The sequence below is a fragment of the Longimicrobium sp. genome (assembly GCA_036389795.1).
Classification (GTDB): Bacteria; Gemmatimonadota; Gemmatimonadetes; order Longimicrobiales; family Longimicrobiaceae; genus Longimicrobium.
Genome location: DASVWD010000079.1, coordinates 1 through 56,372 on the forward strand (window position 1 = coordinate 1; position 56,372 = coordinate 56,372).

Consider the following 56,372-nt stretch of genomic DNA (forward strand, 5'->3'; position numbering starts at 1 on the left):
CGCCGCGACGCAGGGGATCATCGCGGCGAGCCGCGCCGCGCGCGGGCGGGAGAGCGGCGGGGAGGGGGAGGCGCTGGTGGTCATCGCGTCGGGAGAAGTGAGGGGGAACGGCGTCGCGAAGGAGGATTGGATAACAGGATACGCCTGTTCCAGGCAACAGACGAGGGGCCGGCGGGGATCGCCGGCCCCTCGATCGAGGCCGTTGCCGGGTCGAAACGGCGGGCCGCTTCCGCCTACTGCAGCGGGGGCGGCGGGCAGTAGACGGCCAGGTACGACGCTCCCGTGGTGCAGCCGCAGGAGGCGTACGGGGGCGTGGGCGCCAGGTACGCCTGCACCGTGCCGGCCTCCTGCGCGCCGGCGGCGGTGGAGAACGACTCCACGGCCAGCGTCTCGACGTCGAGCTTCAGCTTCTTCATGGCGCCTCTCCTGGAATGTGCGGATTGCTCCGGTGATGTGGAAGATGGATGATCCATACTATACCGGACGCAATTCACCTGCAAGTAGGCCTGCAGGCCCCGGCGAGAGGACCACAAGGCGCCGTGGGAGTGCCCGGGGTGGAAACGCCGAAGCGCGGTGGGAGAGGGGCGCGAGGCCTCCCTCCCGCCGCGCTTCGCGGGACGGTCAGCGGGTCGACGGGTTCGGAGCCGGCGCCGGGGCGGGGGCGGGCTGGCCGAGCAGGAACTGCCGCACGAACATCACCGTGGCGTAGAACTGGTAGTCGGCGTTGTTCTTCTTGCGGAAGCCGTGGCCCTCGTCGCGCGCCATCAGGTACCACACGGGGCTGCCGTTCTGCCGCACGCGCGCCACCATCTGCTCGGCCTCGGTGCGGGGCACGCGCGGGTCGTTGCCGCCCTGCACCACGAAGAGCGGCTTGCTGATCTTCTGCGCATTGTTCAGGGGCGCCGTGGTCTCGAAGAAGCGCGCCATGGCCGGGTCGCGCTCGTCGCCGTACTCCACGCGGCGCAGGTCGCGGCGGTAGCTCTCGGTGTTCTTCAGGAAGGTGTTGAAGTTGGAGATCCCCACCACGTCCAGCGCGCAGCAGATGCGGTCGTTGTACTCGGTGGCCACCGCCAGCGTCATGAAGCCGCCGTAGCTGCCGCCGGTCACCATCACCTTCGACGCGTCGAGCTCCGGCTGCCGCGCGATCCAGTCCAGCAGCGAGCCGATGTCCTTGACGCTGTCGTAGCGCCGCATCCCGTTGTCGAGCTTCACGAACGTCTTCCCGTAGCCCGTGGAGCCGCGGACGTTGGGGTAGATGATGGCCACCCCCAGCTCGTTCAGGAAGTAGTTGTTGCGCCCCTGGAAGCCGGGCCGCGACTGCCCCTCGGGGCCGCCGTGGATGTTGATGATCACGGGCCGCTTCCCCGTGAAGCGCGCCGGCGGCCGGTAGTAGAAGCCGGTGATCTCGCGCCCGTCGAAGCTGTTCCAGCGGATGAGGGAGGGCTCCACCAGGTCGCTCGCCACCAGCCCGCCCAGCTCGCTCTCGGTCCAGCGGGTGACCTGCCCCGTCTGCGCGTCCAGCGAGTACACGTCCGAGGTGGAGCGCGCCGAGCCGAGCGAGAAGCCCAGCTCGCGCGAGTTGTTGTGCCACTGCAGCCCGCCGATCGATCCCGCGGGCACCCCCTGCACCGGGCGGTGGCGGCGCGAGGCCACGTCGTACAGGTACAGCTTTCCGATCCCCGCCTCGTTGGTGACGAAGGCGATCGTCTTCCCGTCGGGCGACAGGTCGAGCCCGTCGACGTCCCAGGGGATGTCGGTCACCAGCGGCGTGACGCGCTTCGTGGCCAGGTCCAGGTAGGCCAGGCGCGCGAACTCGGAGCCCTCGTCGGTGGTGATGAAGAGCCCGCGCCCGTCGGCGCTGAACTCGGCGCCGCCGTAGGCCACGCTGTCGGCCGGGTCGTTAAGCGGGGTGCGCTGCCCCGTGGCCGCGTCCACCAGGAAGAGGTTGACCTTGTTGACCGAGAGGTACTCCGCCACCGCCAGCTTCGAGTCGTCGGGACTCCAGTCGGCCACGCCCCAGCCGCCGCCCGACACCTGCATCAGCAGGCGGTCGCTCTTCGGGTCGGCGGGGTTCATCACGTAGAGGTCGCGGTCGGCGCCGTTGCGCCGGGTGGAGCCGTAGGCGATGCGGTCGCCGCGGGTGCTCCACTCCCAGCCGCCGTTCTGCGAGCGCCCGCCATCGGTGAGCAGCGTCGCGCGCCCGTCGGCCAGGTCGTAGCGGTAGATCTGGCCGAACTCGTTGCCGCCCACGTCGCGGGTGAAGATGAAGTAGCGCCCCTCGGTGGGCTCGTAGCTCGCGCCGCCCACCGGCTCGTCGAAGAAGGTGAGCTGCGTGCGCGCGCCCAGCGGCATCTTCACGTGGTGGACCTGGCTGGTGTTGCCGAAGCGGGTGCCGATCAGGATCTCGCGCCGCGTGGGGTGCCAGTCGGCGAGCCCGGCGCTGCGCGACTCGGTGTAGCGGCGCACCTCGGCCACCAGCGATGCGGGGATGGGGGGGATGCCTTCCACCACCAGGTTGTCGGTGGGCGCCAGGACCTGCGGCTGCTGCGGCTGCTGCGCGGCCAGCGGCGCCGGGAGCGCCAGCGCCGCGGCCAGGACCGCCAGTGTGGGACGACGGGTGAACATGCGTGCCTCCGGGGACGGTGAACCAGAATGCGAAGAAACCGCCTGCAGGCGAGCCGCGCGGGCCGGTCGGTCGCTGCCGATGCCGGTCCGCGTCGCCGTGTATTCCGTATACCGGGGATGATATTCCCGCCGGGGAGGCGGCACAAGCAGTGGATTCTGATTCTACGACAAAAGGCATTCGTTTTGGAGACGCACTCCGCGGGTCAGCTCGCCGGCGGGAGGACGGAGCCCGTGGTGGCCGCGGCCGGGGGATCGACGAAGAAGATGTACATCACCAGGAAGAGCAGCACCCCCGTCACCAGCCCCACCAGGAACACGTTGTACGCGGCGCGCAGGTAGCGGAACTTGCGGTCCAGCACCGTCCCCAGCCCGTAGATGTCGCGCGCCATGCTGCGGTACAGGCGCCCCGGGTCCTGCATCAGCTCCTCGACGCCCTCCTCGTACTCCTGGGGGTTGAGCGACACGAAGCTGCCGAAGAAGAGCAGGTTGGGCTTGGGGCGCTCGCCCGTGGCCGCGGGCACGTTGGTGCTCACGCGCGGCCGCGCCGCCAGCACCGCGAACGACAGCGACACCACGCCGCTCAGCAGCACCACCGACAGCGGGATCAGCAGCATCCGGTCGACCGCGACCTTCCCGGAGCTGGCCGCCAGGAAGATCGAGATCATCAGCCCGTTGATGCTGATCATGATGTTGGCCTTGCTGTCGGCGAGCGAGGCCAGGTCGGTGTGCATCCGGTACGAGGTGCGGAACATCGTCTCCACGCCCCGCTCGGCCTGCTTGGCCTTGTCCTTCTGCAGCTCCTTCTCGCGCTCCCTCTCCTTCTCCCTGTCTTTCTTCCCCTTCTTCCTCTCCTCCTCGGCCGGGCCGGCCAGCGCGGCGGTGAGGGTGGGCGTCTCGTCGGACATGGGCTGGTTCCTGGGCTGGGGGGTGGTCGCCGCGCGCGGGGTCCGCGCCTGGATCGTGTCCGATACGGCCGCCGCCGCCGGGGCGGGGGCGGGGAGCGCCTGCAGCAGGCGGTAGGTCTCGAGCTGGGCGCGCACGGCGGGCTCGCCGCGGGGGACGTACTCGTTGCGCAGCCCCGGGTCGAGGATGCGCGCCTTGCGGTTGTCGGCGAGCTGCAGGTCGAGCAGCGCGAAGACCTCGCGGCGCACCTCGGGGTCGTACAGCGGGAACGCCACCTCCACGCGGCGGCTCAGGTTGCGCGTCATCCAGTCGGCCGAGGCCAGGTAGCAGTGGTCGCGCCCGCCGTCGTGGAAGACGAAGACGCGCGCGTGCTCCAGGAAGCGGTCCACCAGGCTGCGCGCGCGGATGTTCTCGCTCACCCCCGGCACCCCCGGCGCCAGGCAGCAGATGCCGCGGATCACCAGGCCCACCTCCACCCCCGCGGCGCTCGCGCGGCAGAGGGCGTCGATCATCTCCGGGTCTTCCAGGGAGTTGACCTTGACGGTGATGCGCGCCGGGCGGCCGGCGCGGGCGTGCTCGATCTCGCGCTCGATCAGGCGGTGCAGCCCGGGACGGAGCATCGTGGGCGCCACCAGCAGGTGGTCGAGCGCGGGGAGCGGCGCCTCGCCGGCCAGGTGGCGGAAGACCAGGTGCGCCTCGCGCGCGATCTCGGAGTGCGCGGTCATCAGCGCGTGGTCGGCGTAGATCTTCGCCGTGCGCTCGTTGAAGTTGCCGGTGGAGAGCAGCGCGTAGCGCCGGAGCCCCTCTCCCTCGCGGCGGACGACCAGGACGAGCTTGGCGTGCACCTTGAGCCCGGGGAGCCCGTGGATCACCCGCACGCCGGCGGCCTCCAGGCGGGCGGCCCACTCCAGGTTGGCGGCCTCGTCGAAGCGCGCCTGCACCTCGACGACGGCCGTGACCCGCTTGCCGCGCCCGGCGGCCTCCACCAGCGACTGCACCACGGCGGAGTTCGGCGCGGCGCGGTAGAGGGTGATCCACATCTCCTCCACCGCCGGGTCGGCGGCGGCCTCGGCCAGGAAGCGCAGGACCGGCTCGTACGACTGGTAGGGGAAGTGGAGGACGCGGTCGCGCTCGGCCACGGCGGCCAGGATCGACGGCGCGCCTTCCAGCGCGGGGTGCGGCAGCGGCGGGAGCGGCTCGGCCGCCAGGTCGTCGCGCCCGAAGCGGGGGAAGGCGTGCAGGTCGTGCAGGTTGTGGTATCTGCCGCCCACCACCAGCTCGTCTTCCGAGAGCCCGAAGCGCCGCTGCAGGAAGGCGAGCGCGGCGGGCGGGGCGGCGGGATCGTACAGCAGGCGGCAGGGGAGCCCGGTCTCGCGCCGCCCCAGGCTGTGCCGCACGGCGTCGGCGATGGAGCGCGCCGGGCCCTCGTGCACGTACAGCTCGGCGTCGCGCGAGAGCTTGACGGCCCAGGCGCGCCCCGGGCGGCGGCCGGGGAAGAGGTCGCCCAGGTGCAGGCGGACGGCGTCGTCCAGGAACATCACGCACTGCGACCCGTCTTCCGCGGGCGGGAGGGTGACGAAGCGCTCGCCCCCGCCCGGGACCTCCACCATCCCGTATCCGGCCGCCCCGCCCTTCCCGTCGGCGGACGCGGGGAAGAGCTCGGCCACCAGGTAGACGGCGCGGTCGCGCAGGAAGGGCGCCTCGCCGGCCTCGTCCAGCACGGCGGGCGAGAGCTTAGGCGCCACCTCGGAGCGGAACCAGCCGGCGAGCCACTCGCGCTGGGCAGGGCCCGCGCCGGTCTCGTCCACCAGGCGGATGCCGTGGCGGCGCAGCTCGGGGAGCACCTCTTCGCGCAGCGTTCGGCCGAACTCGGTCTGGTAGCGCACCGAGGCCCGGCGGATGCGGCGCAGCAGGGCGGCGGGGCCGCGCTCCTCGGGGTGGCGGCGCACGTGCTCGCGCAGCGCGGCCACGCGCACGCGGAAGAACTCGTCCAGGTTCGACGAGAAGATCGCCAGGAAGCTCAGCCGGTCGAAGACGGGGACGGCGGGGTCCTTGGCCTCCTGCAGCACCCGGTGGTTGAAGGCGAGCCAGCTCAGGTCGCGGTTCAGGCGGGGCGTGGCCTGCTTGGGTCGCATGCGGCTGGCTCCGGGTGGGTTCGTCGGTGCGGCGGAGGGACGGTCGCGACGCCTGGACAACGTGAGCTGCGCCCGACGGGCCGGGAGGGGGGAGCGCTCGTCTGTCGTCATGGGGAAGTGCGCGGCGCGCGGGAAGGACCGCGGCGGACGGCTGGGAGGCCGGGCGCAGGGGCGGCCCGGATCGTCCTCCTCGCCATCGGTTTCCACTATATCCGCCGCCACCGCTCCGGGCAAGTCGGCGGGCCTCACGCACTTGGCGCGGTTCGCCCGCGTCCCCGAGGGCGTCTGCGAGCCCGCGTCCCGGTCCCGTCGCCCCGCAGCGCCGCCGCGCGGAGCCGTCGAGGCGGCGTCCCGCCGGGCGAGGCGCCGAAGCGGCGGGCGCCCGCGGGCTCGGGGTCGATGTTCCGGATGCGGTCGTACCCGACCTCGTGGCGCACGAACCTCAGCAGCGCATTCGCCGGGTAGCGGCGGGCCAGCTCCGGGTGACGCCGGGCCCAGGCGAGGAGCGGCTCGAACGCCCTCGCGGCGGAAGCCTCGAGTTCCTCCTCGGTGGGGAGGAGGTCCAGCAGCGCGAAGTACTCGTCGATGCCGAGCAGCAGCGGATCGGCGCCGTCCTCCGAGTAGCGTTTGGCCTCGGCGCGCTGCGGGTACGGCCCCGAATAGGGATTGAAGACGTCGAAGGTGGGGAGGCCGTCCACCCAGTGCGCCGGGTCGCGCAGCATGGCGGTGAAGAGGCCGCGCGTGCCGGGCTCCGCCCAGTGGGGGTTTCCGACCCAGGGCTCGGTCCGGCAGTCCGCTCCGTAGCCCCAGGGGACGAGCACCGCGCGCGAGACTCGCCCGCCCAAGCGGGCCGCGGCGAGCCCGCCGAGGCGCTCCACCTCCACGACCTGCCCGCGGATTATGGGCCTGGGGAGAGGGTTTGGCACTCCGGGCCGCTGCTCCCACCGGTACGTCACCGCGCCCGCCCCGGCCTCGAGCGTCTCGGCCGTGGCGGTGGCGATCAAGTGCGCCCCGCGCGGATGGCGCACGATGGGGAAGTCGGACAGCGAGCAGGCGCGCGCGGGCTCGGCGGCCAGCAGCAGCGCGGCCGCGACGGCGGCGGGAAGCGGCGGGCGAAAGAGGTTCTGCATGATCGTGGGGGAGCTGAAGGGGGACGAGCTCGGCCGACCGAAAGCTCGCGCGCGCGGGGACGGAGCGCCAGTGCCACGTTGACGCCGCGCGCCGGACCTGCTACCGTCGTAGGCATGGACTCGCGTCTCTCCCACCGCCCACTCCGCGCCCCGCGCGTGTCGTGTTGTCCCGCGCCCTTTCCGCGGCGGCGGGTGCCCCGGCGATGTAGGTAAGCGCGCTCCCTGTGTTCGTGCGACTCCGCCCGCGGCCCCGGCCTCGCGGGCGTTTTTCGTCGATCCACTGCGCTTCACCTCGACTCGTCCCGACCATGCCGCACACCGCGTCCATCACGACCGGCCCGCGCGCCCGCCGCGCCGCTCATCTCGCCCTCTGCCTCCTCGCCGCCGCCGGCTGCCGACCCGCGGAGCCGCCGCCCCTGCCGGTCGACGAGGCCGCCTACCGTGCGGCGATCGACAGCTTCAAGGCAGGCCGCATCGAGAACGTGAACGGGCCCGACGGCTGGAACACGCTCGTGGGCCTCTTCTGGCTCCGCCCGGGGGCGAACCGCGTGGGGAGCGACCCGGCGGCCGAGGTGCGGCTCCCCGCCGACCGCGCGCCGGGCGAGCTGGGCACGCTGTTCGTCGAGGGGGGCTCGGCGCGCTTCGTGGCCGCCCCCGGCGCGGAGGTCGCCAGCGACGGCAGGCCGGTGCGCGAGCTCGCCCTGCGCTCCGATGCGGACGGCGCGCCCACCGTCCTCGCGCACGGATCGCTCACCCTGCGCGTGATCCGGCGCGGCGGCTGGCTGGCGCTGCGGGTGAAGGACAGCGAGCACCCCGCGCGCGCGACGTTCGCGGGCCTGCGCTACTTCCCGCTCGACACGGCGTGGCGCATCCGCGGTCGCTTCCGCCGCGCCGCCGCGATGGACTCGGTGGAGATCGTCAACATCCTGGGGATGGTGGAGAAGCAGCCGACGCCGGGCGTGATCGAGTTCGAGGTCGGCGGCCGCCGCCACACCCTGCGCCCCGTGCTGGAGGGCGACGACCCGACGCTGTTCGTCATGTTCAAGGACGCGACGAACCGCTCGGAGACGTACGGCGCCGGGCGCTACGTCTACGTGGAGCCGCCCGACTCGCTGGGGCGCGTGCTGCTGGACTTCAACCGGGCGTACAACCCGCCGTGCGCTTTCACGGCGTTCGCCACCTGCCCGCTGCCGCCGCCCGAAAACCACCTGCCGCTGCGCGTGGCCGCGGGCGAGCTGCGTCCGTCCGCGCACTGACCGATCGCGATCAGTGCTGTCATTCTGAGGCCCGGGCACACCGAACCAGCCTCCGGACGGATCGTCGCAGGGCCGAAGAATCTTCTCACCCTGCCAGGTAGGTCGGGCGCGGCAGCGGCACGGATGCCCGCCAGGAACGATTTTCTTGATTGCCTGTTGCTTGACCGGAATCAGGATCAGCGCGCGCTTCCGATCTGCTTGAGGAGGTCCGTGAATCCGATTATCTTCAACGGCTTGCGCGCCGGTAGCTCAGTCGGTAGAGCAGCGGACTTTTAATCCGTTGGCCGTGGGTTCGAGTCCCACCCGGCGCATTCTCGTAAGCCACACCAAGCACTTGGCTGCTGGACTCTGTTGTCGTTCCCTCGATGAATGCGTCTCAACCCTGGCCTGCTGATCATCTCCTTTTCCTACTATCATGCGTCGTCATAACAAGGAATAATGACTCTCGTCTGTGATAAATGCGGTGCGGGCATCCCCGAGGGTGCGCGCTTCTGTCCGTCGTGCGCCGATCCCGTGACGCAGGCGGATTACGTGTCGGCGCGGCCTGTTCTCGCGACGGAGAGGGTGCAGCTGGTCTGTCCAAGATGCCGGACGCAGGCGGTGTACGTGGTCGGCGGAGACGGGTCAGCGGCTCTGACGTGCTCAGGCTGCGGCCAGCCGTTCGCCACGCGCGTGGTGCGGATCCGCTCGAAGAACTCGCGAGGGAACAAGAAGGCCAGCACTCGTGACTTCACCGTACGCGCACTCGACCTGGCGGGGCGGGACGAGTTGTTCCAGTTCCAGTCGTATGGATGGAACGACTTCGAGCTGAAGTCCAAGGACCTGGCTGCGTTCAATTATGCGGACGGCAGGTTGCGCGGTGTTCAGAATCTCACTCTCGGCCGCTTCCTCGACCTCACCCCACCCAAATCGTACCTGGGCGTAGGATGCCTCATCGTGGGACTCATCCTGCTGGGGCTGTTCATGGCCCTCTGCTCCGCGATCGAATCCGTCTCGGATGCCGGGTCACGAACGGAAGCCGGAAGTCCGGTCTACCCGGCGGCTGATCTTCCGCAAACCGCTCCCCCCACGGCGGAAACGTTCTACATCCACGGCGAATTGAACGTGCGTACCGCTCCGAACCGGAACGCCGCTCTCGTTCGGACTCTTGGCTACGGCGAGCAGGTGCGGCTCGGGCCCAAGGACTCCAACGGATGGGCTCCGGCTTACGATGTGAGCGGCGCGCAGGAGGGATACGTCTACCGTGCGAGTGAGCTGGTGCGCTCAACTCCTCCTTCGCAGCGTCGGCGGTCGGTGTCCGGCGGCTCCGGTTCGTCCAGCACCAGTTCGCGCCGGAGCAGCGCTGAGTCGCGAGGCTACTACACAGGTCCGCGGGGTGGTTGCTACACGTATTCGGCGAGCGGGCGGAAGCGGTACGTGGACCGGTCCTACTGTAACTGATCCGTTGGCTGTGGGTTCGAGTCCACACGGCCCGTGATCCCCAGGCTGCGCGAAACGCGCGGCCTGGGGATTTTTCGCCCGGTTGCGGGTGATGACGCGGCGTGTCGTTCATTTGCCCTCCATAACGCAGTGCGTTATTTTACGGAGCACTCAGGGCCGCGCGGCCACGCTGCCGCGGGGGTTCTTCCCCTGGATGGGCACGAAGCGCGGACCGGCGTTCGCCGGCGCCCGAAAGGAAGATCGAGATGGCCACACGGATCCTGCTGTTCACCGGCAAGGGCGGAGTGGGGAAGACCACCTGCGCGGCCGCGACCGCCCTGCGCGCGGCGGAGATGGGGTACCGCACGCTGGTGCTCTCGGCCGACCCGGCGCACTCCCTGGCCGACGCGCTCGACCGCAGGCTGGGGCCCGAGCCCGAGCCGGTTGTCCCCAACCTGTGGGCCCAGGAGGTCGATCTCTACTACTCGATGAAGAAGTACTGGGGGAACATGCGCGAGCTGATGCTCACCGTGTTCCGCTGGCAGGGGGTCGACGCCGTCGCCGCCGAGGAGATGGCGGCGCTGCCGGGGATGAACGAGGGCTCGGTGCTGCTGTGGCTGGAGCAGTTCCACCGCTCGGGCGACTACGACGTGATCGTGGTCGACAGCGCGCCCACCGGCGAGACGCTCACCCTGCTCACCCTCCCCCAGGCCACGCAGTGGTGGATGCAGAAGGCCTTCCCCTTCCAGAAGGCGGCGATCAAGACCGCCGGCTTCGCGCTGCGCAAGACCACCGGCATCCCGCTCGACAGGGGCTACGAGGAGCTGAACCGGCTCTTCGACAGGCTGCGCTCGATCCAGGACGTGCTGGGCAACAGCGACGTCAGTTCGGTGCGCCTGGTCTGCAACCCCGAGAAGATGGTGATCGAGGAGGCCAGGCGCGCCTACACCTACCTCCAGCTCTACGGCTACGGCGTCGACGCGGTCATCGTGAACCGCGTGCTCCCCGAGGAGGGGACCGGCCGCGTGCTGGCGCCGTACGTGAAGGCGCAGACGAAGTACCTGGACGAGATCGAGCGCTCCTTCGCGCCGCTGCCGATCCTGCGCGTGCCCCACGGCGGGCGGGAGGTGTTCGGCCTCGACCTGCTGCGCGAGATCGGCCGGACGCTGTACGGCGACGGCGATCCGACCGCGCTGATGTACAGCGGCCAGACCTACCGCGTGAGCGCCGAGGGCGAGGAGTACGTGCTGGAGCTCAGGCTCCCCTTCGCGCACGAGGGCGAGGTCTCGGCCCGCCACGCGGGCGACCAGCTCGTGATCCAGCTCGCCAACCAGCGCCGCAACTACCTGTTGCCCCGCTTCCTCGCCTACTATACTCTGGGGGACGCCCGCGTACGGAACGGCTGGCTGCGCGCGAGGTTCGCGCAGGCCCCGGCCTGATCGCGGCGGGTCCCCGGCGCGCGCCCGGGGACCCGATCGCGATGCAGCCGCGGAAAGCGAAGCGGCCGTGCCTCCCCGGGCACGGCCGCCTTTCCGCCCCTTCGCTCCACCTCTGCCCCAATCCGCCCCGGAGGCCCGCCGATGTTCGTCCCGAGCCTGTTGCTCAAGCAGCTCTACACGTTCGGCTCCCTGAAGAACTCCGAAGAAGGGGTGCAGTTCTCCATCAAGAACCGCCTGAGCGACGCCACGGTCACGGGCTTACGGGGGATCCGCATCAACGGCCAGGAGGTCCCGCTGCACGACGTGGAGGTGCGCCTCGACGACACCGTGCTGCAGTCGCACCAGATCACCCCGGGGCAGCCGCTCGCCTTTCCGCTCCGCCGCACGCTGCAGATCGTGGCGAAGCGCCCCGCGCTTCCGCTGGGCAAGCACGACATCGAGCTGGCCTTCGAGGCGAAGCCGTTCGGCAGGCTCAGGCTGCAGGTGCAGGACGCCATCGCCGAGGCCGCGCCCGACCGCAGGAAGATCCCGCGCGACGAGAGCGACGACTACGCCGACGGGGCCATCCGCCGCCGCCAGGCTTTCGTGGAGGAGTTCACGGGGGCGAAGCTGCACCACGGCACGCAGTACTCGTTCGACGCCCACCTGCTCAAGGGCAACTGCGAGCACTTCACCGGCGTGGCGCAGATCCCGGTGGGCTTCGCGGGGCCGCTCACCATCCACGGCGAGCACGCGCAGGGCGAGTTCCTGATCCCCCTGGCGACGACCGAAGGAACGCTCGTCGCGAGCTACAACCGCGGCATCCAGGTGCTGAACGCGTGCGGCGGGGTGAAGGTCACCGTCGTCGGCGACGCCATGCAGCGCGCGCCGGTGTTCGTGTTCGACGACGCGCGGCAGGGGAGGGACTTCGTGGAGTGGGTGCAGACGAACCACGCCAAGATCGCGGCCGAGGCCGAGGCCACTTCCAGCGTGGCGAAGCTGAAGTACATCGACCACTACCTGGCCAACAAGTTCGTCTACCTGCGCTTCAACTACCACACGGGCGACGCGGCGGGGCAGAACATGGTGGGCCGCGCCACCTTCGCCGCCTGCTCGTGGATCCTGGACCAGTACCCGGGCGTGAAGCACTTCTACCTGGAATCGAACTTCGCCACCGACAAGAAGGCGTCGCAGATCAACATCATGCGCACGCGCGGCAAGCGGGTGACGGCCGAGGCGGTGGTCAAGCGCGACGTGCTGGTGCAGCGGATGCGCGTGGAGCCCGAGAGCCTGGCGTACCACTACGGCGTCGCCAACATCGGCGCCATCCTCTCCGGCGCCAACAACAACGGCCTGCACTCGGCCAACGCCATCACCGCCATGTTCATCGCCACCGGGCAGGACGTGGCGAACGTGGCCGAGTCGAGCGCCGGCGTGATGTACTGCGAGCTGACCCCGGAGCGCGACCTGTACCTCTCCATCACCATCCCCTCGCTGATCGTGGCCACCTACGGCGGCGGTACGGGGCTCCCCACGCAGCGCGAGTACCTGGAGGTGCTGGGGTGCTGGGGGAAGGGGAAGGTGAACCGGCTGGCCGAGATCGTGGCCGGCGTGGTCCTGGCGGGCGAGCTCTCCCTCGCCTCGGCGATCTCGTCGTCGGACTGGGTCTCGAGCCACGAGCAGTACGGACGGAACAGATAGTCCTGAGTCCTGAGTGCTTAGTGTTTTAATCCTTAGTCCTTCAGCGCTTCGGAGCGGCTTCAGGATGGACGCACTAAAGCACTAAGGACTAAGCACTAAGGACTTCGCACTTCGCACCTCGCACTTCGCACTCGCCCATGAATCCCACCACCATCCTCGCCCTGGTCGAGCAGGGCCTGCCGAAGAACACCACCGGCACCACAATCGCCACGAAGCGGGAGGGGCGGTGGATCGAGACGCCGCGCGCGGAGTTCAAGCGGCAGGTGGAGCTCTTCGCGTACGGGCTGCGCGACCTGGGCGTCGGCCGCGGCGACCGCGTGGCGCTGCACGCCGAGAACAGCGCCGAGTGGCTGATCGCCGACCAGGCCGTCCTGTCGCTCGGCGCCGTCGTCGTCCCGATCTACACCACCCAGCCGGCCGACCAGATCCAGTACATCGTCGAGAACTCCGGGGCGGCGGTCTACATCGTCTCGTCCGAGAAGCTCCACAACGCCGTGGCGGGGGTCCTCGCCAGCTCGCCGTCGCTCCGGGCGGTGGTCGGCATCCGCGGCGCGTTCTCGGTGGGGATGCTCCCGTGGCAGGAGGTGCTGGCGCGCGGCGAGCGGCGAAAGGCGGAGGAGCCGGGCTTCTTCCAGGCCTCGCGCGCCGGGGTCACGCCCGGCGACCTGGCCACGCTCATCTACACGTCGGGGACCACGGGGACGCCCAAGGGGGTGATGCTCTCGCACTGGAACCTGGCGTCCAACGTCCTCTCGTCACTCGAGCGGATGCCGTGGGACATCGAGGGCGAGCGCGGGCAGAAGATCCTCTCCTACCTCCCGCTCTCGCACGTCTTCGAGCGGATGCTGGCGTATCTGTACCTCTACATCGGCTACCCCGTCTGGTTCGTGGAGCACTTCGAGCAGATCCTGGAAGACATGCAGACCGTCCGCCCGGTGCACTTCTCCTCGGTGCCGCGGCTCTTGGAGAAGGTGCACGCGGGGATCCACAACAAGGCCGGCCAGCTCTCGGGCGCGCAGAAGAAGATCTTCCAGTGGGGGATGGCGCTCGCCGACCGCTACGACGTGGAGAAGCCGCTCGGGCTGGCCGACCGCGTGCAGTACGCGCTGGCCGACGCGCTGGTCTACCGGAAGGTGCGCGCGCTCTTCGGCGGGAACCTGCAGGCCATCACCAGCGGCGGCGCGGCGCTGTCGAAGGAGGTGATGAACTTCATCAACGCCATCGGCGTCTTCTGCGGGCAGGGGTACGGGCTCAGCGAGACGTCGCCGGTGATCGCCGTCTACACGAAGGGGAAGCTGCGCGCGGGCTCGGTCGGCAGCCCGATCTCGGGGGTGGAGGTGAAGATCGCCGAAGACGGGGAGATCCTGGTGCGCGGGCCCAACGTGATGCAGGGCTACTTCAGGCTCCCCGAGGCCACGGCCGAGGTGATGACGGAGGACGGCTGGTTCCGCACCGGCGACATCGGCCACCTGGACGCCGACGGGCAGCTCTTCATCACCGACCGCAAGAAGGAGCTGATGAAGCTCTCCACGGGGAAGTACATCGCCCCGCAGCCGATCGAGCGGCGGCTGGCGGCGTCGCGCTTCATCGAGCAGGCGGTGGTGATCGGCAACAGCCGCCAGTTCTGCACCGCGCTGGTGGTGATCGACGTGGCGGCCATCACCAGCTGGTTCGGCGAGACGGGGACTCCCGCGCCCGAGGACGTGGCGAGCCACCCGGGCGTGAAGGAGCTGATCCAGCGCGAGATCGACGCCGTGAACGAAGACCTGCCGCCCTGGGAGCAGGTGAAGAAGTTCGCGCTGGTCAGGCGCCCGTGGAGCATCGAGACCGGCGAGCTGACGCCCACGCTCAAGATCAAGCGCCGCGTGGTGCACGAGCGGCACGCGGACGAGATCCACGCGCTGTACAAGTAGTGCGAAGTGCGAGGTGCGAAGTGCGAAGTGATTTCGTAGGGGCGAGGCATGCCTCGACCGGCGGATGTCGGCCCGTGTGCGGCAGGCAGCCACTTGCGCAGATGCTGACTATGCTCGGACTCGCATGCTCGCCCCTACGGAACACATCGCCGGGTCAGGCGCGAAGCGCGCGGACGCATCCTCAGTGATGAGGTCGTCCTCTCTTCACCACCTGTAGAGGCAAGTGCGGCGCAAGGAGGTCCCCATCCGCCCCGCTCCCGCGCACGAGGAGCCGCCCGACGACGGTCCCGCCCGGCGCGACGACGAGCTGCGCCTGGAGCTCGGGGACGACGCGGCGGACGAGGCCCCGGCGGACTCGCCGTCGCGCGACGAAGGGCCCCGCCTTGCCGCGTCCGACGACGGCGAGGCGGCGACGGCCGACGCGCCGGGAGGCGGGCGGCCGATCGTCGACCCGGAAGCGACCCTCCTGGAGCCGCGCGCCGCCGTCCCCGTCCGCGAGACGTCCACCGACGAAGCCGGGGAGGGACCTTCCCGCGCGCCCGGGCCTCCGCCCTCCGCCGCGCCGCCCCCGCCCGCGCCGCGAGCGGTGCCGTTCGTGTTCGACCCGCTGCGGCCGTACCGGGGGGTGGTGCGGCGCTTCTTCATCGTCTACCGCCACGTCCTGGGGCTGCTCGCGGGCGGCGCGGCGGCCTACGTGCGCGCGCTCCCGCGCGAGCGGCGGCACGGGCTCAAGTCGTGGTTCCCGCGGCTCACGGCGTCGGTCGTCTGGCCGTTCCTGGACCGCGACATCCGCCGCCTCCCCTTCCCGCAGCAGCTCCGGCGCCGGCTCGAGATCCTGGGGCCCACGTACATCAAGCTCGGCCAGATCATGGCCATCCGCGAGGACCTCCTCCCGCGGAGCATCACCACCGAGCTGCAGAACCTCTTCGACCGCCTCCCCGCCATCCCCTTCGCCCAGGTGCGCGAGATCATCGAGCGCAGCCTGGGGCGCCCGCTCGCGCTCAGCTTCCGCCACGTCGAAGAGCAGCCGCTGGGGTCGGCCTCCATCGCGCAGGCGCACCTGGCCGAGACGCTGGACGGCGAGCAGGTGGTGGTGAAGGTGATCAAGCCGGGCGTGCGGGAGATGATCGAGTCGGACCTGACGCTGCTGGGGATGGTGGGCGGCTTCCTCCAGTGGGTGCTCCCCCGCTACCAGCCGCGCCAGATCATCCGCGAGTTCAGCGCCTACACGCGCAAGGAGGTGGACTACACCTTCGAGGCCGACAACGCCGAGACCTTCGCCGCCAACTTCGGCGACATGCCCGACGTCGCCTTCCCGCGCATCCACCGCGCCTCGAGCGCGGCCGACGTGCTGACGATGGAGTTCATGCGCGGCTTCAAGCCCGGCTCGCCGCCCACGGAGGAGCTGACGGAGGAGGAGCGGCAGCGGGTGATCGACCTGGGGGCGGCGTCCATCATCCGCATGCTCTACCGCGACGGCTTCTTCCACGCCGACCTGCACGCCGGCAACCTGATGATCCTGCCGGGCAAGCGGGTGCGCGTGGCCTTCATCGACCTGGGGATGGTCGGCCGCTTCGAGGAGCGCACGCGCCGGCAGATGCTGTACTACTTCCACGCGCTGGTCACCGGCGACGTGGAGGGCGCCACCCGCTACCTGGCCGACATGGCCACGGTGGGGAAGGGCGGCGACCCGCAGGGCTTCCGCCGCGCCGTGGCCGACCTGGGGCGCCGCTTCGTGAACCACGCGGCGCGCGGCGACATCTCCATCGCGCAGCTGATCCTCGAGTCCGTGGGGCTCGGCGGGCGCTACCGCGTCTTCTTCCCCGTGGAGATGACGCTGATGGTGAAGGCGCTGGTGACGTTCGAGGGGGTCGGCCGCATGCTCGACCCGCAGCTGGACGTGGCCGCCGTCTCGCGCAAGCACGTCTCGAAGATCTTCCAGCAGCAGTTCGACCCTCGCCTCCTGCTGCGGCAGGTGCTGCGCGGCTCCCCCGAGCTGGTGGACATGGCGGTGCGGCTGCCGCAGCTGCTGTCGGCGGGGTTCAGGTTCGCCGACGAGACGCTCAACAACCGCTCTCCGCAGAACCCGCTGGCCGGGGTGCGCGGGAGCATCCTGGCCGCGGCCTGCATCGTGGGCGGGGTGCTGGCCGTCATCCAGGGGGCGTCGCCGCTGCTGTGGGGCGGGCTGTTCCTGGTGGCCGTCCTCCTCTCGCTCTTCGGCAGATGACGCCGCCGAAGCCCGCCCCGGCCGAGCCGCCGTTCCGCATCGACATCACGCTCGGCCCCGAGGACCTGGAGCAGCTCTGGGAGCGCTTCGACACCGAGCAGGACGAGATCCCCGCCGTCCACGCCGTCCCCGAGCTTCCGCCCGACCCCGTTCCGCACGACCCGATCGACTGGGAGTACATCCGGCAGATGGGCGCGGGGCTCGTGGGCGAGGTGGTGGACCACTACTTCCGCGCCCGGCTGATCGGCGCCGGGAAGATCCCGGAGCGCGGGCCCCTGATCGTGGCCCCCAACCACAGCGGCAACGCGTTCCCGCACGACGCGGTGGTGCTGGACCTCCTGCTCTGGCGGCACGCGGGCGGCACCCGCGCGGGGAAGTTCCGCTCGGTGTACACGCCGCAGCTCGCGGCGGTGTGGTGGATGCGCCCCTACGGGCTCGACAACTGGTGGCGGCGCGGCGGCGGGGTGGACATGACCTTCGCCAACTTCGACCGCCTGCTGGAGCGCGGCGACCGGGTGATCTACTATCCCGAAGGGGTGCCGGGGATCGGGAAGGGGTTCCTGAAGCGCTACCAGCTGCAGCACTTCCACTCCAGCTTCGTCGCCCTCGCGGCGAAGCACCGGGCGCCCGTGTGCCTGGTCTCCGTCGTCAACGCCGAGTGGGTGAACCCCACCAGCGTCACCTTCAACTGGCTGAACACCTTCTTCCGCAAGGTGGCGGGGCTGCCGTTCTTCCCCGTGCCCACGGTGTTCCTGGCGGCGCTCTTCCCCGTGGTCTTCTACCTGGCCTTTCCCTGCCGCATGGTGTTCGTGGTGGGCGACATGGTCGACGTGCGGAAGCTGCTGGAGGAGGAGGGGGAGACCGATCTCGAACATCCCCAGCGTGAGGCGGTGCTGCGCGTGGCCGAGCGGGTGCGCCGGATCGCGCAGGAGCGGCTGGACGCGGCCGTGGCCGAGCACGGGAAGAAGCCGTGGGATCTGCGGGGGTGGTGGAAGGCGATGCGGAAGCTCAAAGGCCGCTTCTGGAGCCGCACGCCGCTGGGGTGGCCGTACGCCTACATCCGCCACGACCGCGACCGGCACCGCCCGCCGGCCCGGAACGCGCTGCACGCCTTCCTCCGCGACTGGGACATCCTGTTCTACTACCTCCCGCTCGGCTGGCTGGGGATCGCGCTGGCCCGCGCGCTGCGCAGGCCCCCCTGCGGCTACCGCGGGATGACGAGGCAGGCGCGCATCGAGCGCGAGGGCTCCTTCCGCTGGACGCTCGACACCCGCCCGCTCCCGCCGCGTACAGTGCTGGAGCAAGCTTCCGCGCCTACTTACCTTCAGATGGCCGAAGACGAAGCCCGGGAGGCCGAGGCCGGCGAGTGGACGAACGCCCTGCTACGCGATGCAGCGGATGAAGGACGGTGAGTTCTGATGGTGCAGCCTCGGTATTCCACGAATCGGGGTTTTCATGAGTGACACCAGCCCGGCGGCGGCGGCGGTCCAGGCGAGCGTCCTCCGGAGGCTTACGGGGGTGGAGCGCCTGGACCTGGCCTTCGAGATGAGCCTGTTCGCGCGCGAGCTGGCGCTGACGCGGCTCCGGGCCCAGCACCCGGAGTGGTCGGAGGCCGAGCTCAAGCGCGAGCTGCTGCGTTACGCGTTCGGCTCCGACCCTCTGCCTCCGCCGCTGCGTTGACAGCCAGGAGCATGTGTCCTCCCGTCCCTGACGCTACCAGCGTGACGGTCGCAGGCTAAGCTCTCATCGTCGAACTGGTTGATGGGCGCGTTTTATCGGTGCCGCTGGTCTGGAAGCCCACCTCGCGCATGCGAGCACCGAGGAGCGCAATCGCTGGCGTGTCATCAGTCGCGGCGAAGAGATTCACTGGGCCGGACCTGGATGAGGACATCAGCGTTGCTAACCTGCTGGCGGGGAAACCTTCGGGCGACAGCCATCGTTCTCTCGAGCGATGGCTGGAACTTCGCTGCACAATCCCGTATCTTCGGACCTAAAAGTTGGATCAATCCTGGGCCCCCTCCCGCTTACCTAAGGAAAATCATGAAAGCCAACGCTGCGCCTTTGTTAGCAATTTTTGAGAAGAAGATGCGGCTTGAAGTTCCCCTTTTTCAGCGTCAATATGTATGGAGCAAGGAACAACAGTGGGAGCCTCTCTGGGAGGATATTTCTCGAAAATTTGAGGAGTTTCTGGAGGGTAGAAAAGATGCACCGGTCCATTTCCTAGGCGCGCTCGTTCTCGATCAACGGCAGACGCCCACAACGCATGTGGAAAAGCGCCAGGTAATCGACGGGCAGCAACGACTAACAACACTGCAAATATTCCTCGCCGCCTTCCGAGACTTTGCTCGTGAGGAAAATTGTGAGGATTTGGCCGACGAGTGTGAATCATTCCTCCTGAACAGAGGCATGATGGCTGAACCAGAGGTAGACAGGTTCAAAGTCTGGCCTACTCAACTTGATCGATCTCAGTTCGCTGACGTAATCGTTTCAGAGTCGCGTTCCGCATTAGAGAAGAAGCATCCGCTTTATTGGAGAAAGTACGCACGTCGTCCTGAGCCACGGCCGCGAATGATCGAAGCATACTTATTTTTCCACGATCAGCTGAAGCAATTTTTCCTTGGTAGCACGACCGAACCTCCTATTGCAGGAGAAGTTGAGCTTTCATCCCGTCTCGAGGAGTGCTTTCAGGCGCTTAGAAGTGCCTTGCAGGTCGTAGTAATCGATTTGGATTATGATGATGATGCACAAGTGATATTTGAAACCCTGAATGCTCGCGGGGAACCACTTCTGCCTGCGGATCTTCTGCGCAACTTTATTTTCCTGCGAGCTGCCCGAACCGGTGAATCGCAGGAAGCGCTGTACAAGCAGTATTGGCAGCGGTTCGATGACCCATTCTGGCGGACCGAAATAAAGCAAGGGCGCTTGAGTCGTCCACGAAGCGACCTGTTCTTGCAGCACTTTTTGGCTAGCCGCCAAACGGTCGATATTCCAGTGAAACACCTCTTTGTTGAGTACAAGCACTGGATTAACAAGTACCGACCGTTCGCAAGTGTTCGTGATGAGCTTGAGACGCTTTCAAGGCAAGGTGATGATTTCCGGCGTATCGTTCAACCAGGGAAAGACGATACTCTATCCCCTCTCGTCTCTTTCTTGGATTCATTCGATATTCGTACCGTATACCCGCTTTTGCTTTATCTCCTAGATCTGGGACTGGGTGAAGAGGAACTGAAGGGAATTGGAAGAACACTTGAGTCGTATCTTCTTCGAAGAGCTGTTTGTGGTCTCACAACGAAAAACTATAACCGAGTTTTCCTGTCACTTACCCGGGCGCTACGAACCGAGGGTACATCATATGAACGCATCCAAATACATCTGAGTGGTCTAACCGGCGAATCTGCCGAGTGGCCAACAGATGCCACATTCCACACCGCTTGGATGACAAACCACGCTTACAATGTAATGCAAAATCCCAAGATCGTTCACATCCTCAAGCGTCTCAATTCTACCTATCTCTCGCCCAAAAACGAGAGCATTGTCGAAGGGCACTTGACTGTAGAGCATATCATGCCCCAAGCGTGGCTTGAGCATTGGCCTCTGATGGATGGCATGAAGGGGATGAGCGGTCCTGAGTTGTGGACGGCACCTGTGGATGATCCACGTGCCGTAGCGTCAAGGCGTCGGAACTCGTTTCTTCAGACGCTGGGAAATCTCACAATTCTTACTCAGCCTCTTAACTCCTCAGTATCCAACTCTTCTTGGGAGGTGAAAAAGCCGGCATTGTTGGCATCCTCGCTTCTGCCAATCAACCAACAGCTCCATGCCTATCTCGTATGGGACGAAGCCGCCATCGTCCATCGAGGTGAAGAATTATTCCAGCGCGCCTTACAACTTTGGCCGGGACCAAGCATCAATTCACTTTGATGCTTGTACAAAGCATTTGTCATTTGACGGCACTGGGGTTTGACAGCCCCGGCCCCGAGCTTCGATAATTGAGCAGCCGATCCACTTACCCGAGGGTGAGCGATGACGGACGAACGCCGGTACGGAGAAGAAGAGGTCGCCGCGATCTTCGAGGCCGCCGCGAGCCCCCGCGGCTCCGGCGGGCGCGCCCTCTCCCCCGAGGGCGGGCTCTCCCTGGGCGAACTGCAGGCGATCGGCGCGGAGGTGGGGATCGCGCCGGAGCGGATCGCCGACGCGGCGGCGGCCCTCGACGTGCGCGGGGGAGCCGCTCCCCGCCGGAAGTTCCTGGGAATGCCGATCTCCGTCGGCCGGACCGTCGACCTGCCGCGCGCGCCCACGGACCGCGAATGGGAGCTGCTCGTCGCCGAGCTGCGGGAGACGTTCGGCGCGCACGGAAGGGACAAGTCGAGCGGCGGCCTGCGCGCCTGGACCAACGGCAACCTCCGCGCGTACGTGGAGCCGACGGAGGCCGGCCACCGCCTCCGCCTGGGGACGCTGAAGGGCGACGGCGTCGCGCTCGCCCGGCTGGGAGTCGGCGGGCTGCTGGCGGCGCTGGTCATGTTCGTCGTCCTCCTCCTCACCGGCGCGCAGACCGACGACCTCGAGATGGCGGCGCTCGTAGCCGCGATGGGCGCTTTCGTCCTCGCGGTCAACGCGCTCCGCCTCCCCCGCTGGGCCCACGAGCGGGAGGAGCAGATGGAGTACATCGCGGCCCGGGCCCGTACCCTGATCCGCGCGGAGCCGGAGCCGGGCGCGAGCGGCTCCGACCCTCTGCCGCCGCCTCTGCGTTGAGACCGTCAGGAGGGCGATGCCGACCGTATTGCGTAGCGGCCCCTACAGGTTTTTCTTTTACGCAGGTGATCGTGAGGAGCCGCCGCACGTACACGTTGAGCGCGAGAAGAACCGGGCGAAGTTCTGGCTCGATCCCGTGCGGATGCAGGACAGCGGCGGCTTCAGCGGAATCGAGCTGAATCGAATCTCCGCCCTGGTGGAAGCTCATCGGGACCAGTTGCTTAGAGCCTGGAATGACTACTTCAACGAGTGAGCTTCGTGTCCCCGAAGCTACCGGCGTGACGGTAACGGACGAAGCTCTCACCGTCGAATTGGTCGACGGGCGCGTTCTATCGGTGCCGCTGGTGTGGTATCCGCGCCTCGCGCACGGGAGTCCCGATGAGCGTAACCGCTGGCGGCTCATCGGTCGGGGTGAAGGAATTCATTGGCCCGACCTGGATGAGGACATCAGCGTCGCGAACCTTCTGGCGGGGAAGCCTTCGGGCGAGAGCCAGCGTTCTCTCAAGCGTTGGTTGGAGCTCCGCCGCGGTGCCGCCTGATAGATAAGAACAACGAAGCCCCGGCCGCGCATCGGCCGGGGCTTCGCTCGTCAACCCGGCCAAGGATACCCCAATCTGGACGAGCGCCGCGGCTTGTGCCTGCACGGCTCTTTGCTTACATTCTGGACATGGTGAAACTCCGCTATACTGCCGAAGAGCTTGCCCGCCTGGGCGACGCGCTGTTCGAGCGCGAGGTGGCCCCGTACATTTCCACCGAGGACGCCGGCTGCTTCGTTGCAATCGACGTCGAGAGCGGCGCGTACGAGATCGACCATCACGAATTGACGGCCATCCATCGGCTGTTCGCGCGGAAGCCGGATGCGCAGATCTGGCTCCGGCGTGTCGACAAGCTCTACACGCACCGTTTCGGACCCCGAGCGAACCCGGCCGCGTGATCGAGGGCGCCGTCAACGCAAAACGCGAAGCCGTCGTTGATCTCACCGTGAGCGGGCCGGCAGGTCTTGCGGAACGGCTTGCTTTTGTAGTCGATACCGGCTTCGATTCCGACGTCACTCTTCCCGCTGCAACAGTCGCGGCCATGGGGCTCCGCTTGGTAGCCGCGGGACGAGCGGTCCTGGGCGACGGAAGCCTGACGTACTACGATATTTGCGAGGCCGAGGTGGTGTGGGGGAATGCCTCCCGCCAGGTGCTCGTCGACGTCGCTGAGACCGAGTCGTTGCTCGGGATGGGCCTACTGGAAGGCCACGAACTGCGCATCGAAGCAGTCCGCGGCGGCCGAGTCCGCATCACCCCGCTTCTTGTGAGCGAATCGCAGCCGGCGACCTGAAGCGTGCACACGCGGGAACGACGAAGCCCCGGCCGCGCATCGGCCGGGGCTTCTTTGTCCAGAGATAGGACGATTCAGGCAGCGGATCGGTCGATGCGGTCCAGCACGGCACCCAGGCGGTCGAGCGGAGACGGCTAGCGCCGGCGCGCCTGTGTCGCGTGGCGAGGTGTCCGCGGGACCGGGGCGGATCGCGGCGTCGGTGTCCCGGTGAGACCGGCGCGCCTCACGCTCCGGAACCCTCGCGTCCCGTCAAGAATTTGCTTCAACCCTTTCAGGAATCGTGCGTTATCGCGGCGGAGCGCGTCCGCCGGGGTCGCGGTCCGCCCGTTGCGAGCCCGCCCCCGCGCGAGTGGCGGGCGGCTACGACGCCGGCGGTCCGCACCAGGCCGCGGGTGGTTGACCGTGCGGGTGAATGCCGCCCGGGCCCCGCTCGCCGGCTGGATCATACGTCGGAACATTTTCATCCTGCAACGGGGAGGTACCGATGGCGAAGCTCAGGCTGGATCTGGACGCGCTGGAGGTGGAGTCGTTCGAGGCCCTGTGCGAAGGCCTGCACGTTCCCGGCACCGTAAAGGCCAACCAGGACGCAGGCGACCGTGCCGGAGATGCCGCGGACGACGCCAGGGATGCCGCCACGTACACCCCCTCGTGCGGGAAAACGGCCTGTGCCACCTGCTACACGTGTTTCGGACCCAACTGCTGAACGAACAACGAAGCCCGCAGCCGCGCATCGGCCGGGGCTTCGTCGTTTTCCAGAGGCAGGACTATCTACGCGGCGGATCCGTCGATGCGTCCAGCACGGCGCCAGGCTGTCGAGCGGAGACGGCGGCTGGTGTCGGCGCGCCGACACCAGCGTGGCGAGGTCGTCCGCGGGACCGGTCGGATCGCGGCGTCGGTGTCCCGCTGAGACCGGCACGTCTCACGTTCCAGAACTTCCGCGTTTCGTCAAGGAATTCGCTTCAAATCTTTCAGGAACAGTGCATTATGGGCGGCGGAGCCTGCCCGCCGGGGTCGCGGTCCGCCCGTTGCGAGCCCGCCCCCGCGCGAGTGGCGGGCGGCTATGATGCCGGCGGTCGAGGCCGGTTCCGACCGTACGGGTGAATGCCGTCCGGGCCCCTCGCAGGCTGGGTAATGAGAGCGTTTCATCCTGCAACGAAGAGGTACCGATGGCGAAGCTCAAGCTGAACCTGGAGGCGCTGGAGGTGGAGTCGTTCGAGATCGTGTCCGCAGGTCCTCACCCGCCTGGCACCGTCAGGGCCAACCAGGACGCAGACGACCGCGCCAAAGATGCCGCGGACAACGCCAGGTCCGCCGCCACGTGCTTCGGCCGCTCCTGCCAGCCCTCGCACTGTGACTCCTGCGACACGTGTGAGGACTGCTGAGGTCCGGTGGCTCGTGCCGGCTGGATCATGCGCCGGAGCATTTTCATCCTGCAACGGGAGGCATCCGATGGCGAAGCTCAGGCTGAACCTGGAGGCGCTGGAGGTGGAGTCGTTCGAGATCGTGTCCGCAGGTCCTCACCCGCCCGGCACCGTCAGGGCCAACCAGGACGCAGACGATCGCGCCAAAGATGCCGCGGACAACGCCAGGACCGCCGCCACGTGCTTCGGCCGCTCCTGCCAGCCCTCGCACTGTGACTCCTGCGACACGTGTAAGGACTGCTGAGGTCCGGTGGCCCGCGCCGGCTGGATCGTGCGCCGGAGCATTTTCATCCTGCAACGGGGAGGTACCGATGGCGAAGCTCAGGCTGGACCTGGACGCGCTGAAGGTGGAATCGTTCGAAGCCCTGTGCGAAGGCCCGCACGTCCTCGGCACCGTGAGGGCCAACCAGGACGCAGGCGACCGTGCCGGAGATGCCGCGGATGCCGCCAGGGATGCCGCCACGTGCTTCGGCATCTCCTGCCAGCCCTCGTACTGTGAATCCTGCGACACGTGTGAGGACTGCTGAGGTCCGGTGGCTCGTGGGCCGGCCGGTTCATGCGCCGGAGCATTCATCCTGCAACGGGAGAGGTACCGATGGCGAAGCTCAGGCTGGACCTGGACGCGCTGAAGGTGGAATCGTTCGAAGCCCTGTGCGAAGGCCTGCACGTCCCCGGCACCGTGAGGGCCAACCAGGACGCGGGCGACCGTGCCGGAGACGCCGCGGATGCCGCCAGGGACGCCGCCACGAACGCCGGCCCCACCTGCGCGCCCTCGAACTGTTCCGCCTGCGGCACCTGCTACGAACGCAACTGTGCGTGATCGTCCGGGCGAACAACGAAGCCCCGGCCGCGCATCGGCCGGGGCTTCGTCGTTCGTCCAGAGGCAGGACAGTCTACGCGGCGGACCCGTCGATGCGGTCCAGGACGGCGCCCAGGCGGTCGAGCACGCCCCGGATCTCGCCGGCGACGCCGCGCACGGTGCGGGGCCCGGGGGCGTCCTCCTCGAACAGCACGCGGTGCCCGTCGTCCAGCACCTCGGGGCGCAGGCGCATCCCTCGCTTCGCCAGCTTCTCCCCGATCTCCTCGCGGCGCTCGCGCAGGTGCGCCAGGGTGCGGGCGTAGGCGTGCTCGCACACCTCGCGGCGGTTGGCCGAGGAGAAGATGTTGGAGAAGAACATCCGGTGGTCGGCCAGGTCCGGCTCCACCAGGATCACGTCGGCGTCCGGGTAGGTGTGGCGGTAGCTGCGGAAGCCCGTCCCCATCCGCGAGTGGATGGCGGTGCGGAAGGTCTGCGAGAGCACCGCCGGCAGCCCGTAGTCCACCAGGTGCCTCGGCGCGCGGCCGCTGCCGTTCTTCCCGTGCCCGTTCACGTCGACGGGGACGATAGGGTTCACGCAGAAGAGCAGGTCGGCGCCCTCGTCCAGCGCCACGCTGGCGTTCAGCGTGCGCCGCGCCACCCCGTCGATGTAGTGCTCGCCGCCGATCTCCACCGGGCAGTAGAGGCCGGGGAGCGAGATCGACGCCTGTACCGCCCTGCTGATCGGGACGTGGTCGTGCCCCGCCGCGCCGAAGGTCACCAGCTCGGACGAGTCGAGCTTCACCGCCACCACGCGCAGCTCCGCCCGCAGCTTGCGGAAGTCGTTGGTCCGCCCGCGGGTGGAGAAGACGCGCGCCAGGTAGCGCTCGATCGGCGCGCTGTCGAAGACGCCCACGGGGGTGAGCGCCGCCAGCTCCACCAGCCAGCCGGCCAGCGACAGCTCCAGCGGCCGCTCGATGCGCCGCCGGATCCAGCGGCCCACCAGGCGCGGCGCCGCGGCCACGCGCCGCACGTACTCGCGCACGGCGGGGGTGAAGAGGAGGTTCGGGTCGAGGTTGAGGAGCTCTTCGTCGGCGCGGGAGAGGATGGCGCGGGAGAGGGCGCGGGGGCCGACGCCGTTGGCCAGCAGCGAGGTGAGCACCGCGCCGGAGCTGACGCCCACGTACACGTCGGCGCGGGTGAAGTCGAGCCCCTCCACGGCGTCTTCCAGCGCGCAGAGGACGCCGATCTCGTAGAACCCGCCTTCCAGCACCCCGCCCGCCAGGGCCAGGCCGATCTTGCCGCGCGGGGCGGCCCCCGCGCCGTCGCCGTTGCTCATGGAACCGTTTACACCTCGGGCGAAAAAAGGGTGCGGATGCATGCGAGGGCTACCTCGCGCACCCGCACCCCGGCTCCCTTCCGCACGGAGCGTGCTTACGCCTCGTACACGAAGGTGTCCTGCACCGAGCCGTCCTTGCGGTGGACCACCAGCTCGCTGGGCCTGTGCTCGGCGGCGAGGGCGCGGGCGCGCTCCAGCGCCTCGTCCTTGGTGGGGTGCACGCTCACCGCGCGCTCGGCGCCCTGCTTCTCCACCGCCCAGCCGTCCTCGCGGGCCGTGACCGAGTACACCGACACCTGCGCGCGCTCCAGCCGGGCGATGAGCAGGTTCACGCGCTCGGTGAGCGACTCCACCTGCGCGGAGAGCCGGCCCACCTCGGCGCGGGTGGGCACGCCCAGCCTGCCGAGCGCGTCGACCATGGGGTCGTAGACGGTCGTCTCCACCTTCTCCACCGCCTCCTCGCGCCGGGCCTCCACCTCGTCCTTGAGCGCGTCGAAGCGCTCGCGGCCGCGCTTCTCCATCGTCTCGCCGCGCCGGACCAGCGTCTCGCCCTGCTTCACCAGGCGGTCGTAGAGCGCGGTGCCCTCCTGCTCGGCGGTGGCCAGCGCGCCCAGCCCGGCCAGCCACACGTCGCGGCCGCGGGTGGTGACGCCGTCCGCGATCTCCTTCGGGAGCTTCACCACCCGGCCCGCCACGTTCTTCGGCAGGTCGCCCAGGCGGAAGATGGTGCTGTTCCTCGTCTGCGTGCTCATTTCTGTCTCCGTCGCCGTGAGTTGGTCGCCGTCGCGCTCGTCGTTCCGGTATCGTCCGCGGCGGGGCCGCGCCGCTTCTCGCTCTCCTGCTGGTCCAGGATGCGCGCGAGCGTGGCCTCCAGCTCGGCCAGCTGCCCGCGCAGCTGCTGCAGCTCCTGGGTCTGCGGGCTCTGCAGGACGCGGGTGATGCGGCCCAGGGAGCCGTGCACCAGCTCGTCCACCCCGCTCCGGATCTGCCCCACGCCGGCGTCGATCACCCGCCCGCCGCGGCGCAGGAGCTCGTGCAGCAGCTCCGTGGGGAGGATGCCGCGCCCGCGCTTGCCCTCCTCGAGCACCACCTGGGTGAGGGTCTGCGCGGTGATGTCGTCGCCCGTGACGTTGTCGAGCACCTCGACGGTCTCGCCGCCGCGGATGAGCGCGGCGATGTCTTCCAGCGAGACGTACGCGCTGGCCTCGACGTCGTAGAGCTTCCGGTTCCCGTACCGCTTGATCACCCTGGGCATCGCTTTTCCTCCGACTGCGGTGTGGCCACGGCTCGATGATAACGCGTTGCGTCATGACAGTCAAGATTTCGTAACGCACCGTGTCGAGACGGGTTTCGGTGCGGCCACGGGGCGGCCCCCGCCCTGGCGCCTGGCGCGCCTGTCCCTCCCCCGAACTTCAGGGGAGGGACTTCGGCGCTTCGCGCGACGGGAGCGGTGGTGAGATCGGGTCTGTTGAATCCAGAAAAAAAACAGCCTCACGCAGAGTCAGCAGAGTCAGCAGAGAAACCCTCTGCTTGCCCTCTGCTGACTCTGCGTGAGACAGATCCTTTACCGGACTCTGCGCGAGAGCGGCAGCCGTGGAATGGATTCTCGTCTGCCCAGCAGAATCCCCAGGCTGCACCGGAGCGCGGCCTGGGGATTCGGCGTTCGAAGCCAGGTAGATCGGAGTTACGCCGTGCGGGCGAGGGCTTCGGGGCGGCCGTAGCGGCCCTCGTACCACGCCACCAGCACGTCGAGCGAGGCGGTGAAGTCGCCGGCGGGCGCGTAGCCCAGGGTGGCCTGGATGCGGGAGATGTTGGCTTGGCTGTGGCGGATGTCGCCGGCGCGGAAGTCGTCGTAGACGCACGGTACGGGCGGCAGGTCGGGGCGCAGGCGCCGCACGGCCGAGGCGAGCGCGTCGTGCAGCTCGTTCAGCGAGGTGCGCCGGCCCCCGCCCACGTTGAAGAGGTGCGCGCCGGGGGGGAGCTCGGCGGCGGCGGCCAGCAGGTTGGCCTGCACCACGTCGCCCACCCACACGAAGTCGCGGGTGGTCTCGCCGTCGCCGTGGATGCGGCAGGGTTCGCCCTCCAGCAGCGAGCGCGTCCACTGCGGCACCACGGCGGCGTAGGCGCCGCGCGGGTCCTGCCGCGGGCCGAAGACGTTGAAGTAGCGCAGCCCCACCGTGTCCACCCCGTGCGTGCGCGCGAACAGGGCGGCGTACTCCTCGGCCACGCGCTTGGTGAGCGCGTAGGGGGACAGCAGCGCGCCGCTGTCGCCCACGGAGAGCGGGAGCCGCGCGCAGTCGCCGTAGACGGCGCAGGAGGAGGCGTACACGACGCGCCGCACCCCGGTCTCGCGCGCGGCCAGCAGGAGGTTGACGGTGCCGTCGACGTTCACCTCGTTGGCGCGCACCGGGTCTTCGAGCGAGCGGGGGACCGAGGCGAGGGCGGCCTGGTGGAGGACGTAGTCGGCGCCCAGGCACACCGCGCGGCACGTCTCGAAGCTGCGCACGTCGCCCTCGTGCAGGTGGAAGGTGCCGCCGGTGCGGGGGCGGCCGCGCAGCACTTCCTCCAGGTTGCGCCGGTAGCCGGTGGCGAAGTTGTCGAGCCCCACCACCACCTGCCCCAGGTCGAGCAGCGTCTCCAGCAGGCTCGACCCGATGAACCCCGCCACGCCCGTCACTACCCAGGTGCGCGGCCGGCGGCGCAGCTCCTCACGCAGCTGTTCGTAGCGGCCCATGGTTCTTCCCGATCCGAATCTGTGGGTGGGTCCTGCATTGTCCTGCGGGCCCACCGGCGGCCGGGGAACGGGGTGCCGCGGCGGGTGCCGGGCGGGTGGTCCCGGCACGGCGGAGCCGGGGAACTTCCATGCCCCGTGCGCCTCGACCGTAAGTCGTTGCCGCGCCCCGCCTTCCTGCTCCGGCGCGGCGCCCGGGGCGATGCGCGGCGCCGCGTCGTGTGGTGCGGGCGCGACAGAATTGGACGCGGGTTCGGCGCTCCCGGGCGCACGAAGGCCCCTCCCGGTGGGGGAGGGGCCTTCCGCGCGTCGGCGGGGCGGAGCGGGACGCTGCGTGGACCGTGGAACCCGTGGCGGCGCCGGAGCCTGAACCCGTCCACAGCGCAAGCAGGGTCGCTGCGAGCCGAGCCATCCCCATGCGGCTCCGACGCCGCTTACGGGAAGCCCGTGCAGCGCTCGGTTTCGGGGGACGAGAGGTTGGGCGGTGCTGGCGCGGATGCGCCGGAGGCACGGAGTCCGCCCGCTGACGGGCGGCGGGGTGAAGCACGCGACGTACCCGGTCGGGGCGCGCGGCCGCGGACGGCCGGGAAGCCGCGCCGCTGCTGGGGATGCGGGCCGGAGCGGGAGGCGCGGCCAGATGCCACTGCGTTGCGGGGCCGCAACAAGTGTCGGCGCGCGCGGCGGGGAAGCGTCGCTCGCGCAACACGATCCGGCGGTTTTCCGCGCGTTCCCGCGGGCACGGGGCTTCCGATGTCCGCCGGCGACCGCGCCGCCCGCCCCTTAGCCCGGACCATGGAATCCGCGACCACCGCGCTCCCCGCCCAGCCCCGCTTCCCGGCCGCCCTGGCGGCGCTCGCCCGCCGCGCCGCGCGCCGGGCCCGCCACGCCCCCGACCGGCTGCTGCACCCCTGGCGGCGCGCGGCGGCGCTCGCGCGGGTGCGGGCGGAGCCGCTGCCCGAGTCGGTGCTCTTCGTCTGCACGGGGAACATCTACCGCAGCCCGTACGCGGCCGCCGCGCTCGAGCGGTGCCTGCCGGGCGCGCTGCGGGCGGCGGTGCGGGTGTCGTCCGCCGGCTTCGTGGGCCCGGGGCGGCCGCCGCCGGAGCCCGCCGTGCGGGTGGCGGCGCGGCGGAGCGTCGACCTCTCGGCGCACCGCTCGTCGCTGATCACGGCCGAACGGGTGCGGGCGGCGGCGCTGGTGGTGGTGATGGATCCACGCCACGCCTCCGCGCTCCGCGCCCGCTTCGGTCCCGCCGCCCTCCGGGTGGAGCTGCTGGGCGACTTCGACCCGCAGCCGATCGACACGCGCGCCGTCCGCGATCCCTGGGGCGCGGGCGACGACGTGCTGGAGGCCAGCTACGGCCGGGTGGAGCGGTGCGTGGGGGCGCTCGCGCGGGCGATGGTGGGGGGAAGTGCGTGAGTGCGGAAGTGCGTGAGTGCGAAAGTGCGGAAGTGCGAAAGTGGGCGTGGGAGATTCGCTGATTCGAGGCCGAGCAGCCGGTGTTGCGCACCTGCATCACGGCGCCCGACGGCGATCCGGCGCCATGGATGAACCCGATCGAGATCCGCTCCGTGTCCCTCCTTCCTCCGACCGCTCTTCCGAACCTCTCCGTCCGGCGTGCGACGGGGCGGCCGGCGCACCTGTTCACGGTGGACGTGGAGGAGTACTTCCACGCGGCGGCGCTGGAGCGGGTGGTGGGGGAGGGGCGCTGGGGGGTGATGGAGAGCCGCGTCGAAGCCTCGGTCGACCTGCTGCTGGAGGCGCTGGAGCTCCACGAGGCGCGCGGCACCTTCTTCACGCTCGGCTGGCTGGCCGCGCGGCGCCCGGGGCTGGTGCGGCGGATCGCCGAGGCGGGGCACGAGGTGGCCTCGCACGGGTGGTCGCACCGGCGCGTGACCGCGATGTGGCCGAACGACTTCCGCGGCGAGGCGCGCCGCTCGAAGGCCGCCCTGGAAGACGCCTGCGGCGGGCCGGTGCTGGGTTTCCGCGCGCCGAACTTCTCGCTGGTGCGCGGCTGGGAGTGGGCCTTCGACATCCTGCTGGCCGAAGGCTACGCCTACGACTCCAGCGTCTTCTCCGGCCGCGCCGGGCACCCGGCCGACGCGCCCACCGCTCCGTACGCGGTCGAGCGCACGCCGGGGACGCTGTGGGAGGTGCCGCTCGCCCGCGCGCGCTTCGGCCCGGCGCGGGTGCCGGCGGCGGGCGGGGCGTACTTCCGCCTCTTTCCCTACGCCCTCACCCGCCGCGCGCTCCGCCAGGCCGAGGCGCGGGGAGAGCCGGCCGTCTTCTACCTCCATCCCTGGGAGGTGGACACCGGCCAGCCGCGCCTGCCGGTGGGGCCGCTCACCCGCGTGCGGCACTACGGCGGGCTGCGCTCCACGGCCGCGAGGCTGGAGCGGCTCCTGGCAGAGTTCCGCTTCACCTCCGTGGCCGCCGCGCTGGGGCTGGAGGCGGAGCCGGAGGTGGAGGCGCCGGCGCTCGCCGCCGCGGAGGGCGCGTGAGCGTCGCGGTCGAGCGCTTCGCCGGCCCCGCGGCCGAGTGGGACGCCTTCGTGGCGGCGCGTCCCGAGGCCACGCACTGCCACCTCCACGCCTGGAAGCGGGTGATCGAGGGCGTCTACGGCCACGACTGCCCCTACCTCTCGGCCCGCGACGGCGAGGGGCGGCTCACCGGCGTCCTCCCCCTGGCCGACGTGCGCGCGCTGGGGTTCGGGCGCTTCTTCGTCTCCCTGCCGTACCTGAACTACGGCGGGCCGCTGGGCGACGCGGAGTCCGTCCGCGCCCTCGCCGCGCGCGCGGCGGCGATGGCGTCGGAGGCCAGGGCGGACCTGCTGGAGCTGCGCTGCGCCGCGCCGGTCGACGCGGGGCTCGCGCGGGTGGACGAGAAGGTGACGTGCGTCCTCGACCTCCCCGCGGGGGGCGCGGACGCGCTCTGGGCCGCCTTCCCCGCCAAGCTGCGCAGCCAGGTGCGCCGTCCCGAGAAGGAGGGGGCGGAGATCCGCTTCGGCCCGGGCGAGCTGGACGCCTTCTTCGCCGTCTTCGCGCGCAACATGCGCGACCTGGGGACGCCCACGCACCCGCGGGCGTTCTTCGCCGCGCTGCTGGGCGAGCTGGGCGAGCGGGCGTGGATCGGGTGCGTGCACCTGGGCGGGCGCCCCGTGGCGGGCGGCTGCGCGGTGCGGCACGGCTCGACGGTCGAGATGGTGTGGGCGTCGTCGCTGCGCGAGGCGAGCGCGGCCGCGCCCAACATGCTGCTCTACTGGGCGTTCCTGCGCCGGGCGGCGGAGGAGGGGCTCGCGACGTTCGACTTCGGCCGGTGCACGCCCGGGGGCGGGACGCACCGCTTCAAGCGGCAGTGGGGCGCGCGCGACGTGCCGCTGCCGTGGTACCGCGCGCTCCGCCGGCCGGGCGCCGCCGCCCCCGCGGCGGACCGCGGCGCCTATGCGCTGGGCGCGCGCGTGTGGCGGCGCCTCCCGCTGGCCGTGGCCAACCTGCTGGGCCCCTCCATCCGCGGCGCCATCCCGTCGTGACTCCCTTCCGCCACGTCCCCCCCGCGCACTCGCCGCTCCCGGCCCGCGCGCTCGCCGCCGGCCTGCGCGCGGCGCTGGGCGCGCACGACGCGTCGCTGCGCGCCGCCGAGCTGGTGGAGCGCGACTGGGGCGCGCGCGACGTGCTCCTGGCCGGCAGCGGCACCGCGGCGCTCGCGCTGGCCCTGCGCGCCGCGGCCGCCTCGCGCCCCGGCGCGCCCGCCGCCCTTCCCGCCTACGGCTGCTACGACCTGGCGACGGCGGCCGACGGCGCGGACCTCCCCGTCGTCCTCTACGACGTCGATCCGGAGACGCTGGCGCCCGACCCGGCTTCGTTCGACCGCGCGCTGGCGGCCGACCCGTGCGCGGTGGTCGTCGTGCACCACTGCGGCGTGCCCGTGGACGTGGAACGCCTCGCCGGGCGCGTGGCGGACGCGGGGGCGCTGCTGGTGGAGGACGCGGCGCAGGCGGTGGGCGCGCGGATCGGTGAGCGGGCGGCGGGGTCGCTCGGCCCGGTGGCGGTGCTCAGCTTCGGGCGGGGGAAGGGGCTCACCGGCGGGGCGGGCGGCGCGCTGCTGGCGCACGACGGCGCGGGCGAGGCGGTGGTGCGGCGCGCGCGGCTGCACGTCTCCGGCACGCGCTCCGGCTGGCGCGAGCTGGCGGGGGCGGCGGCGCAGTGGGCGCTCGCCCGGCCGTCGCTGTACGCGCTCCCCGCCGCGCTCCCCTTCCTGCGCCTGGGGGATACGGTCTACCGCGCGCCGGAGCCGCCGGAGCCGCTCTCCCGCGCCGCGGCGGCGATCCTCGCCGCCGGATGGGAGGAGTCGCTCCACGAGGCCGCCGTCCGCCGCCGCAACGCCGGCCGGCTGCAGTGGGCCCTCGCCGCCGCCGGCGCGCGCGTCCCGCGGCCGCCGGCGAACGCCACGGCGGGCTTCCTCCGCCTGCCGGTCCTGGCCGACGGGGAAGCAGGCCGCGCCCGCGCCGCCTCGCCCGGCGCGCGGCGGCTGGGGATCATGCCCGGCTATCCGCGCGCCCTCTGCGACCTGGAGGGCTTCCGCGCGCGCGTCGCCAACGCGGACGACGGCTTCCCCGGCGCGCGGCGGCTGGCGGAGGCGCTCTTCACCCTTCCCACCCACTCGCACCTCGCCGAGGCGGACCTGCGGCGGCTGGAGGCGTGGATCGCCGGGGAGCGCGCGGCGCCACTGGTCGCGGGGAGATCCGCGCCGGCCTGATCCGGGGAAGGCGGACCGGGCGCGAGCGAGATCCGCGTCGAAGCCGCGGCCTCGGCACCGGAGGGGCGGGGCAGGGATGCGAGGAGCCTGGGAAAGCCCTCCAGCCCACGTTCCGGCAGCGGCCGAACGGAGCCTGGCGACGGCTTACCGGAGGTCGGGGTCGTCGGGCCGAAGTTCCTGTGCCGCATGTCTGACGGTGAGCACGATCAGGTAGTCGGGATCGAGCCGGTAGATCACGCGGTAGCGTCCATGGATGATTTCACGCAGGTCGGACCGCGTCGACTCCGGTACGGACCGCCCGCTCAGGGGGAAGCGCTCCAGGTGCCGTACGGACGCGAAGATCGAATCGACCCAGTCCGCGGCCGCCTGGGGGCGGTCACGCGCGATGTACTCCCCGATTTCGACAACCCGCTCCAGGGCGAGGGGAGACCAGATGAGCTTCACCGGCGGAGGCGGGCGAGAACTCGCTGCCTGGCTTCGTCGTGTTCGATGCCCTCGCCGCGCGCGATCTGTTCCTCGGCGACGCGGACGTCCTCCAGGAGCTCGGCGCGCTCGACCAGCCGCTCGTACTCCGCGACGCCCAGGAGCACGGCCGCGCTCCGGCCGTGCTGGGTCAGCACGATGGGCCGGTGAGTGGCCTGCACCTGCTCGACGAACGAAGCGGCGTTCGCTCGGAACTCGGACAGCGGGCGGACGTCTTCACTGAATCGGATGCTCGCCATGGATTATCCCCCTGATAAGTACGCTTTGACGTACCATTCAAGGTACGTCCCCGACGTGCTGCAGGCAAGCGCGCCAGGCTCCTTCCTGGAAACGACCGCCACGGACTCGCTGATAGGCGCTACTCGCCTCCGGCGTAGGCCGCCGCACGCGCTTCACCGACCCTGACCTGCTCTGGACTGAGGCGAGGCCGCAGCTTCCACAGGTCCGCGCGGGCGTCCTTCGCGATCTCCCCCTCGGTCGCGTCGCTCGACCTGCCGGCGATCAGGATCGCGGCCCGGAAGCGCGCGTACGCCTCCACGGGGTCGGGCGCGCGGAGCTTTCCATCCCGCGCGACCTGGCCGAGATGCCAGTGCGCCTCGGACTGCCCACCGGTGGCGGCCTCCCGCCAGAGCGCGACCGCTTCCGCGGGCGCTGCGGGCATCCCGTACCCGTGGTAGAGCAGGAATCCCAGGTTGTTCTTCGCGCTCAGGTCGCCCTGCGCCGCGGCCTGGCGCCAGAGCGCGCCCGCCTTCGCGTAGTCCCGCGGCACCTTCTCGCCGCGGTAGAACTGCACCGCCAGGTTGTACCGGGCCTGCCGGTCGCCGAGCGCGGCGTCGATGGCGAGGGCCTGCAGCTCGGCGTCGCACGCCGCCTTGCGCTGGCATCCCGCCGTCGCGAGGAGCAGGACGAGGATTGCACGGGAGAGGGGTCGCATCGGTGTCGGGAGTCGTTCTGGCGAAATCCGCGCGGGGGAGCTCCGGCGGCGCGGCGGACGTCGGTAATCAGGGCCTGTGCGGAAATCCGCAAGCCCTCCGCATGAATCTGGAAAAGCGCAGGAGCGTGATGGCGAGGTTCCCGCCTACCAGCCAGAGCCACATGACGACGAAGATCAGCACCGGAGGCCGGGACATCCCGGCCATGGTGGTGAGCCAGACTGCCAGGAGCAGGACCGCGACGGTGCTGCCCACCACCATTCCGGTGAACCGGAGCCGGTAGCACACCAGCGGTCCCGCGGGCGTCTCTTCGACCGTGAACGAGCCCGTGCTGATGGAGACGAGCAGGTTCCAGTTCGTCACCCAGCGGAAGGAGCCGCCGCGGAAGTGGATCGTCGCTCCCTCCCGGCGGATCCACCTGGGCTTGTGGGGTGCGAGGGCCCTCTCCAGCCGTCGCAGGAGCGCCTCGCGCTCGTCCGGCTGCTCCGGGTCGCGGGGGACCTGGAGGCAGCCGTGCCAGTCGAAGGGAAGCACGGATCGGTAGCTCGGGGGTGGGGTAGGCTGCCGCCGTCGCGTAACATACTCTGCCTGGCGCTCCGGCGCGCGTCGACGGGTGGGAGGCGCTCTTCACGCTCTCGCGCACTCGCAACGCGCCGACGCAGACCCGCGGCGGCGCCTGCGTTTCCACCAGGTGGCGCTTGCCCGGTTCGTCTCCCCGAAATCTCCCCGATACCGCAATGGAGCTTCACCGATTCGCCCGGGCGGCCGCGCTGTGTTGCGCGGTGGCGTCGTGCCTTCCCCCGCCGCTGCCGGCGCAGCGGTACGGCGCGGGGGACGAGGTGGCCGTCGCCGCGGTCAACGCGGCGCTGGGCGGCCTCACGACGGGAGTCTGGCGCGTGGTGCACGGCAGGCGGTTCACCGACGGGATGCTGACGGGGATGGCCGGGGGCGCGCTGGGATACGCGGGGAAGCGGGTGGCGGTGGAGCGCTTCTTCGGGGCGGGGCTGCTGGGGCGCGAAGTCGGCGCGGTGGGCGCCTCCCTGGTCCGCAACTCCGCGGATGGACGCCCGGCGCTGGAGCGCGTCATGCTCCCGCTGGGCCCGGTGCGCTTCTACGTCACCCCCCGCGAGCCGGCGCCCGTGCGGGTGCGGCTCGACGCGACGGCGACCGCGTACGCCGTCTACCAGGCCTTCCGGGCGAACCATGCGCTGGACCTGGAACAGAGCCTCTCCGCGGGGGCGGTCGTCTTCCGCGTCTACGGCGGCGGGGACGGCGTCTACGCGGGGCAGGAGGACGCGTACACGATCCTCCTCTTCTATCCCGCCGAGCGGCGGCCGCTCACCCCCGAGGAGAGGAGAGCGGTCGGGATCACCGCGGGCCACGAGCGCGTCCACGTCCTGCAGGACGACCAGATGTTCCTGTACGTCGCGTCTCCGCTCGAAGACCGCCTGCTCCCCGCGCGGAAAGGGCTCCTGCGGCACGTCGACGTGGGCCTGGCCACTCCGCTCCTGTGGCGGGGGCTCAGCAACCTGATCGAGTACGAAGACCGGCCGTGGGAAGACGAGGCGGAGATCCTCAGCCTCCGCCGTTGAGCCCGGGCGAGGCGGCCGCTTCCGTCGGTGGCCGGAACAGCAGCTCGAAGCCCAGGTGGGCGGGGGAGAGGTGCCAGGGCGAGACCGGCGCGCGGCGCAGGCGGAAGGGGTCGTCGCCGGGGGCCACGGTGCCGCCGTACGCGGAGAGGCAGCAGCGGAAGCCGGCCCGCGCCACCCGCGCGCGGTTCTCCTCCGTCATCCGGTGCGCGGCGCCGTAGGGGAAGCTGAAGAGGGTGACCGGGGCGCCCAGCTCGCGCTCCAGCCGCGCCCTGCACCCCGCGATCTCGCGCTCCGCCGCCTCGCCGTGCGTCCGCCCCAGGTCCGCGTGCGAGAGGGTGTGGGCGCCGATCTCGAAGCCCTCGGCGTGCAGGGCGCGCACCTGGTCCCAGGTCATCCACTCGGCGCGCGCGCCGTACTCCGCGTCCCACCAGGGCTGCGTGCGCGAGCCGATCAGCTCCGCCGCCACGAAGAAGCACGCCGGCAGCCCCCGCGCCCGCAGCAGCGGCGCCGCCACCTCGTAGTTGTCGCGGTAGCCGTCGTCGAAGGTGATGGCGAGCCTCCCGCCCGCGCTCCCGCCCGCCTCCAGCCGCGCCAGCAACTCCGAGAGCGGCACCACGCGGAAATGGCGGGCGAAGAAGTCCAGGTAGCGCGCGAACTCGTCCCGCGAGCAGCCGATCGGGTTCCCCCGCACCCGGTCGTCCACGCGGTGGAAGGCCACGATCACCCCGCGCCGCCCGAAGAGCACCCGGTGCGCCCCCGACGCGAAGAGCGGCGCCGCCAGCCAGTGCTTGAGCCGGAGCCGGCGCCACTGCGCGCTCCCCGGCACCGGCGCGCACGCCGCCGCGCTCACGCGCCCTCCGCCGCCGGACCCGGAGCCAGCGCCGCCCGCCGCTCGGCCTCCGCCCGCTGCACCGCGGGCGCGGCGGAGCGGCGGCGCCCTGGGACCAGCCGCCTGCCGGCCGCGCGCACCCCGCGCAGCGCCGTCGCCCCCGCCACGCGCAGGAAGGGGCGCAGGTCGTCGCGGGCGAACCAGGCCGCCTCCTCCACCCCGCGCAGCGAGCGCAGGTAGCCGCCGAGGCCCAGCGAGCCCTCGCGGAAGTAGTCGAGCACCGACTCCAGGTCGCGCTCCTCCACCATCCACCGGCGTCCCGCGTACTCCGCCGCGGCCGGGAGCGGCTGGCCGGTGAGGTCCAGGTACAGCCAGCGGGCCACGTCCATCCCCGCGCGGTCCACGAACAGGCGGAAGGTGGAGCCGATGCGCGGGTTGGGGTCCAGCAGCTTGTAGCCGCCGTCGCGCGCGTCGTAGCGCCAGCCGATGTCGAGGATGCCGCGATAGCTGACCTTGCGCATGAAGTCGGCGGTGAGGCGATACACCTCCGGGTTCTCCAGGCAGATCCCCAGGCTGGTGGAGCCGGTGTGCACCGGGTGCTGCCGCAGCTTCTTCCCCGTGAACCCGGCCACGCACCCCGAGTCCGCGCCGAAGTAGCCGTTGAACATCCAGATGGTGTCGTCGCCGCCGGGGATGTACTCCTGCAGCATCAGGTTGGGCTCCCGCGGGTCCTCCAGCGCCTTGTACCGCTCGCGCAGCTCCGCCGCGTCGCGGACGATCGCCATCTTCACCCCCGTGCGCGCCTGCAGCCGGAGTCCGTCGATCCCCTTGAGCATCACGGGGAACGCCGCCGAGGCCGCGAACGCCTCCACGTCCGCCGCGCACTGGGGGAAGACGGTCTCGGGGGTGGGGACGTCGAGCCGGCGGCAGAGGTGGTAGAGCGCGCGCTTGTCGCAGAGCGCCCGCACCAGTTCCGGCGGGTTGCGCTGGAAGAGGTAGCGCCCGGAGAGCTCGTCCGCGTGCTCGGCCACCAGGAGCGCCGCGTCGTCGGAGGTGGGGACCAGGATCGAGCGCTCCGCCGGTGCGGAGCGCAGCAGGAAGTCGACGGTGGCGCGCGGGTCGGAGCGGGCGACGCTCCACACCGCGCGGCCGCGGCAGTAGCGCGAGGCGAACGCCGGCGCGCGCGGGTCGCCGTCGATCCCGTGCACGGCCACGCCCCAGCGCCCCAGGCTCCGCGCGATCCCCAGCCCGCCGTGGTGGAACCCCAGCACCACCACCGGCACCGACGCATCGACTCCCTTCATCCGCTCGATCCGTTCGAGAGAAGAAATCTGCCGAGCTTGAACGGCGAAACTGCAAACGGCAACTACAGGGTTTGGGCGTGTCCCCCGTGCCGGGTGCCGGGCTGCGCGCGCGGTAATGCAGCAAACAACGCTGCCTAACCGCGCCGGGCCCCGGTCGTGCCAAACCCCGGCACGCCCGTGTCCCGGCCCTCCGGGCGCGCATCCCTCACGCGGGTCTCTGGCGGACCTCGAACCCACCGTAGGGGCGAGGCATGCCTCGCCCGCGCCAGCCCACGCCCGCGTTAACGGCCCCCGGCGATCCGAGGCCTGCCTCCGCGATGTGTTTCGTAGGGGCGAGCATGCGAGTCCGTGCGGAGGCGGCCCGTGCACAGGCCCCGCCTCTCGCGCATGGACTGGCGTCCGCCGGTCGAGGCATGCCTCGCCCCTACGAATGGGTTCGATCTCGCCCCGTCATGTCCACCCTCTCCCGAAGTTGGGAGAGGGTTGCCGCTCTAAGGCGGCGGGTGAGGGCCCCCCGCGCGGCGCCGAAGCTCGCCCCGCACGGACAAACCTCGCCCGGCAACCGCCCACGGAACGGGGGAGGTGGCGAGCCTTAGCGAGCCGGAGGGGGCTACGCCGCCGCCTCCTCCCGCTCCGTCACCGCCTCGACCCCGAACACGCGCTCGCCGGTGATCGCCCGGCGCACCACCACCTCGCCGTCCTCCACCGCGAAGACGTGGTGCAGGTCGTTGACGTGCGCCAGGACGAAGTCCAGGTCGCGCAGCTGTCCGCTCCGGCGCAGGTAGTCCACGCTGCGGCTCTCGTCCTTCCAGCCGTCCACCGGCGCGCCGCGCCAGCGCGCCAGCAGGTGCCGCGTGAAGTCGTTCTCCGGCGCGAAGCCGGCGCGCACCAGCCCCTCGGCCACCAGGGCGCAGCAGCGCTGGTCCTCCTCGCGGAACTCGCCGCGCGTGCCGGCGCCCACCACGGCCACGCGCGGGTAGCGGGCGGCCAGGTGCGCCACCAGCGCCCCGTAGTTGCGCAAGGACCCCAGGTAGAGCACGTCGCCGCCCGCCGCGTTGTGCACCAGCTGCGTCCCCGACGACGACAGCAGCACCAGCGGCCGCTCGGGCTCGCCCAGCACGGCCACCTGGGCCGGGCTGTTGGTGAGGTCGAAGCCGAACGGCATGTTCCCCCCCAGCTCGCCGCAGAGGAGCGGCCGCTCCAGCAGCGCCGCCACCGCGGCGGCCGCGTCCAGCGTCGGCACCGGGAAGCAGCGCCGCCCGGCGGCCGCGGCGGTCACCGCCGTGGTGGTGGCGCGGATCACGTCGACCGCCACCACCGCCCAGCCGCGGCCGTAGCGGAGCGCGCTCTCGGGGAGGAAGTCCACCACCACCGTGCGGCTCATACCGCCACCTCCTCGCGGATCCCGGCGAAGGGCACCACCGGCGAGGGCGGGCGGAGGTTCGGCTTCTGGAAGGCGTCGGAGTGCAGCCCGCGGCGGTAGATCTCCACCCGCAGCACCTCCTCCAGCCGCACGTTGCACAGGTGCACCCGCGGGCCGAAGTGGTCCAGCAGCGCGAACTGGCTGGGCTTGTTGGGCGCCTCGAAGACCAGCTGGTCCAGCCCGAAGGCGTCGGCGAAGCGGTCCGCGAACGCCGGGTTGAAGGCGCCCTCGTCGTCGAAGAGCCCCACCCCGCGCGCGCTCTCCCGCGCCTCCACCACCAGGAAGAGCGCGCCCGCGTCCAGCCAGCTCCGCCCCTGCTCGATCAGCCCGTCCACCACGTCGTCGGTGAAGGCGCCGCCGTGCTTCTTCCCCAGCTCGAACTGCGCGCGCATCCCCCGCTCCTCGATCATCCGCGTCACGGCGCGCGGGGCCAGCGGGAGGTCGGTGAAGCCCTCGCCGCACTCGATGCGGTCGAAGCCCAGGTCGGCGCAGAGGTCCAGGTACTCGGCGAGCGCGCCCTGCTGCACCGCGATCTCGAACGGGCCGCCGCCGGTGACGGTGGGCACCCCGAAGCGCCGGGCCGCGGCGATCTTTCGCCGCGTGGCGTCCTCGTCGGCGATCAGCCAGCACGCCATCGACACCTTGAGCTGCGACATCAGGTGGTGGCTCTGCGCCAGGTGCTGCTCGGTGGTGCCGGGGTCGTAGCCGGGGTCGAAGGGCGAGAGCGCGGGCGGCAGCCGGCGCACGCCGATCCGGGCCAGGTAGTCGGCGGTGTGCAGCCGTCCGGCGGACGGCGCGTCGTCACGGAAGGGCATGGCCTGCATCCTTTCGGCGAGGCGGACACGGGCGCTGAACTGCGGTGCGAAGTGCGAGGTGCGAAGTGCGAAGTGCGTAGCCGCTGGCCTCCGGCGTCACGGCGTGCGACGGAGGCGGCAGGTCGTCGGCGTCCAGCAGGCGGCGCAGGACGCGCACGGCGACGGGGTGCGTCCGCCGCTCGTCGTCGGTGTGGTAGTGGTGGTGGATCCCCGGCGTGGTGTTGATCTCGATGAGCGCCCCGCCGCTCTCCTCCAGCGAGCGGCCCGGGTCGAGCGTGACCACGTCCACCCCCGCGAAGCGGCTCCCCAGGCGACGGACGACGTCGGCCAGCGAGCGTGCCAGGGCCGGGTGGACGAGCGAGGTGATCGTCTCGTCGTAGACGGTGCGCAGCTCGCGCGCGGAGCCGGCGACGGCGGGGATGCCGCGCACCACCACCTCGCGCCCGGCGGCGGGGACGGCGTCGGCCGAGAGCCCCTGCGCGGTGAGCGCGGCGTCCGACGCGGGATCGGCGAGGACGCGGGCGAGCCCCGCGCGCCCGGCCAGGGTGCGGATCGTGGACGCACCGTCACCCGTCACCCGCGCGCCGCGGCGGCGGACGGCGTGGACCAGCTCGCCGTCCAGGTACAGCAGCCGGCAGCTCTCGCCGGGGACCATCCGCTCCAGCAGGATGTCGGGGCAGAAGAGCGAGGCGAGCACGGCCGCGTCCTCCACCTGCCGCGCGGTGCGGACGCCGGTCGTCACCCCCAGGCCGGACGAGGAGCCGCGCGCGGGCTTCACCACCCACAGCCCGCCGGCGCGCTCGACGTGCGCCCGCGCCTCGCGCACGCTCGCCAGGCGGAAGACGCGGTGCTCGGGGACGGGGACGCCGGCGCCCTCGGCCAGCCCCAGGCAGAGCGCCTTGTCGCCCGCCACGCGCAGGGTGACCGGGTCGTCGGCCTCCACCACGTAGTTGGCGATGCGGGTGCGGCGGCCGTCCAGGCGCGCCTCCCACAGCCCCGGCGCCAGCTCGCCGAAGTCGGCGCCGATGAGGCGCGCCGCCGCCTCCCAGTAGCCGCGGTACTCGTCGACGCGCCGGTCGACGTAGACGGTGCGGGCCGGCCCCAGCAGGCCGCGCCCCTCCCGCGCCAGGCGCGCGGCGATGCGCTTCGCGCGCAGGCGGGGGCTCAGGCGCTCGCCCATCGCGCCCCTCCCGCCGGCTCGGCGAAGACGAAGTAGAGGGTGTTCCCCCCCACCTTCCGCGCGCCCTCCCACCTGCGGTGGACCACCCGGCCGCCCGCGCGCTCCACCATCGCGTCCAGGTTGTGGATCAGCGACCGGTCGCTCTCGCGGGGGACGGAAGCCGGGAGCCGCGCGTTGTCGGCCTCCGGGTGCGCCAGGCCGGCCAGGGCGAGCAGGCCGCCCGTGCGCTCCAGCATCGCGCGGACGACCTCGGCCGCCTCGGGCTCGCGCAGGTACATCAGCACGCCGGCGCAGAGGACCACGTCGTAGCGGCGGTCGCCCACCAGGCGCGGCAGGTCGGCCATGTCGCCGCGCAGCAGCCGCGCGCGCGAGCCCTCGCGGGAGAGCACCTCGGCACCGCGCGCCACGGCGTAGCCGTCGATGTCGATCCCCTCCAGCACCTCGGCCGCGGGGAAGAGCTCCAGCTCCAGGTACCGCAGCAGGTAGCCCATCGAGCAGCCGACCTCGAGCACCGAGCGCACGTCCTGCCCGGGGTCCGCGCCGCGCTCCCGCAGCGCGCGGGCGAGGTCGTCGAAGAGGAGGAGGCGGGACAGCTGGACGCGCTCCGCCCCGAAGCGCTGGCCGGGCTCGTAGGTCTCGGCGTAGCCCAGGTGGTTCGCCCAGAGGAAGCGGTGGTAGCCGCTCACGTCGCGCTCGGCCAGGTCGCGCACCATCTCCACGCTCCACCAGTGGCGCTGGGCCAGCCAGTGCTGCCGCCCGATCCACGCCGCCAGCCGCTTGCGCGCGGAGAGCGGCACCACGGCGCGCAGCAGGTGCTTGGCGTCGCGGCGCAGGCGCGAGGGGGCCGGGGTGGGCGCGGGCATCCGTTCGAGAGTGCGAAGTGCGAGGTGCGAAGTGCGGGTCCGGGTGGAGCGCCCGGCGCGCCGCGGCGCACCCTCATCCGGCACGCGCGCCGGGCGGCTCGGCGGGGGGAAAGGCAAGGGGGGGACCGGATGGCGATGATCCGCAGACCCCGCGGAAACACGCGGCCTGGCGCGCTCTACGTCGTTCCCTGGCCGATCGCGGGGGCCGCGTCCCGGCGTGTCGCCCGCCGACAGGTGTTGCGCCCGTTCCACACGCCGTCGCGCGTTCTCCGCGGTGGCACGGAGGCGCGCGCGGCGGGCGGAATCCCTGTCCCCCGGCGGGGAATCGCGGGGTCGCGCGTAGGCAGGCGGGACGGGGGCTGCGCGGAGGAGGGGAGGGTGGGGGAGGGTGTGGAGCTTGCCGAAACGGGCGTCGGCTTCCGGTGGCGCGCATCCCCGTCCGCGCCCGATCCCGCCCGATCACCCGACCCGATGCGGCAGACCGTCCGTTCGCTCCTCCAGGCCGCCGCGCTCGCCGCGCTCCTCCCGTTCCTCGCGCTGCACGGGATGGTGGGCGTCGCGCGCGCCGTCTTCAGCGGACGGCGGCGGGTGGAGGACACGGGCGAGCTGTACCTGGTCGTCCCCTATCCGCCGGGGGAGAAGAGCGGGGGGAGCACGGCGATCAAGGGGCTGGTGGAGACGCTGGGGCGCGGCTGGCAGCTGCATCTCGTCCCGCTCTACGAGCTGAAGCCCAGCGGCGGCCGCGTCCGCGGGCTGCTGAGCGACTGGCTGACGTTCGCGCTGCCGATGCCGGTGCACTGCCGGCCGTTCATCGTCTCGCCGTCCACGGTGCGGGAGCGGATCGGCGGGCCGCACCCGGTGGTGGTCGAGTTCCTCTCCGGCTCGCTCTTCCTCGTCTTCGGGGGGCGGCCGCGGAACGCGCTGGTGCTGCGCGAGCACGAGCCGCTCTGCCGCCGCCTGGCGATGGAGACGCGCGCGGCGCGCGGGCTGGGGCGCGCCGTGCCGGCGCTCAAGACGGCGGCGGCCTGGCTGGTGATGTTCGGCGTCTACCTGAAGGTGGACCGCGTCGTCGCGCTGACGCCCGAGGACGCGGCGTACGTCCGGCGCGCCTTCCCCTGGTTCGCGCGCAAGATCACCGACATCCCCGTCTCCTTCGACCTTCCCGAGGCCGCTCCCGGTCCTGCGTCGGAAGGGACGGCGCGGGAGATGCTGTTCGTCGGCAACTTCTACCACCGTCCCAACGTGGACGCGCTGCGCTGGTTCCTGGCCGAGTGCGCGCGCCACCTGGACCGCAGCTGGACGCTGCACGTCTGCGGGCTGGACGAGCCGCTGTCCGGAGTCGTGCTCCCCGCGTCTCCCGTCCAGGTGGTGCGCCACGGCTTCGTCGTGGACGTGGAGGACCGGTTCGCGCACGTCCGCATCGCCGTGGCGCCGGTGGTCTCGGGCGGGGGCGTGCGGATGAAGAACCTCTTCCTGGCCTCGCGCGGGAGGGCGGTGGTCACCACCCCGCTCGGCAACGAGGGGATCGGCTTCGTCCCCGGCGCCGAGGCCGTGGTCACGGAGGACGGGCGGGAGATGGCGCGCGAGATCGCCCGACTGGCCGCCGACCCCGACGCCGCGGCCGTGATGGGCCGCCGCGCCCGCGAGCGCGTGCGCTCCGGCTTCGGCCACGACGCCGTCCTGGCCCGCTACCGCGCCGAGGTCTTCAGGAGACGGGAGACGCCGCCCGCCGCTGCGCCCGTCTCCGATCCCGTCCCCGCCGCGCACTAACGCACCAACGCACTAACGCACTAACGCACTCACGCACTCAATGCCTGCCCTCCAGCGCCTCACCAGCCCGGCGATCCTCTTCTACTCGGCGCGCCTGCCGGACCACCCGGGGGAAGTGGCGCGTGGTCGACGCGCTGCTGCGCACCTCGCGGCTCGACGAGCTGCACCGCGGGCGCGAGTACGTGGCGCGCCGCCGCGGCCTGGCCTGGAAGCTCGACACCGGCTGCTGGGTGCAGCGCACCGTGTCTACCGCGGCGAGTGGGACGACGACGAGGTGCGGCTGGTGCTCTCGCGCCTGCCGGAGGGCGGCGTCTTCCTGGACGTGGGCGCCTACTTCGGCTGGTACTCGCTGGTGGTGGCGCGGGAGCGCAGGAACACGCGCGTGCTGGCCTTCGAGCCGGTGCCGGCGAGCTGGGCGCGGCTGGAGGAGAACCGGCGGCGGAACGGCCTCGAGAACGTCCGCGCCGTCCGCGCCGCGCTGGGCGCGGAGGAGATGGAGCTTCCCCCCGCGGCGAACGGCGGCTCCGCGCACCTGGCGCGGCCCGAGCTGGAGCGCGGCTACGTCAACCTCTTCTGCCGCGCCCGCGGCCGGGCGGCGGCATGAGCGATCCGACGGCCGGGGTCCGGGAAGGTGAGGAGCCGGACCCGCTGGCGCTCGAGGACTACAAGCTGAAGCTCGGCTACCTCACGGCGGAGTTCGACCGGCTGTGGACGCGCTTCAACTTCCTGCTGTCGCTGGAGACGGCGCTGTTCGGCTTCCTGGGCGTGGCCGTGCTCGAGCACGCCTGGTGGCACGCCGCGCTGATCCCCATCCTGCTGGGGGTGGCCGTTTCCGGCCTCTGGTACGTGGTGGGGGCCCAGGACCGGGCGCTGGTGGAGGAGTACCGGACGCGCGCCGACCGAGCCGCCGACCGCGTCGCCCGGGCTCCGGGGCGGGGCTGGTTCGCCGAGGAGCACCCCGCCCGGGGGGTGGGAGACGTCACGCACGACCGCTTCTCCTGGTACCGCCAGGCGACGAGCGTCACGCGGCTCCCCGCGCTGGTGGGCTTCGCGCTCCTGTGCCTGTGGGCCCTGCTGCTGGCCGCCTGGATCGTCGCCCTGGCGGCCGGCCTGATGCCCGGGCCCGCGCCGCCCGCGGCCCCCTGAGAGGGTGTTTGCAAGCTCCACCACCAACGCCGTCATCCTGAGGCCCGATCACGCCGGAACCAGCATCCACCCCGAACGACGGCAGGGCCGAAGGATCTACTTACCCTGGCAGGTGGGCTGGGCGCGGTAGCGGCACGGATGCCGGCTCGCCCATCCTTCACGGTCGACCGGACCCGGTCGCAGAGGAAGATGCGCATCGTCTACGTGTGGGACGCGGACTACCCCTGGGACGTCCGTACCGAGAAGGTCTGCCTGGCGCTCGCGGACGCGGGGCACGAGGTGCACATCGCCGCGCGCAACCGGCAGTGGCGGCCGCTGCGCGAGCGACTGCCCGAGGGCGAGGTGCACCGCATGCCGCCCTGGCGCTGGGCCGGGCGGCGGCTGGACGGCGCGCTCTCCTTCCCCGCCTTCCTCAGCCCGCGCTGGATCGCCCACCTGGACCGCGTGGTGCGCGAGGCGCGCCCCGACGTGGTGATCGCGCGCGACCTGCCGCTCTGCCCCACGGCCATCCGGGCGGCGCGAAAGGCGGGCGCGGCGGTGGTCTTCGACATGGCCGAGAACTACCCCGAGCGGCTGCGCGACATCCGGGCGATCGGGCGGCAGCGCGGGTGGGACTTCCTGGTGCGCAACCCGGCGGCGGCCGAGGCGGTCGAGCGCTGGTGCCTGCCCAGGGTGGACCGCGTGCTGGCGGTGGTGGAGGAGTCGGCCGGGCGGGTGGTGCGGATGGGGGTGCCCGCCGCGCGCGTGGCGGTGGTCTCCAACACGCCGCCGGCCGCGCGCGCCCGCGAGACCCCGCCGCGCGAGCCGCGCGGCGCGGGCGAGCCGCTCGGCCTGGTCTACCTGGGGCTGATGGAGGTCCCCCGCGGCCTCGCCGACCTGCTGCGCGCCGTGGCCCTGCTGCGCGGCCGCGGGGTGGAGGTGCGGCTGCGGCTGATCGGGCGCGGGCGCGACCTCCCCGTCCTGCAGGCGCTGGCCGGCGAGCTGGGGCTCGAGCCGCCGTGGGTGGAGTTCGCCGGGTGGGTCCCCGGCCACGCCGACGCCCTGGCCCGGGTGGCGGCCGCCGACGTGGCGGTGATGCCGCACCACGCCACCGAGGCGTGGAACACCACGATCTCCAACAAGACCTTCGACTTCATGGCGGCCGGGCTCCCCGTGGTCTCCTCCGACGCGGCCCCGGCGGCGCGCATCCTCCGCGAGACGGGCGCGGGGGTGGTGGTCCCCTCGCGCGACCCCGCGGCGCTGGCCGCGGCGATCGAGCGCCTGCGCGACCCCGCGCTGCGCGAGGCGCTGGGCCAGGCCGGGCGGCGGGCGGTGCTCTCCACCTACAACTGGGAGGCCGACGCGGCGGAGCTGCTCAGGGTGGTCGAGTCGGCCGCCGCGGAGCGGGCGGACGCGGCGCGCGGCCCGCTCCCCGCCGAGCTCGAAGCCGAGGCGGCCCCCGCCCCGGCGCGCTGAGGCCCGCCGCCCAGGCCGCCGAGCGCGAAGAGCACCCCGCCCGCCGCGCCCACCAGGAGGAAGGCCAGGAAGTAGGCCAGGCTGAACGCCACCGCGTCGGCCGCCGAGACGCCGTACGGGGCCAGCAGCAGCACCCACGCCCCCTCGCGCACGCCGATCCCCGACACCGTCACCGGCAGCATGGCCGCGATGCTGACGAAGGGGACGAAGACGAGCATCTCCTCGGGCCGCACGGGGAGCCGGAGCCCCAGCGCCAGCGCCGCCCACCCGGCCACGTACGCCCCCTGCACCAGCGCCGAGACGGCGAGCGCCGCCGCGAACGCCCCCGGCCGCGCCGCGAAGTGCGTCCACAGCGCCGCCGCCTCGCCCGCTACCCGCCGCACGCGCGGGCTGCGCCGCAGGAGCCGGATCCCGACCGCCGCCAGCGCGACGAGCGCGATCCCGCCGGCGACGAGCTGCGCGGCCGTCGGCGTCCACCCCAGGCTCGCGCGGCCGGCGGAGGCGCGGAAGACGCCCGGCGCGAGCACGCCGCCGAGGGTGAGCAGGGCGAACATCGCCACCAGCCCCAGGAACCGCTCGAAGACCACGCTGGAGACGGCCCACGCCGGCCGCCGCGCCCCGCGCGAGACCGCCACCGCGCGCACCGCGTCGCCGCCGACGGAGGTGGGGAGGAAGAGGCTGAAGAACTGGCCGACCAGGTAGAGCCGGAGCAGCCGCCCGAGCGGCGCCGCGTCGTCGGGACCCAGCACCAGCCGCCAGCGCAGCGCGCTCAGGGCCTGCGCCAGGACGACGAGCGCGAGGGTGGCGGCGGCACCGGCGGCGGCGCGCGCATCCCAGCGCACGGTGAGGGTGGCGAAGTCCACCCGGCTGGCCACGAAGGCCAGCAGCAGGACGCCCGCGCCGATGCGCAGGAACAGGCCAGGTGTTGCGCGCGCGCCACGCCGGGCGGGGGTGTCGGTCACGGGGAGATCGGGGTGGAATGCGAGTGATGACGGGGCTCGGCGCCGGACGGCGTGGCGGCGCGGGGTTCGCACTCGTCCCGGCCGCGCCCGCGCCGAAGCAAGCTCCGCGCGTGCCAGGTGCCGTGTCTTCACGGGCGGCATCCGTCCAGGCGGTTGAAACCGCGGCTACGACGACAGGAAGTCCGCCTGCGCGGACTAGCGGGCTGCGCCCGCGCGCTTCGCGCCCGAGACCGGCCTGCCGGCGCCGAGGGCGGCCTCCGCGCCGAACCTCGCCTGGCGGCCGGGAGCCCGCCTCGCAGCCTCGCGCAGTTTGCGAGGCTTCCTGCGGTCGTTGCCGCGGCTTCAGCCGCCCCTCGCGAGAGCCGCCGAACCCGATCCGACACGTCCCGACGCGATGCATCCACCCGAGCTGCTGACTCCGCCGCGCCGTCCGCTCCCCCCGGGGCGCCGCCTGCTGCTCATCAGCCACCACTTCCCCCCCGGGCAGGCCACGGGCGCGCTGCGCTGGCAGAAGCTCGCGAGCCACGCCGCCGAGCGCGGGTGGGGGATCGACGCTATCACGGTCCACCCCGACTCCCTCGCCTCGGCCGACTTCACCCGCCTGGCCGAGCTCCCCGAGGGCACCCGCGTCTACGGCGTCCGCGTCCCGCCGGACCGCTGGGCGCGCTGGGAAGACGCGGCGCACGCCTTCCTGCGCCGCGTCGTCCGCCGGTCCGCATCGCCGGGCCGGTCCGGGTCGTCCGGGGGATCCGCATCTCCAGCTCACCCCGCGCCCGCCGACGCGGACCTGGCGTGGCGGCGCGACCTGCGCTGGTCGGCCACGCCGGCCGGGGCGCTGCGCGCGTATCGGGCGTGGCGCTCCTTCGCGCACGAATGGGCGTGGGCGAAGGAGGCGGCGGACGCCGCGGCGGCGGTCCTGGAGGCCGGCGTGCACGCGGCGGTGGTCACCTGCGGGCCGCCGCACATGGTGCACCTGGCGGGGCGGCAGGCGGCGGCGCGCGCGGGGCTCCCGTTCGTGATGGACCTGCGCGACCCCTGGAGCCTGGCGCCGGCCGTCACCCGCGCGCTGGGGAGCCCGCTCTGGTACCGGCTGGCCGAACGCCACGAGCGGCGCGCGGTGGCGGACGCCGCGCTGGTGGTCTGCAACACCGGCGCGCTGGCCGACGCGATGCGCGCCGCCCATCCCGCCGCCGCGGAGCGCGTCGTGGCGGTGATGAACGGGTGCGACGAGGAGCCGCTCCCGCCGCGCCGCGAGGACGGACGCTTCACCATCGCCTACGCCGGCAACATCTACATCGACCGCGACCCGCGCCCGCTGCTGCGCGCCGCCGCCCGCGTGGCGCGCGAGGAGGGGCTCCCGCCCGAGCGCTTCGGGCTGGAGTTCGTCGGCCACGCGGACGCGTTCGGCGGGGTGCCGCTCGTGGCGCTGGCGGAGGCGGAAGGGGCGGGCGGCTACGTCACCGTGCACCCGCGCCGCCCCCGCGCCGAGGCGCTGGCGATGCTCGCGAAGGCGTCCGTGCTCCTGTCGCTGCCGCAGGGGGTCGATCTCGCGATCCCCTCCAAGGTGTTCGAGTACATGCAGTTCCCCGCCTGGCTCCTGGCGCTGGCCGCGCGTGGGAGCGCCACCGAGGTGCTCCTGCGCGGCAGCGGCGCCGACGTGGTGGAGCCGGGCGACGAGGAGGCGATCGCCCGGGTGCTCGGCGACCGCTACCGCCGCTGGGCGCGCGGCGAGCGCCCCCGCCCGCTCAACGCCGACGGCCGCTTCGGCCGGCGGCGGCAGGCGGAGGTCCTCTTCGCGGAGCTGGAGCGGATCGCCGGCGAGTCGGCGGCGGTCAGGCGCGGGAGGGCCGCGTGAGCCGGGACGACCGCCGCGCGGAGGTGCGCGCCTACTTCGACCGCAACGTCGCGGAGTGGGACACGGTCCGCTACCTGGACCAGACCTACGTGGGCCGCGCCCGCCACGCGCTGCGCTGGCTGCGCTCGCTGGGGCGCGGCAGGCGCGTGCTGGACCTGGGGTGCGGCACGGGGCGGCAGACGGTCGCGGGGACCCGCGCGGGCCTCTGCGTGGTCTCGGCCGACTTCTCGTTCGAGATGGCGCGCGCCACCCGCCAGCGCGTCCTGCGCGAGTGCCCCGGCGCCGCGCCCGCGGTGGTCGTCGCCGACGCGCTGCACCCGCCCTTCCGCCCGGGCGCCTTCGACGCGGTGATGGCGCTGGGCGTGGTCGGCTTCGTCCCCGACCGGCCGGGAATGCTGCGCGAGGCGCGAACGCTGCTCGCCCCCGGCGGCGAGCTGGTGTGCGACGTGGGCGTCCCCGAGCGGCGCGTGCTCTTCCCCGCGCTCGGCGCGGCGCTCGACCGGCCCCTGCGCTCGCTCGCCCGGCTCTGGCGCGAGCGGATTCTCCGCCGTCCGAAGACGGAAGGAGACGACTCCGGCGCGCCCGGGTGGTACGGGCGGCACTTCGTGAAGCACGCGCCCGAGGAGATCGAGGCGATGCTCTGCGAGGCCGGCTTCCGGCCCCTGGCGCGCGGCGGCTCGGGGCTGGGCGAGCTGCGGCTGCTGGGGCGGCTGGTGCTCCCCTGGCGCGTGCAGGGGGCGCTGACGCGCCTGGCGGTCGTGCTGAGCGCGCTCCCGGGCGGGGGGTGGCTGGCCCGGCGCTCGCTCACCTACGTGGTGCGCTCGGCGCGCGCGCCCGACCTCCCCGCGCGCGTCCCGGAGCGCGCCCCCGTCCCCCCACCGGTGGCGGCCCTGGCCGATGCACCTGCTCTTCGTCGCCAACTTCTCTAGCCGCACCGGCTACGCCTGGGAGACCATCGAGCGGGTCTTCCGGCGGGTGGGCGAGAGCCTGGTGCGCGAGGGGCACCGGGTGAGCGTGTGCTACGCCCGGCTGGAGAACGGCCCGCCGGAGCGGATGCGCGGCGCCCCCTTCGAGTTCGTGGCGTTCGACTACGGCCGCACCCGCACCCCCGGCGGCCTGCGCGACTTCATGCGCCTGCTGCGCGCGCGCGGCGTCGACGCGCTGTACCTCACCGACCGCCCCACCTGGTCGTGGCGCTACCCCTTCTTCCACCTGGCCGGGGTGCGGCGGCTGATCGTGCACGACCGCACCTCGGGCGAGCGGACGCGCCGCGCGGCGCTCCTGCGCGGGGTGAAGCGGCTCCTGCACCACGTCCCCGGCCTGGCGGGCGACTGCTTCATCGGCGTCTCGGAGTACGTGCGCAGGCGGATGGTCGAGGTGAACGGCACGCCCCCGTCGCGGACGTGGTGCGTCTACAACGGGATCGACCTGGCCCCCTTCGCCGTCCCCGACCGCGCCGCGCTGCGCCAGGATCTGGGGCTTCCGGAGGAGACGCGGGTGGTCTTCTGCTCCGGCCGCGCGCAGCCGTACAAGGGGATCCAGCTGGTGATCGAGGCCGCCGCCCTGCTCAAGGACCAGGGCGTGCCCGACCTGGCGTTCGCCTACGCGGGAGACGGGGGATACCTGAAGGAGCTGAAGGAGCTCGCCGCGCGCCGCGGGGTGGAGAACTTCCACTTCCTGGGCAGGCGCGACGACGTCCCCCGGCTGCTGGGCGGCGCGGCGGCGGCGGTGGTCCCCTCGCTGTGGGCCGAGGCGTTCGGGCTGACGGTGGTGGAGGCGTTCGCCGCCGGGGCGCCCCTGGTCGCCGCGCGCACCGGCGGCATCCCCGAGCTGGTGCGCGACGGGGAGACGGGCGTGCTGTTCCCCCCCGGCGACGCGCGCGCCCTGGCCGCCGCCCTGCGCGCCGTCCTCGCCGACCCGCAGGCGGCCGAGGTGCGCGCCGCCCGCGCCGCCCGCGAGGTCCGGCGCCGCTTCAGCCTGGAGAAGTCGGCGGTGAGCCTCTACGCGCTGGTCTCCTCGCAGCTGCGCACCTCGCCCGTCCTCGCCGCGCCGGTGGTCGCGGCGGCGGAGGAGTAGCCGTCGCGCCGCGATTGGGGCGGTCGATGCCGTTCGCGGATCCGACCCGGTAACCGCGTCTGGTCCTCACCGCGATGTGTTTCGTAGGGGCGAGCCTGCGAGTCCGAGCACGGGCAGCATCGGCGCAAGAGGCCGCCTGCCGCGCATGGACCGAGATCCGCCGGTCGAGGCAGGCCTCGCCCCCACGGATTACCCGGCCGTGTTTCCGAGGGAGGAGTCCCGGTGCGGAATCAGCGCGGAATCCATATCTTCTCCGTCCTCCATCCGTGCCCGCCGATCCCCCCTCGCCCTCCAGGGAGACCATGCCCATCCTCCGCAGGCCGCTGCTCGCGGCCGCCGCCCTCGCGCTGCTCCCCGCGGCCGCCCTCCCCCAGCACTACCACTGCGGCCCGCCGCCGCCGCTCACCCAGCCCGTGGTGCCCCTGTGGCCGGGCGTCGACAGCACCGTCAGCTTCCCGATCAGCAGCGGCAACGATTCCACGAAGGCGTACTTCGACCAGGGGCTGGCGCTGATCTACGGCTTCAACCACCTGGAGTCGGTGCTGAGCTTCCGCAAGGCCGCGCAGTTCGATCCGAAGTGCGCCATCTGCTGGTGGGGGATCGCCATCGCGCTGGGGCCCAACATCAACGAGCCCATCAACCAGCAGCGCTGGGAGATGGCCCTGGCGGCCCTCGACACCGCCGGGATGCCGGAGCGCTCCGCCAGCGAGGAGGAGCGGCGGTACATCGCCGCGGCGCGGCTGCGCTACTTCAACCCGGACGGTAGCCGCCCCCGGTTCCCGATCCCCGACACCGCCACGTTCAACCGGACGCGCCGCGAGATGGACCGGCGCTACGCGGACGCGATGGGTAGCGTGTGGAGCGCCGGCGGCAGGCAGAACCCGCACCTGGGCACCATGTACGCCGAGGCGCTGATGGACCTGCACCCCTGGGACCTGTGGAACCGCGACGGGACGGCGAAGTGGCCCGAGACCCGGCAGGTGAGCGCCGTGGTCAACTCCATCCTGGCGAAGGAGCCGGAGCACGTGGGTGCGGCGCACCTGAAGATCCACGTGCACGAGGGCTCCGCACACCCCGACTCGGCCCGCCGCGAAGCCGACATCCTGGAGGGGCTGATGCCGGGCTCGGCGCACATCACCCACATGCCCTCGCACATCGACCACCGCATGGGCGCGTACGCGGCGGGCGTCGGGCACAACCGGCGCGCCACGGCGCTGGACAGCGCCTACCTGGACTTCCGCGGCTGGATGTGGCGCTACCCGATGTACTTCGCCCACGACAACGACTTCCTGTGGGTGTCGGCCACCTTCGCCGGCCTGCGCGCCGACGCCCTGGCCTCGGCCGACTCGCTGAACGGCATCGTGGAGCCCGAGCTGATCCGGTGCTATCCCAGCGCGGAGCACTTCCTGACCGCGCCGATCCTGGTGCGGGTGCGCTTCGGGATGTGGAGCGAGGCGCTCCGGCAGGCGCCGCCGCGGGGGTACGACTACGCGATGGGGATGTGGCACTACGCGCGCGGCTGGGCGCTGCTGCGGATGGACAGCACGCGGCAGGCCGAGGTGGCGCGCGACAGCGCCCGGGCCTACGCGGCGCGGCTCGAGGGGCGGTCGATCGCCAACAACCCGGCCGACACGCTGGTGCTGATCGCCGTCCACACGCTCACCGGCGAGATCGAGGCCGCGCGGGGCAACCAGACCGCCGCGATCGGGGAGCTCCGGCAGGCGGTGAGGATGCAGGACAGCCTGGACTACGACGAGCCGCCGCCGTTCTTCTACCCGGCGCGGCACTCGCTGGGCGCGGTGCTGGTGGAGACGCTCGACTCGACCAACGCGGAGCGCGCCCTCGAGGTGTACCGGACCGACCTGGGCGGAGTGGGCCGGAAGTACGCCGTCAACCACAACCCGCGGAACGCCTGGGCCTACGTGGGGATGGCGAGGGCGATGCAGGTGCTGCGGCGGGATCCGAAGCCGTGGCTGGACTCGGCGGCCGCGGTGTGGAAGGGCGGCGAGCTGCCGCCCGCCTCGCGGTACCCGCAGCAGCGGTGGCACGCGTACACCGCGCCCCTCACGATCTCCGCCAACTCGGCGCGCCTCGTGAGCACGACGCTCCGGGCCGCCCCGGGGACGGTGACGCTCGACGGCGTCGCCTATCCCGTGAACCTGTACGCCGGCTCGCTCCTGCCGCCGGTCCTGAAGCTGGAGCCGGGCGACTCGCTGCGGGTGCTCCTGGTCAACGACATGGACACCACCGCCGGCGACACCACCAACCTGCACTTCCACGGCTTCGCGGTGTCGCCGCGCCCGCCGGCCGACAACGTGGTCCGGACCCACGTCCCCCGCGGCGGCCGGTACCAGTACGCCATGCGGCTTCCCCGCGACCACGCGCAGGGGCTCTTCTGGTACCACCCCCACCCCCACGGCAGCAGCTACGACCAGGTGAAGCGCGGGATGTCGGGCGCCATCAGCATCGGCGACCCGCGGCGGTACTTCCCGGAGTACGCCGGGATTCCCGAGGTCTACCTCCTCCTCAAGTTCTTCCAGCCCGACGCGCCGTCGGCCGAGATCTCCACCGTGAACGGGGTGCCGCGGGTGGAGCTGCCCGAGATGCGGGTGGGCGACGCGCAGTTCTGGCGCATCGGCAACATCACCACCGAGCGCTACTACCGCCTGCGCCTGGTGGGCCCGGCGGGCGACTCGGTGGCGTTCCAGGTGCTGGCCCGCGACGGGAACGTGGTGGCCCAGGGGCCGCCGGTGATGGTGGACGAGGTGCTGCTGGGCGCCGGCCAGCGCGCCGAGGTGGTGGTGCGGGGCGCCCGGCCGGGGTACTACACGCTGGTGGCCACCGACTTCGTGCGCCAGGACTCGCTTCCCGACCCGCGCAACCCGCGGCTCGTGGACGGGGCGGCCGTGCTGGCGCGGGTGAAGGTGAACCCGACGCCCGGGCGCCCGAACGCGGTGGCCGCCGCCCCGCGGCCGGGCGGCCACCCCGGGGAGGCGCGCCTCATCCGGGCGCTCGTCGCGGCGCCCGCCGACGCGGTGTTCCGCGACAGCATCGAGTTCGAGATCGACCGCAACACCAGGCCGACGCGATACATGATCGACCACGCGCTCTACGATCCCGACAACATCGCCAAAAGGCTCGTGCTGGGGCGGACGTACGCGTGGCGGATCAAGAACGCGAGCCAGTCGTGGCACACCTTCCACATCCACCAGGGCGACTTCGTGGTGGACTCCGTCGGGGGGCGGAAGATGCCGCCGGACTACCGCCTGGACACGGTGAGCGTGCCTCCGTGCACGGCGTGGCTGCCCGACAAGACCTGCCGGCCGGGCGCGGAGGGCGTGTCCGTGATCCGCTTCCGGTACGATTCGCCCGCCGTGCTGGGCGAGTTCGTCTACCACTGCCACATGCTGTTCCACGAGGACAACGGCATGATGGCGAACGTCCAGCTGGTGCCCCGGCCGGGGGACGCCCCGCCGCCGGGCGGCGCGCCGGCGCACCGGCACTGAGTAGTCGGGCGGTTGATGCCGATCGAGAAGCCGATCCGGCAATCGGGCTCGTAGGGGCGAGGCCTGCCTCGCCCGCTGCCTGTCGCAACACCAGAGCTCGTCGAAGCGGGCCGGGCATGTCGCCGCGTGATGGCCTTCGGCCATCCGGGCGAGGCAGGCCTGGACGGCGGTTGCCGAACATCAGGTCGCGGATGACGATCAGGCTCCAGCGATCCCCCAGCGCCTCGAGAGTCAGATCGATCGGGCAGCCCGAGCGTGGGGCGTTCAAAACCAATTGCGATATGAAATCAGTCTATCTAGCTTGCAACCGATGGCATAACGCAATCAGAACCGC

50 protein-coding genes, 1 tRNA gene and 1 pseudogene are annotated in these 56,372 nt (G+C 71.9%); 33 read left to right on the forward strand and 19 right to left on the reverse strand.

Translation table 11 applies throughout. The annotated features are described in order from the left end of the window. Window positions 1–233: 233 nt before the first annotated feature. From VF746_10325 to VF746_10340, 4 genes are all read right to left on the reverse strand, one after another. Window positions 234–416 carry a hypothetical protein gene (locus VF746_10325; GenBank protein ID HEX8692807.1) on the reverse strand — a complete coding sequence of 61 codons (183 nt, stop codon included), beginning with the start codon at window positions 414–416 and terminating at the stop codon, window positions 234–236. Between the two features lie 205 nt (window positions 417–621). After that, window positions 622–2,625, reverse strand: a complete 2,004-nt coding sequence (locus tag VF746_10330; protein ID HEX8692808.1) for a prolyl oligopeptidase family serine peptidase — start codon at window positions 2,623–2,625, stop codon at window positions 622–624. A 203-nt stretch (window positions 2,626–2,828) separates the two neighbouring features. Next, the gene (ppk1, locus tag VF746_10335; GenBank protein HEX8692809.1) at window positions 2,829–5,663 is read right to left on the reverse strand and encodes a polyphosphate kinase 1; all 2,835 of its coding nucleotides are present in this window, start codon (window positions 5,661–5,663) and stop codon (window positions 2,829–2,831) included. A 245-nt stretch (window positions 5,664–5,908) separates the two neighbouring features. Beyond that, a complete protein-coding gene (locus tag VF746_10340) occupies window positions 5,909–6,793 on the reverse strand; it encodes a hypothetical protein (protein HEX8692810.1) in 885 nt (294 codons plus the stop codon). Between the two features lie 308 nt (window positions 6,794–7,101). On the opposite strand from VF746_10340, the gene VF746_10345 reads away from it, so the two are divergent. The 20 genes from VF746_10345 to VF746_10440 all read left to right on the forward strand — a co-directional run bounded on the left by VF746_10345 (window position 7,102) and on the right by VF746_10440 (window position 25,046). Beyond that, window positions 7,102–8,049 carry a DUF1684 domain-containing protein gene (locus tag VF746_10345; protein ID HEX8692811.1) on the forward strand — a complete coding sequence of 316 codons (948 nt, stop codon included), beginning with the start codon at window positions 7,102–7,104 and terminating at the stop codon, window positions 8,047–8,049. A 238-nt stretch (window positions 8,050–8,287) separates the two neighbouring features. Further along, window positions 8,288–8,360 (forward strand) — tRNA-Lys (locus VF746_10350). A 289-nt stretch (window positions 8,361–8,649) separates the two neighbouring features. After that, window positions 8,650–9,489: an SH3 domain-containing protein gene (locus VF746_10355; GenBank protein HEX8692812.1), complete on the forward strand. Its 840-nt coding sequence runs from the start codon at window positions 8,650–8,652 to the stop codon at window positions 9,487–9,489. Between the two features lie 245 nt (window positions 9,490–9,734). Further along, on the forward strand, window positions 9,735–10,907 hold the full coding sequence (locus VF746_10360) for an ArsA family ATPase (protein ID HEX8692813.1): 1,173 nt from the start codon (window positions 9,735–9,737) through the stop codon (window positions 10,905–10,907). A gap of 141 nt (window positions 10,908–11,048) precedes the next feature. Continuing rightward, window positions 11,049–12,587 carry a hydroxymethylglutaryl-CoA reductase gene (locus VF746_10365; protein ID HEX8692814.1) on the forward strand — a complete coding sequence of 513 codons (1,539 nt, stop codon included), beginning with the start codon at window positions 11,049–11,051 and terminating at the stop codon, window positions 12,585–12,587. A 137-nt stretch (window positions 12,588–12,724) separates the two neighbouring features. Then, window positions 12,725–14,500, forward strand: coding sequence for a long-chain fatty acid--CoA ligase (locus VF746_10370; GenBank protein ID HEX8692815.1), 1,776 nt, complete (start codon window positions 12,725–12,727; stop codon window positions 14,498–14,500). A 223-nt stretch (window positions 14,501–14,723) separates the two neighbouring features. Next, window positions 14,724–16,727 (forward strand): AarF/UbiB family protein, encoded by a 2,004-nt coding sequence (locus VF746_10375; protein ID HEX8692816.1) that lies wholly within the window; start codon window positions 14,724–14,726, stop codon window positions 16,725–16,727. Next, on the forward strand, window positions 16,724–18,139 hold the full coding sequence (locus tag VF746_10380) for a 1-acyl-sn-glycerol-3-phosphate acyltransferase (protein ID HEX8692817.1): 1,416 nt from the start codon (window positions 16,724–16,726) through the stop codon (window positions 18,137–18,139). The genes VF746_10375 and VF746_10380 overlap by 4 nt, the downstream gene beginning before the upstream one ends. Before the next feature lie 43 nt (window positions 18,140–18,182). Further along, window positions 18,183–18,407, forward strand: a complete 225-nt coding sequence (locus VF746_10385; protein HEX8692818.1) for a hypothetical protein — start codon at window positions 18,183–18,185, stop codon at window positions 18,405–18,407. Window positions 18,408–18,767: 360 nt separating this feature from the next. Next, window positions 18,768–20,648 (forward strand): DUF262 domain-containing protein, encoded by a 1,881-nt coding sequence (locus VF746_10390; protein ID HEX8692819.1) that lies wholly within the window; start codon window positions 18,768–18,770, stop codon window positions 20,646–20,648. A gap of 102 nt (window positions 20,649–20,750) precedes the next feature. After that, entirely contained in the window at window positions 20,751–21,479 is a 729-nt protein-coding gene (locus VF746_10395) for a hypothetical protein (GenBank protein HEX8692820.1), read from the forward strand. A 16-nt stretch (window positions 21,480–21,495) separates the two neighbouring features. Further along, on the forward strand, window positions 21,496–21,732 hold the full coding sequence (locus tag VF746_10400) for a DUF4160 domain-containing protein (protein ID HEX8692821.1): 237 nt from the start codon (window positions 21,496–21,498) through the stop codon (window positions 21,730–21,732). Window positions 21,733–21,757: 25 nt separating this feature from the next. Next, window positions 21,758–22,018, forward strand: coding sequence for a DUF2442 domain-containing protein (locus tag VF746_10405; GenBank protein HEX8692822.1), 261 nt, complete (start codon window positions 21,758–21,760; stop codon window positions 22,016–22,018). A 95-nt stretch (window positions 22,019–22,113) separates the two neighbouring features. Next, window positions 22,114–22,413, forward strand: coding sequence for a hypothetical protein (locus tag VF746_10410; GenBank protein ID HEX8692823.1), 300 nt, complete (start codon window positions 22,114–22,116; stop codon window positions 22,411–22,413). Next, on the forward strand, window positions 22,410–22,805 hold the full coding sequence (locus tag VF746_10415) for a hypothetical protein (protein HEX8692824.1): 396 nt from the start codon (window positions 22,410–22,412) through the stop codon (window positions 22,803–22,805). Before VF746_10410 ends, VF746_10415 begins: the two co-directional genes overlap by 4 nt. Window positions 22,806–23,289: 484 nt before the next feature. Next, window positions 23,290–23,508 carry a hypothetical protein gene (locus VF746_10420; protein ID HEX8692825.1) on the forward strand — a complete coding sequence of 73 codons (219 nt, stop codon included), beginning with the start codon at window positions 23,290–23,292 and terminating at the stop codon, window positions 23,506–23,508. A gap of 463 nt (window positions 23,509–23,971) precedes the next feature. Next, window positions 23,972–24,187 carry a hypothetical protein gene (locus VF746_10425; protein ID HEX8692826.1) on the forward strand — a complete coding sequence of 72 codons (216 nt, stop codon included), beginning with the start codon at window positions 23,972–23,974 and terminating at the stop codon, window positions 24,185–24,187. Between the two features lie 67 nt (window positions 24,188–24,254). Next, window positions 24,255–24,470, forward strand: coding sequence for a hypothetical protein (locus VF746_10430; GenBank protein ID HEX8692827.1), 216 nt, complete (start codon window positions 24,255–24,257; stop codon window positions 24,468–24,470). 67 nt (window positions 24,471–24,537) lie between these two features. Further along, window positions 24,538–24,753 carry a hypothetical protein gene (locus tag VF746_10435; GenBank protein HEX8692828.1) on the forward strand — a complete coding sequence of 72 codons (216 nt, stop codon included), beginning with the start codon at window positions 24,538–24,540 and terminating at the stop codon, window positions 24,751–24,753. 68 nt (window positions 24,754–24,821) lie between these two features. Continuing rightward, window positions 24,822–25,046, forward strand: coding sequence for a hypothetical protein (locus tag VF746_10440; GenBank protein ID HEX8692829.1), 225 nt, complete (start codon window positions 24,822–24,824; stop codon window positions 25,044–25,046). Between the two features lie 73 nt (window positions 25,047–25,119). Here VF746_10440 and VF746_10445 read toward each other — a convergent pair whose 3' ends face one another. From VF746_10445 to VF746_10460, 4 genes are all read right to left on the reverse strand, one after another. Then, window positions 25,120–26,361 (reverse strand): patatin-like phospholipase family protein, encoded by a 1,242-nt coding sequence (locus tag VF746_10445; GenBank protein ID HEX8692830.1) that lies wholly within the window; start codon window positions 26,359–26,361, stop codon window positions 25,120–25,122. A gap of 95 nt (window positions 26,362–26,456) precedes the next feature. Continuing rightward, the gene (locus VF746_10450) at window positions 26,457–27,113 is read right to left on the reverse strand and encodes a phasin family protein (protein ID HEX8692831.1); all 657 of its coding nucleotides are present in this window, start codon (window positions 27,111–27,113) and stop codon (window positions 26,457–26,459) included. Continuing rightward, a complete protein-coding gene (locus VF746_10455) occupies window positions 27,110–27,616 on the reverse strand; it encodes a polyhydroxyalkanoate synthesis regulator DNA-binding domain-containing protein (GenBank protein ID HEX8692832.1) in 507 nt (168 codons plus the stop codon). Before VF746_10455 ends, VF746_10450 begins: the two co-directional genes overlap by 4 nt. Window positions 27,617–28,045: 429 nt before the next feature. Beyond that, window positions 28,046–29,095: an NAD-dependent epimerase/dehydratase family protein gene (locus tag VF746_10460; protein HEX8692833.1), complete on the reverse strand. Its 1,050-nt coding sequence runs from the start codon at window positions 29,093–29,095 to the stop codon at window positions 28,046–28,048. 789 nt (window positions 29,096–29,884) lie between these two features. On the opposite strand from VF746_10460, the gene VF746_10465 reads away from it, so the two are divergent. The 4 genes from VF746_10465 to VF746_10480 all read left to right on the forward strand — a co-directional run bounded on the left by VF746_10465 (window position 29,885) and on the right by VF746_10480 (window position 33,847). Then, a complete protein-coding gene (locus VF746_10465; protein HEX8692834.1) occupies window positions 29,885–30,511 on the forward strand; it encodes a hypothetical protein in 627 nt (208 codons plus the stop codon). A 128-nt stretch (window positions 30,512–30,639) separates the two neighbouring features. Continuing rightward, window positions 30,640–31,593: an XrtA system polysaccharide deacetylase gene (locus tag VF746_10470; protein ID HEX8692835.1), complete on the forward strand. Its 954-nt coding sequence runs from the start codon at window positions 30,640–30,642 to the stop codon at window positions 31,591–31,593. Next, the gene (locus tag VF746_10475; protein ID HEX8692836.1) at window positions 31,590–32,621 is read left to right on the forward strand and encodes a FemAB family XrtA/PEP-CTERM system-associated protein; all 1,032 of its coding nucleotides are present in this window, start codon (window positions 31,590–31,592) and stop codon (window positions 32,619–32,621) included. The genes VF746_10470 and VF746_10475 overlap by 4 nt, the downstream gene beginning before the upstream one ends. Beyond that, a complete protein-coding gene (locus VF746_10480) occupies window positions 32,618–33,847 on the forward strand; it encodes a DegT/DnrJ/EryC1/StrS family aminotransferase (GenBank protein ID HEX8692837.1) in 1,230 nt (409 codons plus the stop codon). The genes VF746_10475 and VF746_10480 overlap by 4 nt, the downstream gene beginning before the upstream one ends. A 144-nt stretch (window positions 33,848–33,991) precedes the next feature. Here VF746_10480 and VF746_10485 read toward each other — a convergent pair whose 3' ends face one another. The 4 genes from VF746_10485 to VF746_10500 all read right to left on the reverse strand — a co-directional run bounded on the left by VF746_10485 (window position 33,992) and on the right by VF746_10500 (window position 35,796). Further along, entirely contained in the window at window positions 33,992–34,291 is a 300-nt protein-coding gene (locus VF746_10485) for a type II toxin-antitoxin system RelE/ParE family toxin (protein HEX8692838.1), read from the reverse strand. Then, window positions 34,288–34,569, reverse strand: a complete 282-nt coding sequence (locus VF746_10490) for a type II toxin-antitoxin system Phd/YefM family antitoxin (protein HEX8692839.1) — start codon at window positions 34,567–34,569, stop codon at window positions 34,288–34,290. Before VF746_10490 ends, VF746_10485 begins: the two co-directional genes overlap by 4 nt. A 119-nt stretch (window positions 34,570–34,688) precedes the next feature. Continuing rightward, on the reverse strand, window positions 34,689–35,264 hold the full coding sequence (locus VF746_10495) for a hypothetical protein (protein ID HEX8692840.1): 576 nt from the start codon (window positions 35,262–35,264) through the stop codon (window positions 34,689–34,691). A gap of 67 nt (window positions 35,265–35,331) precedes the next feature. Then, on the reverse strand, window positions 35,332–35,796 hold the full coding sequence (locus VF746_10500) for a hypothetical protein (protein HEX8692841.1): 465 nt from the start codon (window positions 35,794–35,796) through the stop codon (window positions 35,332–35,334). Window positions 35,797–35,999: 203 nt separating this feature from the next. Between VF746_10500 and VF746_10505 the strand changes: the two genes are divergently transcribed. Beyond that, a complete protein-coding gene (locus VF746_10505) occupies window positions 36,000–36,854 on the forward strand; it encodes a hypothetical protein (GenBank protein ID HEX8692842.1) in 855 nt (284 codons plus the stop codon). Here VF746_10505 and VF746_10510 read toward each other — a convergent pair. The 6 genes from VF746_10510 to VF746_10535 all read right to left on the reverse strand — a co-directional run bounded on the left by VF746_10510 (window position 36,838) and on the right by VF746_10535 (window position 43,268). Continuing rightward, window positions 36,838–37,704, reverse strand: coding sequence for a polysaccharide deacetylase family protein (locus VF746_10510; GenBank protein ID HEX8692843.1), 867 nt, complete (start codon window positions 37,702–37,704; stop codon window positions 36,838–36,840). The genes VF746_10505 and VF746_10510 overlap by 17 nt on opposite strands. Then, the gene (locus VF746_10515; GenBank protein ID HEX8692844.1) at window positions 37,701–38,987 is read right to left on the reverse strand and encodes a hypothetical protein; all 1,287 of its coding nucleotides are present in this window, start codon (window positions 38,985–38,987) and stop codon (window positions 37,701–37,703) included. Before VF746_10515 ends, VF746_10510 begins: the two co-directional genes overlap by 4 nt. Before the next feature lie 610 nt (window positions 38,988–39,597). Then, complete coding sequence (locus tag VF746_10520) at window positions 39,598–40,371, reverse strand: 2-phosphosulfolactate phosphatase (GenBank protein ID HEX8692845.1); 774 nt, start codon at window positions 40,369–40,371, stop codon at window positions 39,598–39,600. After that, on the reverse strand, window positions 40,368–41,225 hold the full coding sequence (locus VF746_10525) for a phosphosulfolactate synthase (GenBank protein HEX8692846.1): 858 nt from the start codon (window positions 41,223–41,225) through the stop codon (window positions 40,368–40,370). The genes VF746_10520 and VF746_10525 overlap by 4 nt, the downstream gene beginning before the upstream one ends. Beyond that, a complete protein-coding gene (locus VF746_10530) occupies window positions 41,212–42,405 on the reverse strand; it encodes a hypothetical protein (GenBank protein ID HEX8692847.1) in 1,194 nt (397 codons plus the stop codon). Before VF746_10530 ends, VF746_10525 begins: the two co-directional genes overlap by 14 nt. Further along, window positions 42,390–43,268, reverse strand: coding sequence for a class I SAM-dependent methyltransferase (locus tag VF746_10535; protein ID HEX8692848.1), 879 nt, complete (start codon window positions 43,266–43,268; stop codon window positions 42,390–42,392). Before VF746_10535 ends, VF746_10530 begins: the two co-directional genes overlap by 16 nt. A gap of 471 nt (window positions 43,269–43,739) precedes the next feature. Between VF746_10535 and VF746_10540 the strand changes: the two genes are divergently transcribed. The 4 genes from VF746_10540 (at window position 43,740) to VF746_10555 (ending at window position 47,639) form a co-directional block, all read left to right on the forward strand. Beyond that, the gene (locus VF746_10540) at window positions 43,740–45,038 is read left to right on the forward strand and encodes a glycosyltransferase family 4 protein (GenBank protein HEX8692849.1); all 1,299 of its coding nucleotides are present in this window, start codon (window positions 43,740–43,742) and stop codon (window positions 45,036–45,038) included. A gap of 40 nt (window positions 45,039–45,078) precedes the next feature. After that, window positions 45,079–45,642 carry an FkbM family methyltransferase gene (locus tag VF746_10545; protein ID HEX8692850.1) on the forward strand — a complete coding sequence of 188 codons (564 nt, stop codon included), beginning with the start codon at window positions 45,079–45,081 and terminating at the stop codon, window positions 45,640–45,642. Then, window positions 45,639–46,184, forward strand: coding sequence for a hypothetical protein (locus tag VF746_10550; protein ID HEX8692851.1), 546 nt, complete (start codon window positions 45,639–45,641; stop codon window positions 46,182–46,184). Before VF746_10545 ends, VF746_10550 begins: the two co-directional genes overlap by 4 nt. Before the next feature lie 189 nt (window positions 46,185–46,373). Next, window positions 46,374–47,639 (forward strand): glycosyltransferase family 4 protein, encoded by a 1,266-nt coding sequence (locus VF746_10555; GenBank protein HEX8692852.1) that lies wholly within the window; start codon window positions 46,374–46,376, stop codon window positions 47,637–47,639. Between the two features lie 56 nt (window positions 47,640–47,695). Here VF746_10555 and VF746_10560 read toward each other — a convergent pair. Then, window positions 47,696–48,742: pseudogene (locus VF746_10560) on the reverse strand (lysylphosphatidylglycerol synthase transmembrane domain-containing protein). A gap of 253 nt (window positions 48,743–48,995) precedes the next feature. On the opposite strand from VF746_10560, the gene VF746_10565 reads away from it, so the two are divergent. From VF746_10565 to VF746_10580, 4 genes are all read left to right on the forward strand, one after another. Next, on the forward strand, window positions 48,996–50,456 hold the full coding sequence (locus VF746_10565; GenBank protein ID HEX8692853.1) for a hypothetical protein: 1,461 nt from the start codon (window positions 48,996–48,998) through the stop codon (window positions 50,454–50,456). Next, window positions 50,453–51,385, forward strand: a complete 933-nt coding sequence (locus VF746_10570) for a class I SAM-dependent methyltransferase (protein HEX8692854.1) — start codon at window positions 50,453–50,455, stop codon at window positions 51,383–51,385. The genes VF746_10565 and VF746_10570 overlap by 4 nt, the downstream gene beginning before the upstream one ends. Next, window positions 51,354–52,532, forward strand: a complete 1,179-nt coding sequence (locus VF746_10575; GenBank protein HEX8692855.1) for a glycosyltransferase family 4 protein — start codon at window positions 51,354–51,356, stop codon at window positions 52,530–52,532. Before VF746_10570 ends, VF746_10575 begins: the two co-directional genes overlap by 32 nt. A gap of 302 nt (window positions 52,533–52,834) precedes the next feature. Next, on the forward strand, window positions 52,835–56,038 hold the full coding sequence (locus tag VF746_10580) for a multicopper oxidase family protein (GenBank protein ID HEX8692856.1): 3,204 nt from the start codon (window positions 52,835–52,837) through the stop codon (window positions 56,036–56,038). Window positions 56,039–56,372: the final 334 nt, after the last annotated feature.

Bases quoted from the DNA above. Each gene is read 5' to 3' on its own strand.
- VF746_10470 (HEX8692835.1), top strand. From the start codon at position 30,640: ATGAACCCGATCGAGATCCGCTCCGTGTCCCTCCTTCCTCCGACCGCT.
- VF746_10395 (HEX8692820.1), top strand. From the start codon at position 20,751: ATGACGGACGAACGCCGGTACGGAGAAGAAGAGGTCGCCGCGATCTTC.
- VF746_10370 (HEX8692815.1), top strand. From the start codon at position 12,725: ATGAATCCCACCACCATCCTCGCCCTGGTCGAGCAGGGCCTGCCGAAG.
- VF746_10325 (HEX8692807.1), bottom strand. From the start codon at position 416: ATGAAGAAGCTGAAGCTCGACGTCGAGACGCTGGCCGTGGAGTCGTTC.
- VF746_10460 (HEX8692833.1), bottom strand. From the start codon at position 29,095: ATGGGCCGCTACGAACAGCTGCGTGAGGAGCTGCGCCGCCGGCCGCGC.
- VF746_10365 (HEX8692814.1), top strand. From the start codon at position 11,049: ATGTTCGTCCCGAGCCTGTTGCTCAAGCAGCTCTACACGTTCGGCTCC.
- VF746_10380 (HEX8692817.1), top strand. From the start codon at position 16,724: ATGACGCCGCCGAAGCCCGCCCCGGCCGAGCCGCCGTTCCGCATCGAC.
- VF746_10345 (HEX8692811.1), top strand. From the start codon at position 7,102: ATGCCGCACACCGCGTCCATCACGACCGGCCCGCGCGCCCGCCGCGCC.
- VF746_10420 (HEX8692825.1), top strand. From the start codon at position 23,290: ATGGCGAAGCTCAGGCTGGATCTGGACGCGCTGGAGGTGGAGTCGTTC.
- ppk1 (HEX8692809.1), bottom strand. From the start codon at position 5,663: ATGCGACCCAAGCAGGCCACGCCCCGCCTGAACCGCGACCTGAGCTGG.
- VF746_10455 (HEX8692832.1), bottom strand. From the start codon at position 27,616: ATGCCCAGGGTGATCAAGCGGTACGGGAACCGGAAGCTCTACGACGTC.
- VF746_10555 (HEX8692852.1), top strand. From the start codon at position 46,374: ATGCGCATCGTCTACGTGTGGGACGCGGACTACCCCTGGGACGTCCGT.
- VF746_10400 (HEX8692821.1), top strand. From the start codon at position 21,496: ATGCCGACCGTATTGCGTAGCGGCCCCTACAGGTTTTTCTTTTACGCA.
- VF746_10575 (HEX8692855.1), top strand. From the start codon at position 51,354: ATGCACCTGCTCTTCGTCGCCAACTTCTCTAGCCGCACCGGCTACGCC.
- VF746_10565 (HEX8692853.1), top strand. From the start codon at position 48,996: ATGCATCCACCCGAGCTGCTGACTCCGCCGCGCCGTCCGCTCCCCCCG.
- VF746_10435 (HEX8692828.1), top strand. From the start codon at position 24,538: ATGGCGAAGCTCAGGCTGGACCTGGACGCGCTGAAGGTGGAATCGTTC.
- VF746_10465 (HEX8692834.1), top strand. From the start codon at position 29,885: ATGGAATCCGCGACCACCGCGCTCCCCGCCCAGCCCCGCTTCCCGGCC.
- VF746_10445 (HEX8692830.1), bottom strand. From the start codon at position 26,361: ATGAGCAACGGCGACGGCGCGGGGGCCGCCCCGCGCGGCAAGATCGGC.
- VF746_10330 (HEX8692808.1), bottom strand. From the start codon at position 2,625: ATGTTCACCCGTCGTCCCACACTGGCGGTCCTGGCCGCGGCGCTGGCG.
- VF746_10340 (HEX8692810.1), bottom strand. From the start codon at position 6,793: ATGCAGAACCTCTTTCGCCCGCCGCTTCCCGCCGCCGTCGCGGCCGCG.
- VF746_10530 (HEX8692847.1), bottom strand. From the start codon at position 42,405: ATGGGCGAGCGCCTGAGCCCCCGCCTGCGCGCGAAGCGCATCGCCGCG.
- VF746_10550 (HEX8692851.1), top strand. From the start codon at position 45,639: ATGAGCGATCCGACGGCCGGGGTCCGGGAAGGTGAGGAGCCGGACCCG.
- VF746_10515 (HEX8692844.1), bottom strand. From the start codon at position 38,987: ATGAAGGGAGTCGATGCGTCGGTGCCGGTGGTGGTGCTGGGGTTCCAC.
- VF746_10430 (HEX8692827.1), top strand. From the start codon at position 24,255: ATGGCGAAGCTCAGGCTGAACCTGGAGGCGCTGGAGGTGGAGTCGTTC.
- VF746_10440 (HEX8692829.1), top strand. From the start codon at position 24,822: ATGGCGAAGCTCAGGCTGGACCTGGACGCGCTGAAGGTGGAATCGTTC.
- VF746_10425 (HEX8692826.1), top strand. From the start codon at position 23,972: ATGGCGAAGCTCAAGCTGAACCTGGAGGCGCTGGAGGTGGAGTCGTTC.
- VF746_10450 (HEX8692831.1), bottom strand. From the start codon at position 27,113: ATGAGCACGCAGACGAGGAACAGCACCATCTTCCGCCTGGGCGACCTG.
- VF746_10545 (HEX8692850.1), top strand. From the start codon at position 45,079: ATGCCTGCCCTCCAGCGCCTCACCAGCCCGGCGATCCTCTTCTACTCG.
- VF746_10495 (HEX8692840.1), bottom strand. From the start codon at position 35,264: ATGCGACCCCTCTCCCGTGCAATCCTCGTCCTGCTCCTCGCGACGGCG.
- VF746_10390 (HEX8692819.1), top strand. From the start codon at position 18,768: ATGAAAGCCAACGCTGCGCCTTTGTTAGCAATTTTTGAGAAGAAGATG.
- VF746_10490 (HEX8692839.1), bottom strand. From the start codon at position 34,569: ATGGCGAGCATCCGATTCAGTGAAGACGTCCGCCCGCTGTCCGAGTTC.
- VF746_10360 (HEX8692813.1), top strand. From the start codon at position 9,735: ATGGCCACACGGATCCTGCTGTTCACCGGCAAGGGCGGAGTGGGGAAG.
- VF746_10540 (HEX8692849.1), top strand. From the start codon at position 43,740: ATGCGGCAGACCGTCCGTTCGCTCCTCCAGGCCGCCGCGCTCGCCGCG.
- VF746_10525 (HEX8692846.1), bottom strand. From the start codon at position 41,225: ATGCCCTTCCGTGACGACGCGCCGTCCGCCGGACGGCTGCACACCGCC.
- VF746_10520 (HEX8692845.1), bottom strand. From the start codon at position 40,371: ATGAGCCGCACGGTGGTGGTGGACTTCCTCCCCGAGAGCGCGCTCCGC.
- VF746_10535 (HEX8692848.1), bottom strand. From the start codon at position 43,268: ATGCCCGCGCCCACCCCGGCCCCCTCGCGCCTGCGCCGCGACGCCAAG.
- VF746_10385 (HEX8692818.1), top strand. From the start codon at position 18,183: ATGAGTGACACCAGCCCGGCGGCGGCGGCGGTCCAGGCGAGCGTCCTC.
- VF746_10580 (HEX8692856.1), top strand. From the start codon at position 52,835: ATGCCCATCCTCCGCAGGCCGCTGCTCGCGGCCGCCGCCCTCGCGCTG.
- VF746_10505 (HEX8692842.1), top strand. From the start codon at position 36,000: ATGGAGCTTCACCGATTCGCCCGGGCGGCCGCGCTGTGTTGCGCGGTG.